Source organism: Pontibacter amylolyticus (assembly GCF_014638845.1).
In the GTDB taxonomy this organism is placed as follows: Bacteria; Bacteroidota; Bacteroidia; order Cytophagales; family Hymenobacteraceae; genus Pontibacter; species Pontibacter amylolyticus.
Window position 1 is genome coordinate 282,326 of sequence record NZ_BMFP01000005.1, and the last position, 57,671, is coordinate 339,996.

Here is a 57,671-nt window from a genome sequence, read left to right on the forward strand (position 1 = left end):
GGCTATGAAACAACAAAGGTTGCTACACCTGGAACAGCCGCCGCTACGCCAGTCACAAACTGGCCGCATGTGAAACTACATTTGCACTGATGCTAAACTTGCGGACACTCCTGATTTATAGGTATAAGGCTTAACTACCTGGAGGAAAAGTCTGCATCCTCTTGCGGTGCAGCAACTCCGCTACTTCCTGCAGCAAGTGCGAGTGCCCCGCTTTTAGCACCACCAACTCTCCTTTGCGCAAGGCTTTAATAAAAACACTCACCCGCTTGGGAGAGATGATCTGGTCGAACTCGCCGAGAAACATCGTGACCGGCACTTGCTTGTGGTTGAGGAGGCGCACGATCTCCCGGATGTCGAAGTTGAGTTCGCGGAAGCCGATCCAGCTGCGGTATACCCTCAGCCGTTTCTCGGTGCTGTCCATTTGAAAACGGGCGAAACGCACGAGGCTTTTGTGAATCATGTTATACCTGTTGAGCACGTTGAGCAGTCTGAAGAAAGGCTCTGGTTTGAGCACCGTGCGTTTGAAGAGTTGTTGCAGCCAGCCCGGGTAAGTGGCGATGTTGTACCAGAAGCTGGTCTTGATGCCGTCCGGCGCGATCAGGAAAAGTTCGTCGATGCGCTCGGGGAAGCGCTCTACCAGCGTGAGGGCAAACTTGCCGCCCATGCTGAAGCCCATCAGCGAGAAATGGTCAATCTTCTCCTTTAACAGAAACAAGCCGATCAGCTCCTGCAGAAAATCTTTGTCGAGTGGCATGTTCTCTTTGTGCAAGGTGCTTTGGGCGTGAAAAAACAGATCGAAGGCATAGATGGTATAGTCGCCGCCCAGCGCGTGGCCCATGGGCTCGTAATAAGCGCTGCTCTGCCCATACCCATGAAAGGCCAGCAAGGGCTGTGTGCCCTGTCCCAGCACCCTGTAGTGCAGCTTCGTACCGTTATGAATAATGTATGGCATCCTGGCGCAACGTATTCTCCTCTCTACTTATTCGGCATGCATACAAATAAGATGCAGGAAAGAGCTTTAAATTTTTGAGATTGTCTAGCTGAAAATGATTCTCCAGAAGGCAACAGGTATAGCTGCGTGGCTTTACAGCTTCGATACACCGCCCGACACAATGAATTTCATCACGTCACTGCTTGGCAGGTCCAGGTATACCACGTTTTGTTTAGGCACCACAAAGAGCTCGCCCGAGAAGTTGTAAGAGTGCGGGAAATACACGGCTACGCGGTCTTCCACGTTCACAGAGCTGAAAGTGTCCTGTGTCACAAAACCGAACTTCAGGTTCTCTGAGTCCTCCGACATCTTCACCATCACCGGCTTGTTAAACTTCTGGTTGTCGCCTACAAAGGCATCGAACAAGTCCTTGATACTGGAGTAGACGATGCCCACCAGCGGCACCTTGTTGAACCAGCGCCCCGTGATCACAATGAAGGGCTTTACGAAGAAGGACGAGCTGATAAAACCGATCAGGGTAAGCAAGATGAACATCAATCCTATACCTAAGCCAGGTATACCCAAGTCAAACAGACTGTTCAGCCAATCGATGATCGCCACCACAATCCACACGGTGATGGTAAAAGGAGCCACAATCAGGAGTCCGTTCAAGAAATAGCGTAAGATGCGTGTCATGCTGGTTGATACATAAAAAAATAGGCCTTGCCAATGCAAAGCCTAAATGTAGCTAAAAAGCCACTATTTTGTAGTATAGTGTTATACCTATACTGTTTCCAGGTCAAATTTTTTGATGCTGTCGGCCACTTGTTGCATCAGCCACATGGGTGTGGAAGTGGCACCGCATATACCTACGCTCCCGGCATTGGCAAACCACTCCTTCTCCAGTTCCTCTTCGTTCTCCACAAAGTAACTGTTCGGGTTGTGCTGTTTGCACACGCTGTAGAGCGCCTTTCCGTTCGAGCTCTTCTTGCCGCTTACAAAAATGATCACATCGTGCTCCGTGGAGAATCTGGTCAGCTGCGGTTCGCGGTTCGACACCTGACGGCAGATGCTGTCATTGGCATTGAAGGCGGTGCTGTCCTGGTTGGCCTGTTGGATGCGCTCTTCGATCAACGACTTGATGTGGTAGAATCCTTTGGTGCTTTTGGTGGTCTGACTGAAAAGGGTCACCGGACGTGAAAAATCGATCTTGTCCAGATCTTCCTCCGTGGTCACGATAATCGCCTCGTCACCTGTCTGGCCTGCCAGTCCGATCACTTCGGCATGGCCTACCTGACCGTAAATCACGATCTGGCCGCCTTTGGTTTTGTCAGCGTCAAAAGCGTGCTTCACGCGGTTCTGGAGCTTAAGCACCACCGGGCAGGAAGCGTCTATCAGTTCGATGTTATTCTCTAAGGCTGTCTTGTAAGTTTCCGGGGGCTCGCCGTGCGCTCTGATCAGCACCTTCGTGTTGCGCAACTCTTTGAGCTGCTCCCGGTCGATGATGCGAAGTCCCTTTTGATACAGGCGCTTCACCTCCATGCTGTTGTGCACGATATCGCCCAGACAATAGAGCTCTTCGCAGTTCTCCATCTCATCTTCCGCCATCTGTATGGCGAATTCGACGCCGAAGCAATAACCGGAATTTTTGTCTATCGTTACGTTCATGTCTACTTTCCTCTATTCCTGTAAGGCATAGTCACCGTTGAAGATACGGGAAGTTACCTTGTTTAGTACAAACTCTACCTGCTCGTCAATGGTCATATGCGAGGTGTCCAGCAGAAAAGCGTCGTCGGCACGGCGCAGCGGACTCTCGGCTCTGGTCGAGTCGATCAGGTCGCGCTTCTGCAGGTTCGCCCTGATCTCGTCAAGGTTGATCAGCTGTTTTTTGGCCAGCAACTCATCCTGGCGTCGGCGGGCGCGGGTGTCCACGTCGGCCGTCATAAAGATCTTCACCTCCGCATCCGGAAAAACAGCGGTTCCGATGTCGCGACCGTCCATCACCACGCCGCGTTTCCGGCCCATCTTCTGCTGCTGGGCCACCATGGCGCGGCGCACTTCCTTTACCACGCTCACCTCGCTCACCTGGTTGGAGATGTACATCTTGCGGATCTCGTCTTCCACGTTCAGCCCATTGAGGAATACTTCGTTTCTTTTGGCCTTTGGGTTATAATGAAACGTGATGTCTATATTATCCAAAGCGTCTTTGACCTCTTTGGGGTTGGTAAGGCTGACGTGATGTTCGAGAAAATAAAGCGTAACCGCCCGGTACATTGCACCGGTATCGATGTAAGCGTAGCCCAGTTCGGCAGCCACCAGTTTGGCCGTTGTACTTTTACCGCACGAGGAGTAGCCATCTATGGCGATTACAATTTTTTTCATGGTAAGCTGTCAGGAGTTAGTTCGAATCGCAAGGGCAGGGCACATTGCCTTTCTTGCTCTTTTTCATGTAGGAGGCCGTCTTTTTCTGTTGCGGTGTTTTGGTTGTGCAGCTCGCCAATGGGCCAGTTGCCAAAATTCCCGCCAGTAGCATGTATGAAATTATCTTTCTCAAAACGACTAAATTTAACGCAAATATAAGGTAATTTACGGGTTCAATCCCCATCAGCGGGCATTTTAAATCAACAAGACAGTCCTATCCATGCATAGCTCCTATACCGTCAGCGGACGCATCATAAACCTGCACCAGCAAGAGATTTTTGAGGGAACGGTCCATGTGTCAAACGGCCGCATTTCTAAAATAGTTCGTGAGGCCACCTCCTCTTCCGGTTATATTTTGCCGGGCTTTGTGGATGCCCACGTGCACGTGGAAAGCTCCATGCTGGTACCCTCCGAATTTGCCCGCCTGGCTGTGCCGCACGGCACGGTGGCCACGGTATCGGACCCGCACGAGATTGGCAATGTGCTGGGTATAAAAGGCGTGGAGTACATGATTGAGAACGGGAAAAAAGTACCCTTTAAGTTCTATTTTGGGGCTCCCTCCTGCGTGCCGGCCACTCCTTTCGAAACAGCCGGTGCTGAGATAACGGCAGCCGACATCGAAACCCTCTTCCAGCGCGATGAGATCAAGTACCTGGCCGAGATGATGAACTGGCCCGGCGTACTGCACCGCGACCCGGAGGTGATGGAGAAAATAGAGCTGGCCAAAAGGTATGGCAAGGCCGTGGATGGGCACGCCCCCGGTTTGCGCGGCGAGCAGGCGGCCCTGTACGCCTCCGCGGGCATCACCACCGACCACGAGTGCTTCACAGCAGAGGAGGCGCTCGACAAGCTGGCCGTGGGCATGAAGATCCTGATCCGGGAAGGCAGCGCCGCCAAGAATTTTGAAGCGCTTATACCTTTGCTCGCAAGTCATCCTAATCACATCATGTTCTGCTCCGACGACAAGCACCCCGACAACCTGGTGGAAGGGCACCTGAATCTGCTCGTGAAGCGGGCGCTCGCCAAGGGCCACGACCTGTTCCATGTATTGCGCGCCGCCTGCCTCAACCCAGTCGAGCATTACAAGCTGGAAGTAGGCCTGCTCCGCGAAGGCGAACCGGCTGACTTTATTGTGGTGAACAACCTGGATGACTTTGCGGTAGAAGCGACTTACATCAATGGCGAGTTGGTAGCCGAAAATGGAAAGTCTAAGATCGCCTTCACGCCAAGCGAGGCCATCAACAACTTCAACACCGAACCGAAAACACCGGCACAGTTCCGCCTGCCAGCCGACAGTGCCAGCAAGATCCGTGTGATCGAGGCATTTGACGGGCAACTGATCACGCACCAGGTATGGGCTGAGCCAAAGATTAAGGAAGGGAATATCGAATCGGATGTGGCGCAGGATGTGCTCAAGATCACTGTCGTGAACAGGTATGCGAATGCCGAGCCGGCTGTGGCCTTCATCAAGAATGTAGGTATACAGCGCGGTGCCATCGCCTCTTCGGTTGGCCACGACTCGCACAACATCATTGCCGTGGGGGTGGACGACGAGAGTATTTCCCGCGCCGTGAACCTGATCATCAGTGCCAAAGGCGGTGTGGCCGCCGTAGACGGCGACCAAGAGCAACTGCTGCCGCTACCGGTAGCGGGCATTATGTCAGCGGCCGATGGGTATGAAGTGGCCCAGGCCTACTCCGCCATCGACCGCATGAGCAAGGAGATGGGCAGCAAACTGGCCTCCCCTTTCATGACGCTCTCATTTATGGCACTGCTCGTTATACCTTCGCTCAAGCTCAGCGACAAAGGATTGTTTAACGGTGATGACTTTAAATTCGTACCTGTAGCTGAATAGTGTACCTTGCACAAAAAAGGTATAACACCACAGCCCCGCGGGGCTTAGCAAATGGAGGAATTTATCATTTTTGTTGTGGGTGCACTCGTGAGCGGGTTTGGCACCATCATCGGTTTCGGGGGAGGCGTGTTCATGGTGCCGATCCTGATCATCTTCTTCGGCTACAACATCGAGATCGCCATCGGTGCGACCATGTCGGCGTTGGTGCCGGCCTCCATTATTGCCTCCGTCTTCAACCTCCGCGACCGCAGCATCGATTACCTGGTGGGCTCGCTTATACAATTTCCGGCGGTGGCTGGCACTGTACTGGGAGCCTTTCTGGTCGCTTTTCTGCCCGTTACGGAGTTGCAGGTGATCTTTGCGCTCTTTGTGCTGACGGTGGGATTCTTTATGGTGAAACCTCAGGAGAAAGAAAAAATCCAGCGGCATTCCGGTATGATGTACCGCATCCGGCGGGTGCCTACTTCGTTTATCCGGAAAAACAGGGCAAAGCACATTGCCTATCGCCTGAACGGGGGCCTGGTGTCAGTTTTTGGTTTTGCTTCAGGCATAATAGCGGGACTGTTCGGCATAGGCGGCGGCTTTCTGCAGACTCCTATGATGATCAAGCTGTTTCGCATACCGCCACAGATCGCCACCTCTACCTCGCTTTTCATATTGGTGATTACCAGCTTTACCGGGTTTATCAGCCACTACCTGCTTGGCAACGTGATCTGGAGCCGTAGCCTTCCGCTCATGGCCGCCTTTGCCATCGGGGCAATCGGTGGTAACATGCTCAAAAAACGGCAGGGCAAAATGCAGGACATCGAAAAGCTGATCGGGATTGGTTTGCTGCTGGCCGGCGCGGGCGTCATCCTCAACCTGCTGATCAAATCCAATTTCGGCTTCTCGTTCTAGGTATAGCGCAAACTAAACATTCAGTAGCCTATACCTGATCCACTTCACGGGCTTCTCAGGTAGCGTAACGACCTCACTGCGGGCAACCCGTATACCTGGCCTTTATCTCGCATAAAATGAAGCGAGCCGATGTGCCGCTCTTATTTGAGTCAGCGCATCGGCTCGTCATTATACTTTCAGTTTTTTAAACCTCCTGACTGGCGGAGCTAAAATGCTTGTTGATCAGGTTCTTTACTTTTTCTGCCGTGAGGGGCTTGGTAAGATACTCGGCCGAATACTTCTGGGCAGCGTCCGTATCCTGTGGATGCGTGGAAGTAGTCAGTACGGCCAGCACTATATTTTTCCGAAACTCGGGGTTTAGCCGCTCGTACAGGTCCAGCATTTCGAATCCATCCATCACCGGCATGCTGATATCCAGGAAAATCAGCTCCGGCTGAAAATAGTTTTCATCCGTCTGTTCGTAGTTGTTGTTACTGACATTGTACAAGTAGTCGAACGCCTGTTTGCCGTTCACAAACGTGCGTATATTGTCTGTCACCTGCATTCGCTCAAGCAAACGCTGGTTCAGGAAATTTGTAGTGTCATCGTCGTCAATAAGAAGAACGCCTGATATTTTTTTCATAGCTAAACCATCCCCGGCCTGTATCTACGCAAGCCGTATATTTCAAGCTAACGTTTTTAAAATTAGTTGTCTTGCCTTAAACCCTAGGTATTTACCGCATCACAAGGTACACAAGTTGGATACTCCAAACAAATTAATAGGCATCCAATTTAATGATCTAAGGCTGTTTAGTCGATGTAGCCCTGCGCGCGCATCCACTCGTCGTTGTAGATCTTGCCCAGGTAACGGGTACCATGGTCTGGCAGCAACACTACCATAACATCCTGCTCCGTCAGGTTGTTTTCGCGGGCGTATTCTAAAGCTCCATATACGGCCGTTCCGCTTGACCAGCCGACAAACAATCCTTCTTCTTTGGCCAGACGGCGCGTCATCACAGCTCCGTCTTTGTCAGTCACTTTCAGGAAGGTGTCAATCACATCGAAATCCACGTTCTTGGGCAGGATGTCCTCGCCTATACCTTCGGTGGCGTAAGAGTAGATCTCATTCTCGTCGAAAATACCGGTTTCCTTGTATTTCTTGAAAACGGAACCGTACGTATCTATACCTACCGTGATCAGCTCCGGTTTACGCTCTTTGAGGTAGCGCGAAATGCCGGTGACCGTGCCGCCAGTGCCCACGCCAGTGACGAAGTGCGTGATCTTGCCCGCGGACTGCTCCCAGATCTCCGGGCCGGTGCTTTCGTAGTGCGCTCTCCAGTTAGATAGGTTGTCATACTGGTTCGGGTAGAAAGAGTTTGGTATCTCTTCGTTCAGGCGCTTAGCCACTGAGTAGTACGAATCCGGATGATCGGGTGCCACGTTGGTCGGGCACACACGCACCTCGGCGCCAACGGCACGCAGGATGTCCATTTTCTCCTTGCTCTGCTTGTCGGCCAGCGTGAAAATGCACTTATAGCCTTTGGCGATGGCAGCCAGGGCCAGTCCCATACCAGTATTGCCGGATGTGCCTTCTATGATCGTGCCGCCCGGCTTCAGGATGCCCGCTTTCTCGGCGTCTTCAATCATTCTGATCGCCATGCGGTCCTTCACGGAGTTGCCCGGGTTCATGTACTCTACCTTGGCCAGTATGGTCGCTTTCACGCCGTCGGTTACGTTGTTGAGCTTTACTAAGGGGGTGTTACCGATTGCCTCGGTTATATGATTCAGGTATGTCATCTGAGTGCTTTTTTGAGATACGGGTGCAAAGGTACGTAATAAAAATTATACTTAACAGGTATAGCGACCTGCCCTCTGTATAACAGCAGGTATACCTGTTCCCGTTCCGCCGGGCTGTTTTAGCGGCTATATTAGCGTTAACTATTTTTTGGAAGCGCCGCAAAAAAGCCTATTTTTGCACTACCTTATTTTAGACCATCATTCATCAACTTAATAAGATACACATGAGTGTTTTAGTAAATAAAAATTCGAAAGTGATCGTACAGGGCTTCACAGGCTCCGAAGGTTCTTTCCACGCCTCTCAGATGATCGAGTACGGCACCAACGTAGTGGGTGGTGTTACGCCAGGCAAAGGTGGCAACAATCACCTGGACCTGCCGGTTTTCAACACAGTGGAAGAAGCTGTGAAGAAGACGGGAGCAGATGTTTCCATCATTTTCGTGCCACCGGCTTTCGCTGCCGACGCGATCATGGAAGCTGCCGACGCGGGCATCAAAGTAATCGTTGCGATCACAGAAGGCATTCCTGTGAAGGACATGGTGATGGCCAAAAACTACCTGAAAGGCAAAGACGTGACCCTGATCGGTCCGAACTGCCCAGGTGTGATCACGCCAGGCGAGGCGAAAGTAGGCATCATGCCAGGCTTCGTGTTCAAGCCAGGCCGTATCGGTATTGTGTCTAAGTCTGGCACGCTGACCTACGAGGCTGCTGACCAGATCGTGAAGGCTGGCCTGGGTATCTCTACGGCTATCGGTATCGGTGGTGACCCGATCATCGGAACGCCTACCAAAGACGCGGTACAGCTGCTGATGGAAGACCCTGAAACAGACGCGATCGTGATGATCGGTGAGATCGGTGGTAACTACGAGGCCATGGCTGCCCAGTACATCAGCGAAACTGGCAACAAGAAGCCGGTAGTTGGTTTCATCGCAGGCCAAACGGCCCCTGCCGGACGCCGCATGGGCCACGCCGGTGCGATCGTGGGTGGTGCTGACGACACGGCTGCTGCTAAAATGAAGATTATGCGCGAGAACGGCATCCACGTAGTAGACTCTCCAGCTGAGATCGGCGCCACCATGCTAGAGGTGCTGCAGAAAGCCGGCATGATCAACGCTTAATTTGATTTCTTATACCTGTTTTTCAGGTATAAACATAAAAAGGGGCTGCTTCTGATGAGGCAGCCTCTTTTGTTTTCTAGATTGCTTGCAGCATGACCTCGCGGTGTCTGCACGACCCGCGAGTGTCTTGGTGGCTTTGCAACAGCAATTACCAGACACTCGCAGGACCTTCGGGTGCTGCGAGGTCGTTTCAAAAACCTACTTCCTCCCCACAATCTGATCCATCACCCAAGAAGTACGCGCAGCTGAAACGCCTGTGCCGGGGCATTTGCTTTTTCCGGTCAGCTCCTCTACAATAGTTTGGATAAAAGGCTGCTGCACATGGGCTGGCGGGGGAAGCAAAAACTCCTCTGTACCTGCTGCGGTTTCTAACACGGTAGGTTTTCTGGCAAAAGTCGGGAAGGTGATGCGGCCAGCGCTGCCCACTATCTCGATACTATCCTCCTGTTGCTGTTCGGCTACGCTGAAGCACCACACGCCGCTGCCCAACACGCCACTCTCAAATCTGAACTGCGCCGTTACCAGATCTTCCACCTCATACAACCCAGCCTGGTTAGTTACTTGTCCGGACGCCGACGCGATTGGCCCAAGTATATAATCAAGTATGTCGAGTTGGTGGGGAGCCAGGTCGTGGAACAGGCCGCCACCAGAAATCTCAGGTTGCACGCGCCAGGGAAGGTTATTTGTATACAGCTGTGGCTGCAGCGGCTGGTATAATTTGATAGTTACAAAGCGTAAATCTCCCAATAGCTTTTGCTCCAGTAGCTCCTTTACCTTATTAAAAGCAGGATGGCTCCTGCGGTAATAAGCTACAAACAACGGCACATTTGCCTGCTCACAGGCGGCAATCATCTCCTGGCACTGCGCATTGTTCAGGGCCATCGGCTTCTCCACATACACGGGCTTGCCGGCAGCAGCTACCTGCAAAGTATAAGCAGCATGCGAGTCCGGGGGTGTAGCGATATACACAGCATCTACTTCGGGGTCGTGGATTAGGGCTTTGGCATTATCATACCACTTGGATACGCCGTGGCGCTCCGCGTAATCCTTTGCCTTGGCTCCATTGCGGCGCATCACGGCCACCAGCTCAGAGTTCTCTATCTTACTGAAGGCCGGACCGCTCTTTACTTCGGTTACGTTTCCGCAACCAATTATTCCCCACCGTACTTTCTGCATAGTTCTATGTTTATATAGGCTCCAGACACTCACAGGAGCTGCACACACTGCGAGGTCTTTTCTACCCTTTTACTTTATTCCCACCACCTGTTCTTTTTTGCGATTTCGAATGGGGGCAGGTACAGCCGCCACAATTTCCTGTTGCAGCGCCTCAATCAGTTTCTTTTTGAGGAAGCTGCGGTGCACTACAAGACTTACCTCCCGCTGCGGTTGCGGTTCTTGAAAGCTATGCACCAGCGCTTTCTTCTCCTTGGGCATATCCAGCACCGATAATTCCGGCAGTAAGGTAAGTCCTCGCTGGGTTTCGACGAGGCGCTTGAGGGTTTCCAGCGATCCGCTCTTGTAGTCGAAGTGTCCGGATGGTGTTGCGCCGGCTCCCCCCCTGTTGCAGATGTTGAGCACCTGGCTCCGGAAACAGTGTCCCTCGTTGAGCACCCACAGCTCGTCCAGGTCGAGCTGCTCCGGGCTGATGGCCTTGCTACTGGCCAGCGGGTGCGCCGGGTTGATATAGGCCACAAAAGCCTCGTAAAAAAGCGGCAGTTCTTTGATAGATTTGTCGTCGAGGGGTGTTACCAGCAAGCCAACATCCAGCAGCTCATAGTTGAGTTTCTGCACGATTTCCTCCGTCAGCAACTCCTGCACCACCAGCCGCACGTCCGGGTACTTCTCCATAAAGTTCGTCACAAACAGCGGAATCAGGTAGGGCGCTAGAGTTGGTATAATGCCCACGCGCAGCTCGCCGCTCAGTTCCTGCTTTTGGTTCTGCACGATCTCTTTGATCTTCTTCGACTCTGCCACTACCAGGCGGGCCTGTGCAATCACTTCCTTTCCAATCTCGGTGGGGCGCACAGGCACTCTGCTTCGGTCGAACAGCTGCACCCCCAGCTCCTCTTCCAGCTTTTGAAGCTGCATGCTCAGGGTGGGCTGCGTCACAAAACAGTGGTCTGCCGCCGTGGCAAAATGACGGTGTGTGTCCACCGCCAATAAATATTCTAATTGTACCAGTGTCATGGCTTTAAACGTATAGAAAGGGGGCACTTTGCACTAACAGATTACTCACTTCATCCGAAAAAGCCTGCTTAGCCTCCACCCTGCTAAGTTATAGACTATTACTATACCTACATCAATTTAATTGATTTGATTGATAACTTAATTAGGGCTATATTTGTATATACAAACAACGAACATAAAACACTGGAAAGACTATGAATAAGCTGACGAACATTGGATTAGAAAAACAAGATTCCGTAGAGATTGCCGACAAGCTGAACGAGCTGCTGGCCAACTATCACATTTATTACCAGAACCTGCGCGGGTTCCACTGGAACATCAAGGGTATACACTTCTTTCAGCTGCATGCCAAGTACGAGGAGCTTTATAACAGCGCCCTTGCCCGCATCGATGCCTTGGCTGAGCGTATCCTGACCATCGGCCAGAAGCCGCTGCATTCCTTCTCAGACTACCTGCGCGTGTCGAGCATACAGGAAGCAACGAGCCTGAGCGGCGACCGCGAGACGGTAGAGGCCACGCACCAGAACCTGTCTGTGATTGTGAGCCTGGAGCGTGATATTCTGGCGCTGGCCGCCGAACGCGAGGACGAGGGAACGGTAGCGCTGGTAAGTGAGGACATCAACGAAAATGAAAAGACGCTTTGGATGCTGAAGGCCTTCCTGAGCTAAGAACAGTGCGAGTGACGATTGGTTTAGTTTAATGCAAAAGCCGCCTGCTACAATTGTAACAGGCGGCTTTTTGTATACTCCAGGTATAGCGGATATACCTTATTTGGCGTAGCTAATGGCGCGCATTTCGCGGATCACCGTGATCTTGATCTGGCCCGGGTACTGCATTTCCTTTTCGATCTTCTGAGAGATGTCGAACGAAAGCTGTGCTGCCTTTTCGTCGCTCACGTTGTCGGCGTCTACCATGATACGGAGCTCACGACCAGCCTGGATGGCGTAGCACTGATTCACGCCGTCAAAAGATACGGCAGCTGCTTCCAGATCCTTCAGACGCTTGATGTACGACTCCATGATCTCGCGGCGGGCACCTGGTCTTGAACCAGAAATGGCGTCGCAAGCCTGAATCAGCGGAGAAATCATCGCCGTCATCTCAATCTCGTCGTGGTGAGCGCCAATGGCGTTGCAGATATCCGGATGCTCCTTGTATTTCTTGGCCAGCTCCATACCGATGATCGCGTGCGGCAATTCCGGCTCGTCCGGCGTTACTTTACCGATGTCGTGCAACAGACCGGCACGTTTGGCGTGTTTCACGTTCAGGCCAAGTTCGGCCGCCATGGTGGCGCACAGGTTGGCTACTTCGCGTGAGTGCTGCAGCAGGTTCTGACCGTAAGACGAACGGAAGCGCATGCGGCCTACCATCTTGATCAGTTCCGGGTGCAGACCGTGTATACCTAAGTCGATGGCGGTACGCTCACCGATTTCCACAATTTCCTCTTCGATGTTTTTGCGGGTTTTGCCAACCACTTCCTCAATGCGGGCTGGGTGAATACGACCGTCGGCCACCAGGCGGTGCAGCGACAGACGGGCAATTTCGCGGCGAACCGGGTCGAAACCAGAGATAATGATCGCCTCCGGGGTATCGTCCACGATGATCTCCACACCTGTAGCAGCTTCGAGGGCGCGGATGTTACGGCCTTCACGACCGATGATCTTGCCTTTGATGTCGTCGCTTTCGATGTTGAAGACAGACACACAGTTTTCGATGGCGTGTTCTGCAGCGGTACGCTGGATGGTCTCCACCACGATCTTCTTGGCTTCCTTGGTAGCGGTCAGCTTGGCTTGCGCCACGATGTCCTTCACGTAAGAAGACGCATGCGACGTGGCTTCGCTCTTCAGGGCTTCCACCATCTGCTCACGCGCCTCGGCGGCAGTCAGGCCGGCAATTTTCTCGAGCTGGGCCACAACTTCGCTGTGCTGCTGCTCTACGTCTTCTTTGCGTTTTTTGAGCACTTCCAGCTGGTGATCGAGGGCTTCCTTCTCCTTGTCGAGTTCAGCTTCGCGGCGCTTGGTTTGCTCCATTTGCTTGGCCACATGCTGCTCACGCTGCTTTACCTTGTTCTCGTTCTGGATGATGATGTTCTTCTTCTTGTTCGACTCTTCTTCGAACTCAGACTTCAGCTTCAGGAATTTCTCCTTGGCCTCCAGCATGCGGTCTTTCTTGATGCTCTCGGCGTTGATCTCAGCTTCGCGGATGATGGATTTCGCCTTTTGGCGGGCGGCTTCTTCCTGCTGCTTGTATACCTTTTGCAGCAGTACGCGCCCAATGTACACGCCGACTCCGAGCGCGACAATGGCGGTGATTAGAATGATTAAAATATCGGACATACTATACGCTTTTATGGTTTATAAAAACAATAGCAGTGCCTGCAGCAGGACAGTGAGGTGGTTAAAGAAACCACACCGTAGTTAAAGAGGCCGCTTGGGAAGCCGCCTCGGAATACTTTACTTATTTGTTGATAAGAGCTCGTCAAGCACGCTTAGTTGCGCGCCCACTTTGTCCAGGTGGTTGTTTTTGTCATCCTCCAGCTTCAGCTTGTCTACCATGGTTTCAAAAGCCACCATAGCCAGCAAGTCCTGCTTGTCCTGTATGCCAAACTGGTCTTTGAAGAAGCGCAAACGCTCGTTCAAAAGTTTACCGACCACCCGAAGCCTTTCTTCTTCCTCTTCCTTCACCCGCATCGGATACTCGCGTTCTGCGATGCGAATCTTAATAGCTAATTCACCCATCCGTTGCGTTTTTATGGTATAGGGCTACTTCGTTTCTTTGCTTCCTGACAATGGCCTGCCGTATGTCCGGCTCCAGCTCACTGCCTCCCGCTAGTCACGCAAGTAGGCGATACACTTATCAATTTCCCTTATATATTCGTTTAACTTCAGCTTTAACTCTGTCGAATTTGCAGTGTTTCCTGCTATCGCATCTACAATCTTAACAATATTCTCTTGATTTTGAAAATTTTTTATTTGCTGTTCCCGCTCTTGCAGCTGCGACTCCAGCATTTTAATTTCCTCCTGAGCGGCGACAAGCTTCTGTTGCGCCTCGGCATGCCGGTTTAGGAGCTGGCGTACCTTGCTCTCAATCGACTGAAGCTGTTGCAGTTGTTTTTCCTTTGGCATAACTATTTGCGGATAATGGCTCCCAGCTGTTTCTCAAATTGCTGCATCAGGCGGTTCATCACGCCGTCGATCACTTTGTCGGTCAAAGTTTGCTGGCGGTCCAGCAACGTAAAGCTCAGGGCATAGGCTTTCTTGCCTGCTTCTATCTTGTCGCCTTCGTACACGTCGAACACGTTCACGCCTTGCAGGAGCTTGCGCTCGGTGCGCAGGGCCACTTGCTTCAGCTGCTCAAAGGTCAGGCTCTTGTCCACCACCAGCGACAGGTCACGGCGTACTTCCGGGAACTTCGGAAGCTCCTCGGCCACCAGTTTGTCTTTATACTTCTTGGTCAGGTAGTCCCAGTTGAGTTCGGCATACCATACCTGCTCTTTCACGTCCATGGCTTTGGTCACGGCCGTGTCCAGCAAACCCACCTGCGCGATGACGGTGCCGTTCTTCACGTAGGCGATGCCCTGGCGCATGTAACGGCTTTGCTCAATGGCCTGCACTTCGTAATCGGCGGCGTTGAGTTTCTGCAGCACGTTCTGCACCACACTGGCCAGATCGTGGAAAGCTGCTTTCTGGGCAGGCTGCTTCCAGCTTTCGGCTGTGGTGTTGCCCACCATGTAAAGGGCCAGTTTGCGGGTTTCCTTGTAGCCGTCCTCCAGTTGCTCGTATACCTTGCCGAGTTCGTATACCTTAAGGTCGCGCTGGCGGCGGTTGATGTTGTAGCGCAGCACTTCCAGACCGGAGAACACCATGCTCTTGCGCAGCACGTCGAGGTCTTCGCTGTTGTAGTTGAGCACCTTCACGAGTCCGGCCATTTCCTCTTCTCCGCCAGCGGCGTAGTAGTTGGAGTTGGTGATGGAGTTGGTGATGATCTCGTGGAAGCCGTTTGCGGAGATATAGTCCAGTATCGTTTTGTTGATATCCTCCGGATAAGGTTTCGGAAAGCTGGCCATGTAAGTAGTCGCCATGTGCTCGCTCACCTCAATGTTGTTGAAACCGTAAATGCGCAGGACCTCCTCCACCAAATCGGCTTCACGGGTTACGTCCACCTTAAACGGCGGTACTGACACGTGTAGCTTCTCTTCTGTTTCACCAGTGATCTCTATTCCTAAGTCTGTCAGGATTTCCTTCATACGCTCGGCGCCAATGTGCTGACCGATTAAGGTATGGGCGCGTTTGATATCCAGTGTGAGTTCCAGGTTTTGAATCGGCTGCGGGTATACGTCCACGATGTCAGAGCTGATCTCGCCGCCGGCCACTTCCTGCACCAGCAATGCGGCACGCTTCAGGGCAGTAATCACCATGTTCGGGTCAGTGCCGCGCTCAAAGCGGAATGATGCGTCAGTTTTGAGGTTGTGTGCCATACCGGTGCGACGCACGTAGTCTGGCGAGAAGTAAGCGCTTTCGATGAAAATGCTCGTTGTCTCCTCGCTCACACCCGACTCTTTGCCACCAAACACCCCGCCAATCGCCATCGGCTCCTCGGCGTTGCAGATCATCAGGTCGTTGGCTTTGAGTTTGCGCTCCACTCCGTCCAGCGTCACAAATGTGCTATCGGCTTCGGCTGTCTTCACGACTATTTTGTTGTCTTTGATTTTATCGGCGTCAAACGCGTGCAGTGGCTGACCCAGCTCGTGCAGCACGTAGTTGGTCACATCCACGATGTTGTTGATCGGGGCCAGGTCGATGGCCCGCAAGCGTTTCTGCAGCCACTCGGGTGAAGGACCCACTTTCACACCGCTCACCGTTACGCCGGCATAGCGTGGACAGGCTTCTGTATTTTCAATCTCCACCTCGATCGGGCAGGAGTTGTTGCTTACTGCGAAACTTTCAACTGAAGGCAAGGTATAGGGCACGCGCAACAACGCTTTCAGGTCACGGGCCACACCGAGGTGCGACGCGGCATCGGCACGGTTTGGCGTCAGGCCGATCTCAAACACCTTGTCGGAGCCCAGACCGAAATATTCGGCGGCTGGCGTACCGTTTGGCAGATCGGTGTCGAGCACCATGATGCCGGCATGCGAGGTGCCCAGGCCAATTTCATCCTCGGCGCAGATCATCCCTTCGGAAGTAGCACCGCGAATCTTCGACTTCTTGATTTTGAACGGCTCTCCGCCTGTTGGGTACAGCGTGCTGTTCACAGTCGCTACCACCACTTTCTGCCCGGCCGCCACGTTTGGTGCGCCGCACACAATGTGGCTTGGCTCGCCCGTACCGATATCGACAGTGGTTACGCTCAGGCGGTCGGCATCCGGATGGCGCTCGCAGGTGAGTACCTCGCCTATCACGATGCCCTCCAGGCCGCCTTTTACCTGGTCGAAGTTGTGGATTGCCTCCACCTCCAGGCCTGCGCCTGTCAGCAAGGCACCTGTTTCTTCAGCGGTATTCTCTATATGAATGAGTTGTTTCAGCCAGTCGAATGAAATCAGCATGGTTTATTTCTGTTGTTCTGTAAGGTATAGCCCCATTTTTAGAAGCTAATTCCCAAAATTAAGGATTATTTTTATCGTATCACGATTTTCGTATCATGTATCACGTAGCATGTAGCACGACTTTTTTTGACAAAGGAGTTTTTGACAAAGGACTAAGGAGTACGTGATACGTGATACGTGCTACCTGATACCTGATACGCTAAAGCCCCTACTCCACCACCGGATGTACTTTGTCGTAGTTTTTCTCGCCGGCCTCCACGGCAACGGTCAGGCGGTTTTCTTTAGGCGGCACAGGGCACACGTAATCGGGGTTGTAGGCGCAGAAGGGACTGTAGGCGCGGTTAAAGTCGAGGGTGGCCGTTTTGGCGCCTTCCTTGAAGGGCACATCAAGGTAGCGGCCGCCGCCATAGGTGTCGAAGCCGTTGGTTTTGTCCGTGAAGGGCACAAACAGCTTTTCCTCTTCCTCCTTCACCTTTTTGTAGAGCGTCAGGCGCTGCGGCTCCCCGTTTAGCTCGAAATTAGCCAAAGAATAGCGCAGGTAGGCCTCCGTGCTGCCGTTGGTCATGGGCATATGCACCGTGTCTTTCGGCTCAATATCCTCCAGTTTTACCTTTACACGATAATTCAGATTAGGCTCGTAATAAACCAGGTTGGTGAACATCCTGCGGTCGGCTTCCTCAAAAGGACTGTTGGTGCGGCTGCGGAACGACAGGTCTTTTTCCTCGCGCTCTTTTTTCAGCGGAATCAGGTAATTGTCGTCGCTTAAAAAAGACTCGCGCACAAAATAGAAGAGCACCAGCGCAATGCCGGCCGTTATGATGAATTTGATGGGTCGTTGCATGAGGTCGGGTAATTTTGCTGCAATTTCGGAAAAATTTCGTCAAAGTGCCCGCAAGGCTGGCTTTTCAGTGGCTTGTGGCAGGTAGTGCCTGGCCAGCATTTCAAAAGCAGCTTCTTGCTCCCGCTGCCATACCTCGTCGCAGTTGAGTTCGCGGGCCAGGACTCCTGCTACCGCAGGCGCCATAGCCAGTGCAGCGCGGGCATCGAGGAACAGCACCCGCAACCGACGGGCCAGCACATCCTCCACCGTCCGGGCCATTTCGTGGCGCACCGCCCATACTACCTGAGCCAGGGTATAGCCAAAGTCAGGGTGCAGCTTTTGGGCCAGCCCCGGTTCAGACTGCAGCAACGCCTGCAAAGCCGCTGCGTCGCTGCCGTAGCGGGCGAGTTCAGTTGGACTGTTAGCCATAGGTATACCTGCCACAGGTATAGCACCATGAATGGGCAGCCTTTCTGTAAGGCAAGGTATAGCAGGCAAGCCCGCCACCCGGATAGCCGCGTTTACGGTGTCCTCAGCCATTTGCCGGTAGGTGGTCCACTTGCCGCCTGTGATGGTGATCAGTCCGGACGGCGCCACCAGCAGTTTGTGACTGCGGGAAATCTCTTTGGTGTTGCCAGTCAGGCTGTCGGGAGCTGCCAGGGGACGCAGGCCTGCAAACACGCTGAGCACATCCTGCCGTGTCGGGGGCTGCTGCAGATAAGCTCCAGCAGTTTGCAGGATAAAGTCAATCTCAGCATCCAGCGCCACGGGCTCCAGACTCAGTTGGTGCAGCGGGGTATCTGTTGTTCCGACCAATACGTGGCCCTGCCAGGGTATCGCAAAGAGCACGCGACCATCCGGTGTTCTCGGAATCATCAGGGCCACATTTCCTGGCAGAAAGGATCTGTCGAGCACCACATGCACGCCCTGGCTTGGCATGACGAGCGGTTTACGTGCAGGCTGGTCAAATTGCAGGATATCGTCCACGTACACGCCCGTGGCGTTCACCACCGCTCTGGCCCGCAAGGAATAGGGTTGTGCGGTTTCGAGGTCCAGCGCCTCCACGCCGTTCACTTTTCCATTGGCGTCCTTTGTCAGGCCAGTCACGCGAACATAATTAAGCACCGTGCCGCCCTGTTCGGCGCAGGTCTGGGCGATGTTCAGAGCCAGGCGGGCGTCGTCGAATTGTCCGTCGTAGTACACGATGCCGCCTTTCAGGTTTTCGGATTTGACATTCGGCATACGCTCCAGCACCGTTTTGCGGCTCCACCAGCCGGTGCGGCCCAGACTATACCTGCCCGCCAGCAGATCGTAGAGCGTGAGGCCGGTGCCATAGAAGAATCGCTGCCACCAGCTGTAGCAAAGGATCACGAAAGGCTGCACCGACACCACATGCGGCGCGTTGCGCAGCAGAATTCCCCGCTCCCGAAGTGCCTCGAACACCAGACGGATGTTGCCCTGTGCCAGGTAGCGTACCCCGCCGTGCACCAGCTTGGTACTACGACTCGAGGTGCCTTTGGCAAAATCGGACTGTTCGAGCAGAAGCGTCTTGTACCCGCGTGAGGCGGCGTCCAGCGCAGTACCCAACCCGGTAGAGCCGCCGCCAATCACGAGCACATCCCACTCAGGCACTTCGGAAAGCTGGCGCAGCATGGTCTGGCGGGTAAACGGAATGACTGCCATAGGCGGTTTCAGGTATAGGTTATGCAGTTTCTGATTGGCTTGGGAACGATAGCTTAAGGTAACGTTTTTTGCTGACAAATTCAGTTGCTTTTTCTTTCAGTGAATGGGAAGGCAGCTAAAAAATGGCTATCATTATAGCGTTTACCAATACGACCATGAAATACCCTTACTCCCTTTTTCGCACAAGTTTTTTCACACTTTTATCCGCTTTTCTTCTCTGCTTTTCGTCCTGTGTGCGGGAAGGCAAAACCGTTGAAACGCAATCACCAGTAGAGGCGGCTATACCTGTTGCTTCCGCAAATACCGACGCCGCTATACCTGCCCCCGACAGCCTGAGTTTGCAGGCCGCTATACCTGCCGGGCCGGTTCAGCCCGCAGCAGTGGTAGCCAATTCCGTAGCCGATGCCGAAACCATCATCGCCCGCAAACAGGTGCCTATTTTGTGCTACCACCAGGTGCGCGACTGGCGGGAAAAAGACTCCAAACAGGCCAAGGATTACATTATACCGGAGGAGCGCTTCAAAGATCACATCAAAATGCTGGCCGACAGTGGTTACCAGACCGTGCTGCCCGACCAGTTGCTGGCCTACCTGACAACCGGTGCTCCGCTTCCCGAAAAACCCGTGATGCTCACGTTCGACGACACCAGCCTGGGGCAGTACACGGTGGCCGCACCTGAACTGGAAAAGTATGGTTTCAAAGGCGTGTTCTTCATCATGACCGTATCGCTGGGCCGGCCCAATTACATGACCAAAGCACAGGTAAAGGAGCTTTCGGATAAGGGGCATGCTATTGGCTCGCACACCTGGGACCACCAGAACGTGAAGAAATACCAGGGGCAGGACTGGGTGACGCAGGTAGAAAAACCCTCACGGCAACTGGCTGAGATTACGGGCAAGCCAACTGAATACTTCGCTTACCCGTTCGGGCTCTGGAACCCCGAGGCTATACCTGAACTGAAACAGCGCGGCATGGTGGCGGCTTTCCAATTGGCTGATAAGCGCGACCCACAGGACCCGCTGCACAGCATTCGCCGTATTATAGCGAGTGGCTACTGGAGCTCCAATTCGTTGCACAGAGCCATGGTGAACAGCTTTTAAATAACTTAGCCCTGTTACTTATACCCTCTAACACCATGCAAACAGACGATAAACACCTTCGCGATATGATTTCGCAGCTGGACGTGCTGCAACACGATGCCCTTGAACTGGAAAAGAAGTTTGCGAGCGCCATCAAAAGCGTGCACCCCTCTTTCCGCACGAGCGCCCGGAACCTGCTGCACTACCTGTCGCTGCGGCAACACGATATACGGCAGCTGCAGGAAGGCCTGGCGCGTTTGGGCCTGTCCTCGCTGGGTCGCTCCGAAGGGCATGTACTGGCTAGTCTGCAGGCCGTGCACCACATGCTCTGCCAATTGCTCGATTGCGCGCCCACCAAAAAACCTATACCTGTTTCGCATGCCGAGAGCGTCGAGCTGCTCGAAAAGCACACGAGCGAACTGTTGGGCGCCCGGCCTTCCAAACGCAGCACCCGCATCATGGTCACTTTCTCCACTGAGCTGGCCCAGGACTACGAACTGGTGAAGCGCATGCTGCTGGCAGGCATGGATTGTGCCCGCATCAACTGCGCCCACGACGACGAGGAGGTATGGGAAACGATGGTGCAATCCATCCGAAAGGCCGAAAAGGAGACGGGCCAGAGCTGTAAGATCCTGATGGACCTGATGGGACCCAAGCTGCGCACAGGCCCGCTCAAACCCGGCCCCGCCCTGCTGCCCATCCGCCCGATTCAGAACGAGCTGGGGCAGCTCGTGTCGCCTGCCAAGGTATGGCTCGCACCTGCCGGTGTGGAGAGCGAGGTGCCCACAGACGCCAGCCTGCCCGTAGACGAGGCCTGGGTAGCCCAGCTGCAACAGGGCGATAAGCTCAGGTTCAAGGACACGCGCGGCCGCAAGCGTTCCTTCACCGTGATGCAGCGCAAGGAAAAAGGCGTCATCGCTCACCTGTTCAAAACCTCTTACATCGGTACGGGCACTGAACTCACCATCAATAAAAAGAGCGCCCTGGAGCGTAGCACCAAGGTGGGAGAATTGCCTGCCAGCGTGGCGCCCATCTACCTGCGCAAAGACGATTTGCTCATACTCACCAAAGACGAAGCACCCGGTGAGCCTGCTCTCTACGATGCCGAGGGGCATATTGTAAAACCTGCGCGTATTGCCTGCACCTTGCCGGAGGTATTCGGCCGGGTGAAGACAGGACAGCCGATCCTGTTTGACGATGGCAAAATAGCGGGCGTGATCCTGAATGTGAGCGAAGATAACCTGCTCGTGAAAATTACCGAAGCCAAAGAGTCAGGAAGCCGCCTGCTGCACGACAAGGGCATCAACCTCCCCGAAAGTGATCTGCAGCTGAACGGGCTCTCGGAGCAGGATAGTCAGCACCTCGCGTTCGTGGTAAAACATGCTGACATTGTAAGTCTTTCGTTCGTGAACCACCCTGAGATGATCGAGGCGCTGCACAAGGAACTGAAGCGCCTGAAAGCGCCGCCCCGCCTGGGCATCATCCTCAAAATTGAGACGAAGGAAGGTTTCCGCCACCTGCCTCACTTGCTCCTGACGGTCATGAAAAACCACCCGGTGGGCGTGATGATCGCCCGTGGCGACCTGGCCGTGGAGTGCGGCTGGCAGCGCCTGGCCGAAGTGCAGGAGGAGATCCTGTGGATAACAGAGGCGGCGCACATCCCGGTGGTGTGGGCCACGCAGGTACTTGAGTCGCTTGCTAAGAAAGGGCGTCCGTCGAGGGCCGAGATCACGGATGCCGCCATGTCGCAGCGGGCCGACTGCGTGATGCTCAACAAGGGGCCGTTTGTGCTGCGGGCCGTGGAGTTGCTCGACGACATTCTGCAGCGCATGCAGGAGCACCAGCACAAGAAAACATCCATGCTCCGCCCACTGCACGTATCGGAACTGGCAATGCCCATCAGCGGCGCCGACATCTAGACCGTGACAGGTATAGCCGGCTCCCGGCTATACCTGCACCTGAATACTTTTGACTATGAAACTGGCCCTGGCGCTTCTTCTTTCTACTTGTCTATACCTTTGCACAGCCTCCTATACCTTGGCGCACACTTACTACATTAGCTCCAAAGGCAATGACGCCAACACGGGCAGTTCGCCTGTTTCCGCCTGGCGCTCCATTGAGCGGGTGAACAGCCACCAGTATAAGGCTGGAGATACCATCCTGTTTGAGGGAGGAAGCGTGTTCAAAGGAGGGCTGTACTTTCATCCGGCCAACACGGCTTCAGCGAAGGCACCGGTGGTCGTCAGCTCCTTTGGTGAAGGCCGCGCCACCATCGATGCCGGCATCAGTTACGGTTTTTATGCGCACAACGTGGCAGGTATAGAAATCCGGGACCTGAACTTCCGGGGCAGTGGCTATACCCGCAATACCAACCACGGCATCCTTTTCTACAACGACCTGCCCGGCGATGTGAAGTTGGCCCACATCGTCATAGACCAGGTAGAAGTGAGCGGCTTCCGGAAATCAGGTATCACGCTGGGCGCCTGGAACGGCAACAGCGGTTTCCGGGATGCCCGCATCACGCAGGCCGTTGTGCACGACATCGACTCGGTCGGCATCAACACCTACGGGGAGTTCGACCATACCAAAACCGGCTACGCGCACCAAAATATCTACATCGGGCACTGCCATGTGTACAAAATCTATGGCCTGATACTCCCTGACAAGCATAGCGGAAGCGGCATCGTGCTGTCGGACGTGGATGGTGGCACCATAGAGCACAGCGTGGTCCATACTTCGGGTATGCAGAACAAGAACTGCGGCGGACCGATCGGCATCTGGGCCTGGGATGCCAACGATATTACCATCCAATACAACGAGGCCTATAACATGAGCGCGGGCAGCGGCTGCGACGGCGGCGGTTTTGATCTGGACGGCGGGGTGACCAACTCCGTGATGCAGTACAACTATTCCCACGACAACGATGGGGCAGGCTTTCTGATCGCGCAGTTTGAGTGGGCCCGACCGATGCGCAACAACATCATCCGGTATAACATCTCGGAAAACGACGGTCGCAAAAACGACTATAAAGGTATTACGCTTTGGGTGGAAAACCACGACAGAGGCGGCAACCTGGACTTGCTCGTGTACAACAACACCATCTTTGCGGACAGCGCTGTAGCCCCTTCCGGCGGAGGCGTGTTCTTCAAGAGCGGCGGTCACCACAACGTCCGGTTTTTCAACAACATCTTCTACAGCCGCAACGGAGCCCCCATGGTAGTGGCTACCGACACGACCATGGACGTCTCCTTTCACAACAACGCCTACTTCAGTGACAACGGCCGCTATACCTTTGTGTGGGGCGATGGCAGCTATACCTCCCTGCCCGATTTTCAGGCAGCAACCGGACAAGAGACGATGAACGGCAGTCCGACAGGTATGGTGGCCGACCCAAAGTTACAGGCACCCGGCACGGCAGGCACCTTAGGCTATCCGCTTGATCTGAAAACCCTGCGCGACAGGTATAGCCCTCAGAAAAAATCACCGCTCATCGACCAAGGTATAGCGGTGCCCCTCCCTCCTTCATTTGCTCCAGCCACAGAAGACATCTTCGGCAATCAAATCGAATCAAACGCTGCACCTGACTTGGGCGCCGTTGCTTATACCCGACCGAAGTTTTTTCAATTGCTGAAGGAACTGTTTTGAGTTGAGGAGTTGAGGAGTTAGAAAGTTAGGATACCCGTGTGGTAGGTAGAAATGCAGAAGTTGGAGAAGAATATATAGAAGATTCTATGTAACTTACCTGGGGCAAGCTGTGCGCTTCGCTTATACCTGGATCTAAACAAAGCATATGAAATCATTCAATCTGGTCGGATTTCTTGCTGTGCTATTAGCTGTAGCAGGGGCTGTCATCAGCATCGGGCATTTCTTCGAGAACAAATACATAGGTTGGGCTTTTATAGGGGCAGGATTGGCTTTGGCGATTTTCAATACATGGTGGAATATCCGGAAGCATGGGCGGTAGGGATCAGGAAGGCACGTATGCTAATACCTGCATAATATTGAAACAACACTTATTTAGTGGCAGACTGGCAATATTTGAAATATGGAAAAATTTATTTTCAAAATAGATAACAAAGAATTTGAGTTTCCAACTGATGGTGCTCCTGAATTTCGTTATGGGGGAAAAGATGTTGTATCAGCACTGGAAACTGATATTACCTTTGGACAGAAATGGTATAAAAGCGGATATTCTATTTTTAATTTTCTGGAGGAAGAAGAATTTCACCATCTAAAAGAAGGCTTAACAAATAGTGTCGAAAAGATAATCCGTGAAGAATTAGGGATAAATACTAATGGTTTTAGGCTTGAATCTTATCATGAGTATGTAACCTCTGATGAAGACCATTATAAAGTGATTTTAAAAACCCGAGATTTGTACCTTCGAGAGTTTAAATTTCTTTTCGAGACTTTGTTTAGAAAGTTTGAGGATCACATAGGATTTGGATTAACAGATATAGATCCTAAGACAAAGGAACCAATCTACATAATCGTAAGAATCAATAGGCCGGGCTCAAATGATTTTAACCCACCTCATAAAGATGTATACCATTTTATGGACGGGCCCGATTCATACATTCCTCAGTTCTTGAATATTTGGATTCCCATTAGTGGTGTTACTCCAAAATCTTCCTTACCATTGGTTGAATCAAGTCATTTGCTGCCTGAGAGTAGCATATTAAGAACTACAGAAGGGGGCGTAATAGGCAAAAATAAATATAATGTAAGGATGGTGAAGGAATGGGCGAAGAGTAATCAACTAAAGAGAACTAAGGTTACTTATGGAGAAGCCTTAATATTTTCCTCTCACCTGGTCCATGGATTAGCAGTTAACGAAGAACAAGACACAACAAGAGTTTCGCTTGAATTCAGGTTATTCAAAAAGTAGGAGTTAATATAAGTCTAAGAAAACTTCCTATGCTCAAATCCACAGCCACTAATTCCATCACGCTGCTTCTCTTGCTCCTCACTTTCACCCAATGCACCACCGGCAGGCAAAAAGTGCTCAAGCAGCAGTTATAAGGAGATTTACATCGAAGAGTTTAAGCTGATCTATTTTCAAAAGTTACTACGGGCAGGTTTCAATAACTCCGAAGAAGTGAACAGTTTAATTCAGGTTGACAAGAGTGGCTTCACGGAACCAGTCCTTACTCCTGAAGATTATAAGCTAATTGAACGTATTGTACAGGCGGACCAGCAGCAAATGCGGGCCGACTCTGTGGCGAGGATAGGCCGTATGGCGGAGGGAGCAGAGGGCAGGCATGTATTTAGCCATATTCTTTCTAAGATAGAGGGCAAATGGCTGGACAGCCTGGCGAAAGAGCGCTACAAGCTTTCTGAATTCCGACATACGCCTTTAGATTGAAGTGACTATCCTTTACAAACTGACGTTATATTTCATAAATATATTACCCATGAAACGACTTATCTTCTCTCTAATACTCGCGGGTTGCGGTCTGCAGGCCTTTGCGCAACAAGAGCTGATTCACCCAAAGGAGCAGCAAAAGCAAGGGATGGTGTCACAACCGCAGCCTTACATCCAGATAAACGGGCAGCAGATTGCGCAGCCGAGCCTGGCGCTGATCAAAGCTGACAACATCGAAAGCGTCAATGTGCTAAAAGACGAAAATGCTACGGGCAAATTTGGCGACAAAGCCAAAGACGGCGCCATTCTTATCAGGGCCAAGTCCACGGCAGCATTTTCCACGATGCAGGATATTTATGCCCAATACCGTATACCTGCGGCTCAGCAAAACCTGAAAGTGGTAATCAACAACCGGCTCGTAAAAGACACCAGCCTGATACTGGCTAACCTGGAGCAGATCGAAAAAGTGGAGGTTGTGAAACAGGACATCGTGGCTCCTGTGCGCTGGAGCCTGAACGACGAAGAGGAGTTCCTGCACATCATTCCCAAACCGCAAACCAAAAATTAAGCACCATGGACGGTACCAAACGCAGTAACATCAAAATAGGCTCGCACGTGAACATCGTGCTCAAAGAAGACCAGCGCACCGGCGACTTAACTGAAGGCTATGTAGAGGCCATCTTAACTAAATCACCTAACCACCCGCACGGCATTAAAGTAAGACTCGAGACAGGAGAAGTTGGGCGTGTGAAGGAAATCCTTTTAAGTTAGAAAGTTCGAAAGTTAAAAAGGTAGAAAGTTAATTGCATTTCTTTTTGATAGCGTTTTTGCGGGCTATAGTAAGTATAGCGGTAAGCTCTGCAGCTTCTTGGTGCAGCTGCACTAAACGGCTGGCTGGAACTATACCTGCCTCCTCCAGCATTTCAAGCCAAAACTGAGTTTCGTCAGCTTCCTCAAGCACAACATTAATTTTTGAGGCAAACTCGGCAGCTGACCTCGCGCGGCAAGCTGCTCTGTAATTAGCAGCGACTGACGTAGCCGACCGTAAGGCTTGCTTCCCTATTACACGGGCTTCCTCTGTTCTCGGTAATGCTTGGAATACTCGAATTACACGCAGTCCAAAATCCTTTGTGCGCTTCTTCATCCTCTCAGCAAACGCATAATTGCTTTCTTTTTCCATGCCCTTTATTTTAACTTTCTACCTTTTCAACTTCCCACCTTTCTAACTTATAAAAGCCCTTCGTCAGCAAAGCTGTAGTAATCGCTATCAGTAAAGATGATGTGATCTAGTATAGGCAGATCCAGAAACTGTCCGGCTTCTTTCATTTTTTTAGTGAGGGCGATGTCGGCGGCGCTGGGCTTCGTGTTGCCGCTGGGGTGGTTGTGTACCAAAATAATAGAGCTTGCCAGCTGCTCAATGGCTTTCTTGAAGATCATTTTCGGATCGGCCACCGTGCCGGCCACTCCTCCGCTGCTGATGCTCTCCTTCTTCATTACCACATTGGCGCGGTTCAGCAAAATTACCCAGAACTCTTCGTGCGGCAGGTCCAGCAGTTGGGGCTTGATGTAGTTGTAAATGTCGGTGGAGCAGGTGATGCGGGTTTTGGCGGCGGCAGCAGTTTCCTTTCGGCGACGGCCCAGTTCCAGCGCACTCACAATCGAGATGGCCTTGGCCTCGCCTATACCTGGATGCTTTGTCAGGTCTTTTACAGACAGCCTCGCCAGCTCATTCAAATCGTTTCCTACGGCAGCTAAAATGATCTTGCCGACATCCACTGCCGTTAGTTTGGTCGTGCCAGAGCCAATCAGGATGGCAATCAGCTCCGCGTCGCTTAGAGCGGACTTGCCTTTGAGCAGGAGCTTTTCGCGCGGACGGTCTTCTTCGGCCCAGGTCTTGATGTTGAGGTTGGCGGTATCGTATGCCAAAAGTGCAGACGTAGCTTCTTGTTTCACTGCGGTACAGATTTTGTTAGGTATAAGATTGTTAAGTGAATCTGTTTAAACTAAAAATAGTTCATGAAACAGGGGCCGTTTGCCTGCATTTTTTATAGTAACATACAATTTTTTAAAACCTGAAGCTGCCATCGGCTGTTCTGATGCAGCACCAACCATATACCATGCAACGATACTTTTCGATCGGAATAGTAATTTTCATCCTGTTCCTGGTGGACCTTTATGTCTTCCAGGCCGTTAAAACCGTCACCCAAAGCCTTTCCGCCAGCACCCAGCGCATTATCTATATGTTGTACTGGGCTGTGTTTGCCATCACAGTTATCACCTTCGCGATCGCCTCGTTCACGCGCGGCACACCGCCGGATACTTACAAAACATACCTGGCCAGCACGCTCTTCATCATTTTCGCCTCCAAACTGGTTGTGGTGCTTTTCCTTTTTGTGGATGACACCCTGCGACTGGGCAAAATGGTGTTCAACAATGTGAATAGTGGCGAGATGACTTTCGACCCATCGCGTAACAAGTTCCTCAGCCAAATGGGACTGATGGTGGCGGCAGTGCCTTTTTCAGCGTTCATTTACGGCATGGTGAAAGGCGCCTACGACTACCGCGTAAAACGCGTTACACTGCGCTTTCCGAACCTGCCAGCAGCTTTCGAGGGCTTTAAGATGCTGCAGATCTCTGACCTGCACACGGGTAGCTTTACTTCCACAGAGCCTTTGAAAGAGGCTGTCAACCTTATCAACAAACAGGAAGCCGACCTCGTGTTCTTCACCGGCGATCTTGTCAACAACGTGGCCAAAGAACTGATGCCACATGTGGATACGCTGAAGGAAATCCGGGCAAAGCAGGGCGTGTTTTCAGTGCTAGGCAATCACGACTACGGCGACTACGCAAACTGGGATAGCCGCGAGGCAAAGACACGGAACCTGCAGACCTTAATAGACACGCAGCGCAGCATGGGCTGGGACGTGTTGCTGAACGAGAACCGCCGCATCGAAAAAGACGGTGAGCACATCGCTGTGCTGGGCGTGGAGAACTGGGGCAACCGGGCGGGTTTCCCGAAGTACGGCGACCTGAACAAGGCCTATACCGGAGCAGAAGACAGCCCGTTTAAGGTGCTGCTGTCGCACGACCCTTCGCACTGGGACGGCGAGATCAACCAGAAGTTTAACGACATCGACCTCACGCTGTCGGGCCATACCCACGGCATGCAGTTCGGGGTGAACATACCTGGGCTGAAGTGGAGCCCGGTGCAGTATGTGTACGAGCAGTGGGCTGGCCTTTACAAACGTGGCAGGCAGCACCTGTACGTCAACACTGGCCTGGGCTTTATCGGCTACCCGGGTCGCGTGGGCTTCCTTCCCGAAATCACCGTGTTCGAGTTGAGAAAAGCTTAAGCGTATACCTTGGTTCATTATAAGCAGAGCGCCGGCCAAATGGCCGGCGCTCTGCTTTCGGGGCTATACCTTCCTATATATTTTGTCATATTCAACCCTTTCATCACCTGATAAATCTTGCGTGTATTATTTAAATTTTTAAAATCGCCCGACAACGCAATTTAGCCTATAAGAGCTCATGAATAGCATTATTAACGCTCCTACGGCACATATAACAGTACCTGCTACATGAACTTATCATTGCTTTCATCGTAAAAACATTAGCACAGACTATATTTGTTTTATACTATTTTCAGCAAACAGACTGTGATTTGAATTTTTAACTTAGAGTATTTAAAAGATGAAAAAGGTATTTTATTCCATAGCTATAGTGAGTGCCATGATGTTTGCTTCCTGTTCCGAGGACAGGGGCAAAACGTATGAAACGGCGGATGCCAATAATGACGAAAACGTAAACCAAAGCCATATCCGAGGCAGTGAGACGGCCATGGGCAACACATCGGACATGTCGAACTCCGGTGACATGGCAGCAAATTCGGATGTCGCCTGGCGCAGTAATGCAACGCGTATTGCCGGCCAGATGGCGACAGACATGCGCCTGGACACCGCTACCCAAAACCGCGTGGAACAGGTGCTGTATGAACGGGAGCGTCGCCTGAGTGAGCTCCAGTTCAACTACAACGAAACCAACCGCATGGGTGGACAGGTAGCCGAAGACGTGGACAATATGGCTACTACCGAGAAAAAACGCTACGACAAGGATGGTGGCACGATGACCGACACACGCGGCAACATGAACACAAACACACAAAACAACACGACGACCGCATCAAATCTGGATACACAGCGTGAACAGATCATGGAGGAAACCGATCGTGAGCTGCAGTCGATCTTGAGCAAAGAGCAGTACCGTCAGTACCAGGAAAAGCGTGCCAACTACTGGGGCATGAGTAACGACGGCACTAACCAGCTCGATAACTCGGGAACGAACCAGAACCAGATGAATAATAACAGCCAGATGAACAACTCCGGGACGAATCAAAACCAGCCCGGCACCACTACTGGCTCCGGGAACAACATGAACAGAAACCAATAGATTTTATTAACGTATAACCAGTTTGAAAGCCCGTAGCGCCCGTAGCTATGGGCTTTCGCTATTTAAGCCTGTTTTCTGCTAAATTTTTGTAATTTAGCATCATGCCGCGCTGCCGTTATTTATTTTGGCACAGGTATACTTTTAAGCCTTTTCCGGCGTATTGACATTAACCCTTTGCCACTGCCGAGGTGGCCTCTGCTGTAACATGCCCCTACACCCGCTGCGACTTCTTCTTCTTTCTGCCCTGTTACTGGTGATCACGCTGCCGGCCCTGGCACAGCGCAATATCCGCGTGAGCGGGACTATCTTCGAGTCCGACAAAACGACCCCTATACCTGGCGCGGGCGTCATCCGTTTTGGCACCACCCAGGGCGTCATCTCCGACGAAGAGGGCAAGTTCCTGATCGATATCGACCAGAGCGACACGCTGCTGATCCGGGCTGTTGGTTTCAAGCCCATGCTATACCTGCCCCGCAACCTGCCTGTCTCTGAAATTCGCGTCAACATTGTGCTGCAGCCGGATAACGTCCTGCTGGGCGAGGTCGAAATCACCAGCCGACCCTCTGAGGAAATGATACAGCGCGCGCTGCGCAACATGAAAAAAGAAGAGCCGGAGTATGTGAAGCGCAAAGGCTACCGGCCTGAACTGGAGCCCGGTCCTCCGCCACCTCCTGCCGCCCCCACCCCGCTTAACCCTATTTCGCTGCTCTACGACATGTTTTCCAAAGAAGGGAAGCAGAACCAGAAACTGCAGCAACTCCTCCTGATCCAGGAACTCAAGCGCCGCATAGAAGAGAAAGAGAAGTATAACAGCCTCTTTAAGGACAATACCGGCTATGAAATAGAGCGCTAACATGTGCTTTTCTGAAATCTGATTTTCGCCAAAACAATCTGCCCATGCGTAGGTTAGGGTATAGCTATACCTTTATACCTTATGAAGATCGGATATCCCTGCATCAACCAGACACTGGACTGTTCCTCCTCCCGCACTTTTAGACTAGCCTCCTACTCAGAGGAACGCCTGATACAAACGGTAGAGCAGAACCTGAGCTGCTTGCGCCGCATCCTGGAGTTCAACGTGGAAAATGGACTGCATTTCTTCCGGCTCACGTCCGATCTGGTGCCTTTCGCATCGCACCCTGTCAACACCTACAACTGGCAAGAGCATTTTAAACTGACCCTGCGTCGGCTCGGTGATTACATCAGGCGCCACAACCTGCGCATTTCCATGCACCCCGATCAGTTCGTGGTGCTCAATTCCCCCAACCCCCAAACGGTGCAGAACAGCATCGCCGAGCTCGTCTACCAGGGCAGTATCCTCGACCTGATGGGCCTTGACACCACAGCCAAGCTGCAGATACACGGTGGCGGCGCCTATGGTGATAAGGAGTCTGCTCTCCACCGCTTTGCAGAGGTATACCATACTATGTTGCCTGAGGAGGTAAAAGTCCGCCTCTGCGTTGAGAACGACGACCGCACCTACAGCCTCACCGACTGCCTGGTGCTGCACGAGCTCACGGGCATGCCAATCATTTTCGACAACCTGCACCACGAGTGTGTGAACAACGGAGAACCCATGCGCGAGGCGGTGCTATTGGCAGCCCAGACCTGGCAACCTGAGCGCGATGGCATCCTGATGGTGGACTACAGCGCCCAATCGCCCGGCGAGCGCAAGGGCAAGCACGTGCAAAGTATCGGTGAACAAGCTTTTCACGATTTCCTGGTAGAGACTGAGGGCATCGACATGGATATTATGCTGGAGATAAAAGACAAGGAAGCTAGTGCCCATAAGGCAGTGGCGGTGGCGAAGGAACTTGGCAGAATATAGGCCGTTCTAGAACCAGCCCTGCACCAGTTGATAGGCAAGGGCCAGCAACTCCCACAGAGCCCATAGCAGCAGAATGCCTATGACGATGATGCCGATGATAACGCCAATGATGATTTTTTTGCCGCTACCCTGATACTTGCCTTCTTCGTAGTGCGCCCTGAGCATGCGGACATTGCGCTCGTTCGCTTTAAAGGCAAAGTCAAAGATATTGCCGAGGATGGGGATGCTGCCGAACAGAGTGTCCAGTGCTATGTTGAGCAGCATCAGCGTCACCATCTTGCCGCTCGCTCCGTGGCGGGCCATGGTCAGGATCAGCATGGCCGACACACCAAACGAGGCCAGGTCACCCACCACCGGAAAAAGGCCAAGAATAGGGTCCATCCCGAAGCGCCAGTTGGTGCCCGGCAAGCGGAACTGGTTATCCATTAAATGGGTAACGCGGTCAACCCATTTCAGGCTTTCAGTGCGGGGGGTGCGGGTATAGTGTGTGTTTGCCGTTTCCATAGCTGCCTATACGCAACATGCAAACAAAAGTAGTAAACCCATCAGCGAGGACATCGAACTACCAGTCAGCAGTTCTGCGCTTGGCCACCCTGTTGTTTCTGGGGGTGTAGGATGATTTTGACTTCCACTTTTTGTGCACTCTGTCCGGCTTTCCTTTCACATAGCGCATGCTGCTGTAATCGTCCACAACAATGGCATGGCTGCTGCGGCTGAAAGAAGAGCACGAGGAAAGGGTTGCCAGGGTGCTTACCAGCACGATGAGTAGGGTAAATCTCAAAAGGACCATAAGATTCTGAGTATTTGGTTAATATCGAGTATTAAATATAAGATATATACCTATATACTGCAAAAATTGTTCAGTTTATACATCGATTTATACCAAAAAAAAGCGAGACTACCATTCGCAGAGCAGGTCTCCGAATAATGGTCTCGCTTTTTACTTAGAGCGAGCCAGTGAGCTGGCTTCAGATTTAGCACTGCCTTGACGCAGTAGGTCGTCTTCAGGTACCTTTTAATTGTTTGGTGGCGGTCAGCCTAAGGTACAGAGCAATTTTTTTAGGCAAGTTCTCAATTAAGAGCTTCCGAATATAAAGTTTGTAGTTCATCGCCTGGAAACGGCACAAGCAGCCATACCTTACACAGCGCTGTATTGGATATGGCATAAAAATAGCCTTTTACATTTCATAACACAGGATATTTATACCTGGAAAGGTTTTCTATATACAAAACAGGCTATTATCACGACCAAGCTTCAATGGCAAGCGTGCGCCGCCTGCCACAAAAAAAGGCGGGTCCTTTTAAGAACCCGCCTATACCTGGTGTTGCACTAAGCCAAAGGAACGAACTATCTATTTCTTGCCGCCCTTTCCGTTGCCGTGCTTTCCATTATTGCCTTTGCCCTGGTTGCCTTTTCCTTTGCCCCCATTGTGGTGATTGCCATGCCCCGGTTTGCCCTTGGGTGCAGCCTGTTTCACAGTCGTGTTGTTATTATTCACAATGATAACGGTGTTGCCGCCTTTTCCCTGCTTGTGCTTGGTATGGCCTGGGTTGGTGGTGCGTGGGTGGTGGGGGTTGTTCGTATTCTTGGTCCAGCCTTTTTTGTAGCCCTTGTGGTGCCCGGCTTTGCTGTCTTTGATGATTACTACCTGGCCGGTATTGCTGTTTTTCTTGCGGGAAGTGGTGCATGAAGCCATTGTGGCGACAGATAGTACAACCAGGAGTAGGAGTCTAAGGCGTTGCATAGAATGTTCGTTTTATGATTGTGAGAGATAGAGCCTGTTTGGCAGGCACAAATGTATGTAATCACTGGCATACCCTGATATGCTCGCGACCGTATTTAGTGCAATTATTTGAAAAACTTAAAAACCATGGCATCTGTCCTATAAAAAATTATTTTACTGCTTTGGAAGCCGGGCCTCAACTAAGCCGATCGTGCCTGCGTAATAACCCATGTGCCAACTTCCTGGCACAATAAACTTGAGAAGCTATGCTGAACAGACTATACGGGGTGCTGCTGCTGACCCTGCTCATTCTCGCCTTAGTTTCATCCTGCGAAAACAACAAGGCGCAAGCTGTAGACACACCGGAAGCCACTACAACCGTGGCTGTAGAAACAACAACCTTGCCAAATACTATATAGTAAAGGGCTATACCTGCCCTTTATTTGTGTGCCCGCCTCCTTCCTGGCTGGAGCTTACATCAGCATGCCTATACCCTCTAAAACAGCGACAGGAGCCCACATAAAAGGCTCCTGTCGCTGTTTTAATATAGTGCAGAATTCTATTTTGTTCTGATCTTATGACCTGCCGTCGCATAGTACAGAATGAACAGGTAGCAAGGCACCATGATCCAGTAAGCCTGCTGCGGGTTGATCGAGTCGGCAAGGGCGCCATAGATAAGCGGCAGGATGGCGCCACCGGCTATACCCATGATAATGAGCGAAGAACCGATCTTGGTGAAACGACCCAGATCTGCAATAGCAAGCGGGAAAATAGCTGGCCACATCAGGGCATTGGCAAGACCCAGCAACGCAATAAACAGCACTGACACGAAGCCGCTCGTCATGATGGCAGCAACAGTAAAGAGAATGCCCAGTACGGCGGATATTTGCAGGGCTTTGTCCTGACGGATGTATTTTGGAATGGTGGCCACACCCACAAAGTAGGCAACCACCATCGCTCCCAGCGTGAACGAGGTAAAGAACTTAGCCGTTGTGAAAGGTATACCCTGGGAGGCACCATAACTCACGATCGTATCACCGGCCATTACTTCCACCCCCACATACACAAACATGGTGAAAGCGCCCAGCAACAGGTGCGGAAACTGCAGAATGCTTGTCTTGTTTACGTTGGCCGCAGCCACGGTTTCACTTTCCTGGTCTGTGTCCACTTCCGGCAGCGAAGAAAAGTAAATGACAATGGCCAGCGCGATCAGCACACCCATAATAATCAGGTATGGCATGATCACCTTGGAGGCCATAGTGTCCAGCTCAACGGCTTTCTCAGCCATGCTCATCAACTCCAGTTTGGCCACTACCTCATCCGCGTTCGAAAGCACGATGGCACCCAGAATGATAGAGCCCAGCACACCGCCGATCTTATTGCTCACGCCCATGATGCTGATGCGCTTGGCGGCACTCTCCAGAGGGCCCAGAATCGTGATATAGGGGTTAGAGGCCGTCTGTAGCACAGCCAGACCCGTGCCCTGTACAAAAAGGCCGATCAGGAACAGCTCGAGTGTGCGGGTGAGTGCGGCAGGCACAAACAACAGCGCGCCAGCTGCCATCACCAGCAGCCCCACCGACATACCTTTTTTAAAGCCGGTCGCTTTGAGCACCCAGGCCGAGGGTATCGCCATCACGAAATAGGAGATGTAAAAGGCAAATGCCACCAGGTACGACTGGAAGTTGTTAAGCTCCAGGGCGATTTTGAAATACGGGATCAGGATGGCGTTGAGCCAGGTAACGAAGCCGAAGATGAAGAACAGGGCACCGATGATGACGATCGGACGCATGTACCCACCAGAAGCATTCTCCTGCCCGGTTTCGCTGTTTGTGGAAGGGGCTACTTTAGTCATGTTAAGTTTTAGGTATAGATTAGGTGCAAAACTGCTTCCGGTGATTAAGCCCGGCATTAAGGGTACAATATAAAATTTATCTCGCGGATATCAGGTGTTATAACCTTAAAATTTGACTGATCACTTACTCCACCACGATCTCATCCAGCATCAGCCAGGTTTTCTGTCCGGCCGAAGGGTATTTATCCGGGCTCACACCCACGCTGCGAACCTTCACTTTCACGAAGCGGGCACGGGTGAGCGGGATGGTGGCGGCAACTTCGTGGGTCGTGATGCCCTCTGCACCCAGCGGGTTCGGATCCTCAATCGTGTCCACGGTCACATACCGGATGCCATCCACCGACAGCGCATACTCTACCTGAACCGGCAGGAAAATGCGGTAACCGATGTGCTGCATAAAGTTGGTGCTCAGCCGCTTGATCGGCTGCTCTTTCCCCAGATCGATGATCGCCTCCACGTCGGTTCCCAAAAACCCGGTCCAGTGGCCATCGTACTGATCCGTCGAGCCTTTCAGGCCGTCTACCAGTTTGGATTTATTGGCAAAGCTCTGGTTAGCCGGGGTAGAGAGCGTAATGCTCTTGTTGAAGCCTTTGTGCGCCTCAAACGTACGGGTGCTTACCTTTCCAACCAACTTGCCGTTTACAAAAGAGCCGGCCTTGATCGTAGCGGTTTTGTTGAGCGTGAAAGGCCCTTTGTATACCTGTGACTTCGTGTTTGGGTCCGATCCGTCCAGGGTATAGTGGATGGCTACATTCGCCGCATCGGTCTCAAAAGTCACAGTGGCCCGGTTGCTGACCGTGTCTATTTGCAGCTGCTGGTTCACGTTGAAAGCGCTGCGGGCGTAGTTCACGCCCAACGCGTCGTAGCGCTTGTACTGCTCCGTCATGCGGTTCTGGAAGCTTTTCCAGTCTTTCAGCTTGGCAGGTGTCCACAGTACTTCGCTCAGAGCGGCTAAGCGCGGGAATACCATATACTCTATGTGCTCTTCAGTGGAGACGTATTCGGTCCACATGTTGGCTTGCGCACCCAGTATGTACTTTTTCTCTTCGGCTGACAGCTCGCTTGGTGTTGGGTCGTAGGCGTATACCTTTGAGAGCGGGTTATACCCGTGTATGGTGGTCGGTTCGAGGTCGCGCTCGCCCTGGTAGTAGTCAAAGTACAGGGGCGTGCCCGGCGACATCACCACGTAGTGCTTTTCTTTAGCGGCGGCTATACCTCCCTTGGTACCGCGCCACGACATCACATAGGCATTCGGTGCCAGGCCGCCTTCCAGGATCTCGTCCCAGCCGATGATGATGCGGCCGTTCTTGTTGGCGAATTTCTCCATGCGCTGCACAAAATAACTCTGTAGCTCATGCTCGTCTTTCAGGCCTTCGTCTTTAATGCGCTTCTGGCATTTCGGGCATACCTTCCAGCGGGTCTTTGGCGCCTCGTCGCCGCCCACGTGAATCACTTTGCTCGGAAAAAGCTCCATCACCTCGGTGAGCACATCTTCCAGAAAGGCAAACGTCTGCTCGTTGCCGGCGCAGAAAATATCAGGGAAAATACCCCACTTCGACTCTACTTTATGCGGACCTCCGGTACACGAAAGCTCCGGATAGGCTGTCAGGGCCGCCAGTGCGTGACCCGGCATTTCAATCTCAGGCACCACGTTGATGAAGCGGTCCTGCGCATACTTCACCACTTCTTTGATCTGCTCCTGGGTATAGTAACCGCCGTGACGGCGCTTGCGGTAAGTCTGCGGAAGGTCCCAGTAGTGGCCGATCAGAGTGCTGTCGCGCCAGGCGCCTATTTCGGTCAGCTTCGGGTGCTTTTTGATCTCGATGCGCCAGCCCTGGTCATCGGTCAGGTGCCAGTGGAAGCTGTTGAGCTTGTGCATGGCCAGGTAGTCGATGTACTGCTTCACGAACTCCACCGGGAAGAAATGGCGGGTGACGTCCAGGTGCATGCCGCGCCAGGTATAGCGGGGCTTGTCCACGATCTCGAGTGCAGGTATAAGCGCCGAGCCCGTCGTTTTTTGAGAAGGCAACAGTTGGCGTATGGTCTGTATACCTAGGAAAGTGCCGTGTGCTTCTTTGGCAGCCAGTGTTATGCGCCCCTGTGTTACGCCCAAGGTATAGCCCTCTGCGCCCAGGGTATCGTTCTTCGTCTTCAGCGTCAGGTAAATCAGGTTGGTCTCTTTCTTCTTCGGCTTCTTCTGGATCACCTCCGGTTTGTGGCCGATGGCTCCTTCTATATGCTGCGCCAGAAACTCGCCTACGCGCAGCAGATCGGCGTTTTTAGGGTCTACGTATACCTTTGTGGAGGGCTGCACCAGGAAACCTCCCTTCTGGGTGGTCAGCTTTACGGGCTGCGGTATCAGCGACAGCGACTCCGGCTTCACCTGCGCCTGTGAAAGCGTAGCTATACCTGCCGTGCAGAGAATCGAAAGCAAAAGAGTAAGAAGATTTTTTCTGAAAGTCATGTCAGAAATGCGTGTTTTTTAGGGTGTTGGTAATGCTTGAGAGCGAAAAGGGCTTTTAACTAAGAAGTTCAGCCTATGCAGCTTTTTAACAAGATCCCCCGAAACCAGTTCGGGATTTTTCAACTTACAGGATGACAAAACAAATTGTAACAGGTCCTGCCTTAGGTTAAATCAGGGTCAATTTTAAAAACCCAGACAAATAAAAAAGCAGCTAAAACAAAGCTAAGCAATTTGCTCCGTTTTAGCTGCTTTTTGTCTAGGCTAGAATTTCCACCTCACGAAAGCCTCCATGGCCTCGTAGTTGGCAAGGCCCAGGTCATCGTAGCTCTTGGCGGTCTCGCGGTTGCGCTCTTCGGCACGTACCCAGAACTCGCGTGCATCGTCGCCCGGGAACACCGGATAGTCTTTCTGCGACTGGTGCTTGAAGATGGCGTTGCGCTTGCGCTGCACTTCCTGCGGCGACAGCGGCACGGCCATTTCGATTTCGTGAGTGGCAAACTCGTGCCAGGCGCCGCGGTACATCCACAGCCAGCAGTCCTGTGCCCACTCTTCGGTTTCACGCAGACGGTTGAGGGCAGCCAGCACGATGTTGAAGCAAACGATGTGTGTGCCGTGCGGATCGGCAAAGTCGCCGGCGGCAAACACTTGGTGCGGCTTCACTTTCTGCAGCAACTCTATGGTCAGCTCCACGTCGATGTCGGTCACCGGTTTTTTCACGGTTTTGCCCGTTTCGTAGAATGGCAATGCCATGAAGTGGATGTGGTCATCGTCCAGACCAGCGTAACGGGCACCGGCAATGGCCTCGCTCTTGCGGATAAAGCCTTTCACATCGCGTATTTCCTGGGTGTCGAGCTGGTTGGGCTGCTTGTTCTCTAGGAAGCTGCGCATGTTGTCGTAGATGCCCTCCAGATGATCGCTCTCCTGCCCGATGCTCCGGTTAAAGTCGATGGCAAACTCCATGTAGCGCAGCACGTCATCGTCCCACACGGCCGTGTTGCCGGAGGTCTGGTAGGCCACGTGCACGTCGTGCCCTTGATCTACCAGGCGGATGAACGTACCACCCATCGAGATCACATCGTCATCCGGGTGCGGCGAGAAAATCACCACGCGCTTGCGGGCAGGCTCGGCACGCTCCGGACGACGTCTGTCGTCGGCGTTCGGCTTGCCACCCGGCCAGCCGGTGATGGTGCTCTGCAGTTTGTTGAAGATATCGATATTGATTTCGTAAGCCGTGCCTTTCTCTGTGATCAGCTGGGCCATGCCGTGGTTGTTGTAGTCCTCCTCGGTCAGCTTCAGGATCGGCTTCTTCACCGTCTGCGACAGCCATATCACCGCCTTCTTGATCTGGGAATCATCCCAAACGCAGTCTTTCACCAACCATGGCGTGTCGAAGCGTGTTAGCTCTGACGCCGCATCCTGGTCCAGTACAAACTCCACGTTGTCAGACAGCTGCAGGTAAGTGGCCGGCACGTCGCCAGATATTTCGCCTTCCACCGCTTTCTTGATGATGGATGCTTTCTTGCCGCTCCAGGCCATCAGGATGATCTCGCGGGCTTTGAAAATGGTGCCGATGCCCATGGTGATGGCTTTGCGCGGCACGTTCTCCTTGCCACCGAAGTCGCGGGAAGCGTCGCGGCGGGTCAGGTCGTCGAGCGTTACCAGGCGCGTTCCGGAGTTGGGCGCAGAGCCCGGCTCGTTGAAACCGATGTGGCCCGTACGACCGATGCCCAGCAGCTGCAGGTCTAGGCCGCCCACCGACTCAATTTTGCGCTCGTAGTCCAGGCAGTAATCGTGTATTTTCTCCAGCGGCAGGGTGCCATCCGGTATGTGGATATTGTTTCGGTTGATGTCAATGTGGTCGAAGAGATTCTCGTTCATGAACGTCACGTAGCTCTGCACGGCCGTCGGCTGCATCGGGTAGTACTCGTCCAGGTTAAAGGTGATCACATTGCGGAAGCTCAGGCCTTCCTCGCGGTGCAGGCGCACCAGCTCGGAGTATACCTTCACGGGTGTGGCACCAGTGGCCAGACCGAGCACAGCCTTTTCATTGCGACCCTGTTTGTATCGGATTAACTCCGCGATACGCTGCGCCACCTTTACGGAAGCGATATATTCATCGGAGTAAACGGTTACCGGAAGCTTTTCAAAACGGGTTTCTTCCAGAAGATTTAATCGTGCCATTTTCTTTGTGCTATAAAGTGATGTTGTGTTTCGTTGTTCTGTTATTTCGTTGATTCCATGCGGTGTTCGAAAATGCGCTCCATCACCGTGGCCACCGGCCCCAGTATACCTGCCTGCGCCCCCAGCTTCGACAGCGCTATTTCAGTGCGCTCGCGCAGCTGCGTCATGCAGTAGGTGTTGATGGATTGCTGGATCGGGGTGGTGAGGTACTGCCGGGCTTCGGCCATTTTACCCCCGATAATGATCAGCTCCGGGTTGAACAGCTGAATCAGCATGGCAATGCCTTTGCCCAGGTTGCGGCCTGTTTCGGCGAGTATGTTGATCGCGTACTGATCCCCTTCGTGAGCAGCCTGAATGATGGCCTGTGGTTCGATTTTCTCCGATTCCTGCCCCGAAAGCGCTTTCAGCAAGGTGTCCTGCCCGGCCTGTAGTCCTTCGCGGGCCATGCGTGCCAGCGCACTTCCGGATGCTACTGTCTCCAGACAGCCGCGCTTGCCGCAGTGGCACAGCACGCCATTTTCTATAAACGGAATGTGACCAAATTCGCCCGCAAACCCCGAGGCGCCCAGCCGCAGCTTCCCGTCCAGGATGATGCCCAGGCCGATTCCCCAATCCAGTGTGAGGACCAGCACATCGCGCTTGCCCTGCGCCGCCCCAAAGCGGTACTCGGCCAGGGTGATGCTTTTGACGTCGTTCTGGATGTATACCGGCTTGTCGAACTTGAGCGCCAGCAGATCCTGCAGGGGCGTTTTGTCCTGACCGGTGAGCAGATAGGTATAGCTGTCTCCTTCTCTGGATGACACCAGACCCGGCATACTCAACCCGATGCCCATCAGTTTATCCGCGTCTATACCTGCCGAAAGCACCAGGCTGTTGGCATACTGGTAGAGCTCTTCGACAGCACCAAGGTCTTTTGAGAGATTCACTGGAAAGGTATGGGTGCCGGTGATGTTGTTGTTCGTGCCGTCGAAAATGGCCATGCGGGTACTGAACTTCTCCATTTCGATGCTCAGCACGAAAAGCGAATTGTTCCGCAGTCCGTACAGCTCCGGCTTGCGCCCTCCCACCGATTCGCCTCTGCCCTGTTTCTCCACCAATCCCTCGGCCATCAGTTCGTTGAGCAAAGCCATAGAGGTTGGCGAACTGATACTGAAGCGGTTGCAAATGTCGGCATTGGAGCGGGCGCCCTTTACATACAGGTGCCGCACAATCTTGATTTTCTGAAGATGCTTTTTCCGCTCGACGTGGTTCAGTTTCTCCAGATACCCTTCTTCCATCGCCAGAAATGCGCCCATGCTATCAGTTTTGGTGTGATAATATAAAGTACGAGGATTAACTGTATAAAAGCAAGTTACTTTAACTAATTTTTTATGAAAGTTGTTTTAGATAACACAAATTTTGATTGAATAATTAGTTTTTGATAAAATTTTTAGTGAAACATAGTGTTCTATTGAGGTGATTCTGCGCTATACCTGTAGCAGCACAGTTAACAGCGCCTGGAGTCAACCTGAAAACTTCAGCTCATAGGACACGAGCGAGGGCGAAAATAATCTGACATAACACGTCATCCACACAGACCCCAGCTTTCTCCCGCTGGTCGAAATGACAATAAAAAAGGCAGTAGCTTGCGCCACTGCCTTTTCATTTATAAATGCTATACCTTATTCATATAGCGGCTTTTCGCGTAAATCCACCAGCGTAGCTTCCGGCGATACCCGCTTGGCGCGCAGGAAGCGGGCAAGTTCGGAAGCATCGTGGTTTTCGGCGGATGGGTTCATGCTGTTGATGCGCACACGACCGGCAGAGTGGATGAACTCCTGGTTTCCGCCGATCCACATACCTACGTGCACCACACGCTCAGGCTTACCGCCTTTGGCAGGCACACCAAAAAACAACAGGTCGCCAGGACGCATTTCATCCCAGCCCTTATCCGTGTTAACCAACTCGCCAATATGCACCTGCTGCGAAGCATCACGCGGCAAAACAAGTCCGTTCATAAAGAAGATCGTTTTGGTAAAACCGCTGCAGTCCATCCCCTTCACGGAAGTGCCGCCCCACAGGTAGGGCATGCCGAGCATCTCCTTGCTGGAGGCCACCAGGTTTTCTTCGGTCGGTTTGCGGGTAGCTACCCATTCTTTGAAATCCATGGCTTCGGCTGTAGACACAAAACCAGTGCGGCCGTCCGGGAAGCTAACTTCGTAGTAGTCTTTTGTCTTGTTCTTCAGCACCATCACGTCGCCGTACACCATGTCGGACACGGTAGTGGTAGCTTTATCGGCTTTGGCATAGGCAAAGCCATAGGTTTTGGTGTAGATCAGCTTCTTGCCCTGCTGCCACTTGTTGAAGGTAGTCTGGTCCATCAAAGCGATGCCGCCATAATCCACCCAGGACAGGTACTGGTCCGGGGTCTGCACTAGGTACCAGCCGTCTTTCTTCTTCCATACCTTCAGCGGAGTGCCCATGGTCGCCTGCGTGGCCAGTTCGGCGGAGTGAGTCGGCTTGGAGCGAATGTTGGCTACTGAAATCGTGACTACAGCATAATGCTTGCCATCCAAAGCTGCTTCCGGCAACACCTGTATACTGTCTACGAACGGCACATTGGCTGCCTGCAGACGCTTCACCAATTCCGCTTTCGCTTCTGGCATATTGGTCTCGCCCAGCAGCATATTACCCTTGGGCTCTACATCGAACAGCGCCACCCGCTTGTCGGGCGCGAACTGTTGCCGCACGGCATCGATGTGTGTTTTGGCCGGGGAAACAGCTGCTTCGGCCTTAGCCGCTGTGGCGGTTTCAGAGGGAGTGCTTTGTGTGCCTGCACAGGAAGCGAGCACCAGCAAAAACAAAAGCACGAAAGGATTCTTCTTGATCATGGTATCGGTTTTTAAGCGACCGTCAGCACCGGGTCTGAAGGCAGCATTATTCACTAAACATTTATCGCTCTATAATAATTCGCTACTGTGGCGCCACCAGTTGCATGAGTATACCTGAAATGTAAGCCCCATAGGTGCCCACGGCATAACCCAGTATCGCGAGCAACACACCCACCGGCGCCAGTGCCGGATGGAAGGCGGCCGCCACAATCGGAGCCGAAGCCGCCCCGCCCACATTGGCCTGACTGCCCACCGCCAGGAAAAAGAACGGCGCTTTAACCAGTTTACCCACAATAAAGAGCAACAGCATGTGCATAGAGATCCAGATGATGCCCACCAGGAACAGCCCCGGCTGACTCACGATAGCGGTCACGTCCATCTGCATACCAATGGTAGCCACCAGGATGTAAAGGAAGATACTGGCTATACGCGAAGCACCCGCTCCCTCCAGGTTGCGGGCCTTTGTGGTGGACAGCAGCATACCAAAAGTGGTGGCCAGCACTACCAGCCAGAAGAAGCCGGAGGTAAGGCTAAAGCGGGCTAAGCCCGGGGCATTGGCCTCAATCCAGGGCGCGATGATATCGGCAAAGAAGTGCGCCAGGCCAGTCAGGCCAAATCCTATACCGCCTATCAGCATCAGATCGGGCATGGTTGGCACGCGCATGATGCTGTTGCGGTAGCGCTCGATTTTGTTCTTCAGCTCATTCACAGCCGAGCTGTCTGCTTTGAAGAAAGCGTCTATCTTCTCTGACCTGCCCGCTCCGTACAGCAGCACCGCCATCCAGATGTTGGCCACGATCACGTCCACGGCGATCACGGCGGAGAACAGGTTCGGGCTGGGCTGAAAAACTTCGTACATCGCCAACTGGTTGGCACCCCCGCCAATCCAGCTGCCCGCGATGGTGGTCAGTCCGCGCCAAACAGCGTCAGGTCCCGCTCCCCCTACAATATCAGGCGCAAACGTGGAAACAATGAGGATCGCAAGCGGGCCACCGATAATAATGCCGACGGTGCCCGTTATGAACATAAGTCCCGCTTTGTGGCGCAGCTTCCAGATCTCTTTCAGATCGAGGCTGATGGTGAACAGCACCAAGCTCGCCGGCAGCAGGTAGCGTGAGGCCATGCCGTACAAAGCTGACGTTTCGCCGGAGATGATGTTGAGGGAGTTTAGTAAGCTTGGAATAAGGTAACATAGCAAAAGCGAGGGCACCACCGAGTAGAATTTCTTGAAGACGGTGCGCTCGCTTGATGATGTTTTGAAAATAATAGCCAGTATAACGACAAGTATGCCCAGCACGACGGCGTCGTTGGTGATGAGGGGTGCTGTAGCGGTAGTGGTTTCTTCCATGAAGTGGTGTAGTGGTCTTAAATAAATTTCTTTTTGTTAAAAGAGCTTTTCGCGCCGGCTCTAGCTCATCCTGTGGCCTTGCATACCTTCACGGCTGTCTTAGCTATACCTTAACCTGAGGCCTCTGGCCCCACCATAGCAGCCACGAGCGTGGATGTTCGCGCATAGCAAATGACCCTGCTGGCCAGGTAAAACCTATACCTGAGCAAACTGATTGATCAATCTCGTTAATCGTTGAATATCCTGCTCCGTGTGCGCACTGCTCAGAATAACCCGTGTTATTGGATCATCGGCAGGTGTCGGGTAGCGGAAGCTGGAGATGATCACGCCTTGTTCCTGCAGGTACGCCGCCAACTGGTGTTCGCGCACGCCAAAAACCGGATACCTTTCAAAGTAACTGAATTGCCCGGGTCGCTCCAAATGCTCCAGGAAATAACTGATGTTCGCAAGCAGCTTCTGCCGGGCTTCACTGAACACAGGTTCGCATTTCAAGAAGGCGTACAGGTAGGCTGGTATAGCCGGGGATGCACCCCCGAAATAGTGGCTGTGCCGCAGCCTGTCAACCAGGTCTTTATCCCCTAAAACCACACCGGCAGGTATACCCAGGGCCTTGCCCATGGAGCTGGCCACGACCAATCGCACGTTTGATTGTAGACGTGCTTTTAGCTGCGCGAACACACCTGCTCCGTCCTCACCCGTCACCCCGAAGCCATGCGAATCATCCACGATCAGTGTGATCTGCTTATCAGTAGGTAAAGCACTCAGCCAGCTGAACCCGTGGTTGCGGGCTTTGAGTGGATCGAGGGAGTTGCAGACCAGGATGATGTGATTTTCCTCCGCTTTATTAACTTGTTGCAGCATCGGCCCAACCCAGGCGTCGTAGTCACCGGTGACTTCGTCGGCAGTGCTGCGCCAGAGGGCCGGGTGTGTGTTGGGGGCGTAGATAAAATGACCGCTTCCCTGCAGGGTCTGCACCAGCGCCTGTCCGGCCAGGTAACCCGACGACATGGTAAAGGCCGCCTCGGCACCTGTATACCTGGCCAGATACTCCTCCACCTCCTCGAACACACGCAATTGCAGGTTGGAGTTGCGGGAACTGGAATAGTTGGTGCCATAGCGGGCCATGCCTTCCAGCACGCACTGCCTGAATGCCTCGTTCACAGGTATACCCAGGTAGGAGGTCCCGCTGAAAAACAGGAACTCCTCCCCGTCCACTACCAGGGTGCGGCCCGGCAACTGATCCGTGTATACTTTGTTGGCCATTAGGCGATCAGGGTCACGCCTGTGCCGTTTACGCTTTCGTTGTAGCTCACCTTGCCGTAGTCGATGGTGACGCCTTTAGCGATGTCTTTGCTCAGCAGCAGGGCCCCGTCCATGTCCACATAGTCAAGCATCGGCAGCAGTTGCGCGATGGCCGATATACCTACGCTGGACTCGGTCATGCAGCCTACCATCACTTTCATGCCCAGGCTCTTGGCTTCGGCGATCATGCGACGGGCAGGTGTCAGGCCACCGCATTTGGTGAGTTTGATGTTCACGCCATGGAACAGGCCGTGGCACTTGGCTACGTCACTTTCGGTGATGCAACTCTCGTCAGCGATCAAAGGCAGTTCGGAGCGCTTGTATACCTCCTTCATGCCTTCCAGGTCGTCGGCCTTCATCGGCTGCTCAATGAACTGCACGCCCAGCTCCTTCAGTTGCTTTGAGTTTTCGATCGTCTCTTCCACACCCCAGGCGCAGTTGGCGTCCACGCGGAAAATAGCATCCGTGTGCTTGCGCAGCTCTTTGATGATGGCCACGTCTTCTTTCGTACCCAACTTGATTTTGTACAGCGGCCACGGCATTTCCTGCAGCTTTTTCACCATGTTTTCGATGGAGGCGATGCCGATGGTATAGTTGGTAAGCGGCATGTTCTTCGCTTCCAGCCCCCAGATTTTGTAGAGCGGCTGGCCTTTCATCTTGCCGAACAGGTCGTTGGCAGCCAGGTCCAGTGCGCAGAGGGCAAAGGGATGGTTCGTCAGATGCGGCTGCATCTGCGCCCAGAATTCCTCCGGCGAGGTCAGCTCGGTCGACTCGATTTTCTCGCGGATGCTTTCGAGCGCAGCGGTCATGCTCTCGATGGTGAAGCCGTAGTAGGGATTGCTGGTCGCCTCACCGTAGCCCTTGTGCTCGCCGTGCTGCAGCTCCACGATCATGGTTGGCTGCACATCGCGTGAGTCGTAGGAAATAGTGAAGGTATGCCGCAGCGGCAGGTCAAAGGAGCGTATCGTTAGTTTCATGGTTGATTGTTTATTGCTGATTGTTGGTTGTTGTTTTTAAACTATTTAACTGCCCTCGCTCGTGTCCCGTGAGTGTGGGTTACTTAGCAGCGTCCCGCCACGTGTGTTTAAAGGCATATCGCTTTTCCGGATTTATCAATCCGGAAGTTAGCTGCTGGGAATTTCCTATTCCCAGCATTCCCACAAACGCGGATTACAAATCCGCAACAGTTAGATTTCGGATTGATAAATCCGAAATAGCCTCCGTATAAAGGTTCTTAATACTTCTCATGCACCTCCGTCATGATACGCTCCATAGCGCTTCTTATCTCAGCGGACGACGTTTTAAAGTTATTATTCATAAAGCTGTACATCAAGAGCTTACCACTTTTGGTGATAATATAGCCACTTTGGTTGTGTACGTGCGCTAGCGTGCCAGATTTGCCAAAAACGAAAGGTATCTCCGCCTTGTAGATAGTCCGGAAAGTACCGGGTCTGCCGCCTACGGCCAGCATAGGCAGCAACTTCTCTTTCGGCCGCTCGGCATGCATTTTCTGCAGAAGCGCGATGATGCTGCGTGGCGTGAACATGTTCATGGAAGAAAGGCCCGAACCGTCGATCCAAACTGGCGCGTCTGGCAGGTCAGATAAGTAATTTTGCACGGCGTACTTGATGGCCCGCTCAACCGAAAGTGTATCAGAAAAAGTGCCGGAGCTTAGCATCATCAATTGCTCAGCCATCAGATTGTCGCTCACCTGCAGCATGCGCTTGAACACAGAATCAGCCGGCAGTCCGTAAAGCACCTGGCCACCGGCAGGTATAGGGCGCTTCACCAGTTTAACCGGGCGTTTCAGCGTGTCGGCCAATAGCTGCACCGTCAGCTCGGGCGAAGTGATAAAAGGCACTTCCTGCGAGAAGGAGATCGAAGCACGTTTCGGGTTGTAAGCAATGTCGTTCGCACGCCACGCCCTGCGGAAGGTATCGCGGTGCGCGCTCTTGGTGGTATCCGGTTTCACGTGCTTTTTGAAAAAGACAGGCGTAGTGGAATAGGCCGTGGTGCTGTCTTTCTTGAATTTCACGATGTTGCCGTGGATTGGGAAAGGGCTGCGCTCCGGTTGGTAGTAGTAGTTGTAGTCGTCCCAGCCCCAGTTGGTGGCGAAGGGCGTGCTGGTCATGGGTGCCTCGATGTAGTAGAGTTTCTCCTTGCGGTTCTTCAGGAAATCGTAGGCGATGTTGTTCTGCAGGTCCATGTGCGTGAAGGTCGGATCGCCGGTGCCCCAGAAGATCAGCGAGTCGCCTTTGGCTACGTACTTGAGCGCAGGGATGGAGTCGCCCAGCATCTTGGAAGCCGCATAAAAGGTAAAGAGCTTGGTATTGGAAGCCGGCACAAAGTATTTATCGGCATTGTGCTCCACCACCGCCTTGCCCAGTTCCGGGTCATACAACACAAAGCCCACAAAGCTTTTCTGCAAAGCCGCCACCTCCATCACCTGCCGCTGGATCTCCGCCGGTCCATAAGGCGCAGGCGCTTCCGCCACAGGTTTGGCAGCGCTACAGCCAAGCAGGAAGAGCAGACTGAGGCAGGGTATAAGTTTTAAGGTATAGCGGGTGAGAAAGGGTTTGGTCATAGTCAAGGATCGTCAGTTTAGTATACCAATTTACAAATACTTCTGATACAGGTTATAAAGTATCAGCTTCTCGTCCTCCGTCAGCGGGCTGTTTACATCATTCTGGATGAAGTGAATCTTGAAAGCACGCACGGCAGCCTCCGGATTGCGCACATCATAGCCAATAATGCGCAGCGCGTCGAGCGGGTTGAAGTGCTCGGGCAGCGTATACTTTGGCACTGTCTCCATCACCAGCAAAGGCGAAGCGTCTTTCTCACCGCCTACAGGAACTTCGCGTAGCACTAGTTCTTTTTCCAGCACATCCTCATCGAACCACAAACCAAATCCATTGTCAGCCAGCGTCTTCCAGGGGAACAGCGGGCTTGGGTCTACTTTGCGCACCGGGGCAATGTCGGCGTGGCCGATGAAATTTTCGGCGGGTATACCGTGCTCTTTTTTGAGCTTGCCCAACACCGCGATCAGGCTGGTGATCATCTCCTCCGGGAAGGGCTCGGAGCCGTTGTTGTCGAGCTCTATACCTATGGAAGAAGAGTTGAGGTCGGTGTTGCTGCCCCACCTGCTGTTGCCGCCGTGCCAGGCGCGCATGTGGTCATGCAGCATCTGGTAAACTTTGCCGTCGCGCCCGATCACGTAATGCGAACTCACACTGGTTTTAGGCATGGTGAAGGTTTTCAGGGTATGCTCGGTAGAGTTCTGCGCTGTGTGGTGAATGATCACGAAGTTGGGCTTGCGCAGGTTGAAGTTGGTGGTACCCACCCAATAATCGCCTTGCGGGTAGGTATGCTCGCCGGTTGGGGCCGCAGGTATAGCCCGCAGCGATTTGGCGTAGGCTTTAGCCTGTTTTTTATACGATTTGTTAGTAGCGGCGTAGGGGTTTGTGGCACAGCTCGCCAGCAGACCGCAGCCTAGTAATAGCGTAAGTGCTTGAGTAAAAATTCGTTTCATGCCTTGTTTACTTATTCAGTAAATATATAAAATCAATTTGGCTATACCTGTTGGTTTATGATGTCGCTAGCTCAGCGTCAGCGTAAATGTGATTGCCTAAGTGGCCAGTTTGTAACTGGCGTAGCGGCAGTTTATCTATAGCTAACCTTATTTGTTTCATTGCTTCGCCTGTGCGGCGGGCATCCCGAAAGCTTTCGGGACAAAAAAATCAAGACGTTTTTAAACTCGCTGACCGCTCTTTGTCGAGGGCCCCTTCCCCCAACACAAAATCGTCGTTTATGCACTTGGCTGATGCTGTTTGTTTCATTGCCAGCGTGCAAGTTACTCTTGCTATACCTGCCAACGGTGCGTGAGAGTATTTGCAAAAGCAACAGCGCTTATACCTGGCACTAGCAGAAACAGACTCCCCTCCTTAGATAAGGAGCGGCAGGGGTGGTTGGACCCGGCATCTGTGAAAATCCTGTAAATCCCTTAATTCTGAAAATCCTGATTCAGACAAAAAGGAATATACCCGATCCGAGATATACCGACTCTAACCAAGTACAGGCAGGCATAAACCACATCCTCACACCCTGATCGAACACGCTATAGGTATACCCGCCATAACATCGTATATTTGGTACTGATTACTTACTTACTCCACGCCCCTAATATTGCTTTTATTTGCAGGAATTTAAAAAATTACCGCAAATAAAAATACTTATACCTGAAAACTATTAAATTGCAGTGTATCTGATAGTAAATAAACCTATATCACCTTGAAACCATCCTATTATCTCTCGATGGCCCTTGTTTTGCTGCTGATTTTCGGCACAAACAACCTGCAAGGCCAGTCCAACAAAGCAAAAACAGGAAAGGCCACTGCCAAAAAAGCGACAGCCCCTAGCTATACGCCGGGCCGCGACGCCGACTTCCTGCAGTACACCAACAGCCGCTGGGTCGACTCTGTCATGAAGACCCTGACGCCTGAAGAACGGATCGCCCAGTTGATCTCGATCCCGGTGTACTCCAACAAAAACCAGGCGCACATCGACTCGATCAGCAACATCGTGAAGACCTATAAAGTGGGTGGGATGATTTTCTTCCAAGGTGGTCCGGTGCGTCAGGCTAAGATGACCAACCGCTACCAGCAGGAAAGCAAAGTGCCGCTGATGATCTCCATCGACGGGGAGTGGGGTCTGGCCATGCGCCTCGACAGCACCATCCGTTTTCCTTACCAGATGGCTTTGGGCGGTATCGACAATGAGCGCCTGATCTACGAGATGGGTGCCGAGATCGCCCGCCAATGCCAGAGATTGGGGGTGCACGTGAACTTTGCTCCTACCGTGGACATCAACAACAACGCCAACAACCCGGTGATCGGCTTCCGATCTTTCGGCGAAGACAAGTATAACGTGGCCAGCAAGTCACTGGCGTACATGAAGGGCATGCAGGACAACCGCGTGCTTGCCAGCGCCAAGCACTTCCCGGGCCACGGCGACACCAACGTGGACTCGCACTACGGGCTACCGCTGATCAACTTCTCCCGCATCCGCCTCGACTCTACCGAGCTGCACCCTTTCCGCGCGCTTATGGACAAAGGTCTGGGCAGCGTGATGGTGGCGCACATGAACATCCCGGTGCTCGACAACACGCCAAACCTGGCCTCTACCCTGTCGAAGCCGATCGTAACGGACCTGCTCAAGAACGAGCTCAACTACAAAGGACTCGTGTTTACCGACGCCCTCAACATGCAGGGTGTGGCCAAGTTCTACCCTCCGGGCGTTGTGGACGTGAAGGCCCTAGTAGCTGGTAACGACGTGATGCTGAATACGATGGATGTAAAAACCACCATCCAGGAAGTAAAGAAAGCCATCGCCAACAAAGAGATCACACAGGCTGAGATCGACGCACGTGTGCGCAAAGTATTGGCCGCCAAGCAATGGGTGGGCCTCGACAAATGGGAACCGATCGAAACGAAAAACCTGATCGCCGACCTCAACAACCCGCACGCACAGTACCTGAACCGCCAGCTGACCGAGGCTTCGCTTACCCTGCTGCGCAACAAAAACCACATCCTGCCGATCCAGACCCTCGATACCTTAAAGGTAGCCGCACTGGCAATTGGCACTACGAAAGAGACCTCTTTCCAGCGTGACCTGGCCCGTTATACCCAGGTAGACACTTTCTTCCTGAAGCCAACCAACTCTATTGAAGAGCTACAGGCCATGAAGGAGAAGCTGAAGGACTACAACCTGATCATTGCGGGTGTGCATGCGCTGCAACTGAAGGCAGGTAGCAGCAATTTCGGCATCACCGCCGAGATGAACCTGTTCCTCAAGGAGTTGATCCGTAATAAGAAAACCATCGTGAGCGTGTTTGGCAACGTGTATAGCCTCGCCGAGATGGAGAGCCTCAACAAAGCAGACGCTGTGATTGCCGCTTACCAGGAAAATGCCGTTACGCAGGACCTTGTTTCGCAGATGATCTTCGGAGGTATAGGAGCCACCGGCAAGTTACCGGTAACCGTGAGCAATTCTTTCAAGATCGGTGACGGCCTGCTGACCCATGGTGGTGTTCGCCTGGCCTACTCCATGCCGGAGGCGGTAGGTATAAAGTCACAGGATCTGGCAGGTATAGACTCGCTCGTGCACCAGGCGATTCGCGAAGAAGCTGCTCCGGGTGCACAGGTACTCGTGGCAAAAGACGGCAAGGTGATCTACCACAGAGCCTTCGGTTTCCATACCTACGACAAAGAGCAGCCGGTGCGTGTAGATGACCTGTACGACCTGGCTTCGGTGACGAAGATCAGCACTTCCATGGCGGCGCTGATGCGCCTGAAAGGAGAAGGCCGCTTTGATGAGAACCAAACGCTCGGCACTTACTTGCCAATGGCTGCCGGCACCAACAAAGCCGACCTCAACTACCGCGACATCCTCACGCACCAGGCCCGCCTCAAGTCCTGGATTCCGTTCTGGAAAGAGACCGTGAAGAAAAACGGAAACTTCAAGTGGCGCACCTTCAAGGCCGATTCTTCGGCCCGCTTCCCGATCAAAGTGGCGGATAACCTATACATCCACCGCAAGTATGCGGACAAGATCTACAAGGAGATCCTAGAGTCGCCGCTGAACGAGAAGCCGGGATACGTATACAGCGACCTGTCGTTCATTCTGGCACCGAAAGTAGTGGAGAACATCACAGGCGTAGGTTTCGAGACCTACCTGCAAAACTCCATCTACAAGCCACTGGGCGCTACTACCTTGACGTTTAACCCTTACAAAGACTACCCATTGTCGCGCATTGTGCCGACTGAGTTTGAGCCGCACTTCCGCAAGCAACTCCTGCACGGCACGGTGCACGACGAAGGCGCTGCCATGCTGGGCGGTTTGAGCGGCCACGCGGGTCTGTTCGGCAACTCCAACGATGTAGCCAAACTGATGCAGCTATACCTGAACGACGGCCAGTATGCCAATAAGCGCTACATCGCCGAGAACGTGGTGAAGGACTACAGCAAATGCCAGTTCTGTGAGCAGGGCAACTACCGCGCCCTCGGCTTTGACCGTCCGGCCAAACCAGGCGCGCCAAACAGCAATGCCGCGCCAAGTGCTCCGGTAGAGAGCTTCGGTCACTCCGGTTTCACGGGCACCTATACCTGGGTTGACCCGGTGAATAACCTGGTGTACGTGTTCCTGAGCAACCGCGTGAACCCGACCCGCGAGAACAACAAGCTGAGCAAACTCAATACCCGCACCGGTGTGCTGCAAGTGGTGTACGACGCCATGGGCAAGAGCAAGGAGAAACAGCCGGCAAAGGCATCTGTGAATTAATCATATAAGGTATAGCCGTCCCGAGCCAAATGGGGCGGCTCCCTTTTTGTACATTGTAGCATCATCGCTATACCTTAATCATCGCTATACCTTAAATGCACTCCGATGACTAAACTATCTACAGCACCTTCTTTGACCGACGACGGCTTGCTGCGTCCGAAAACCTACGAGCGCTACCTTTCCCTGGATGTGCTCCGCGGCCTCACCATCGCGCTGATGATCGTGGTGAACAACCCCGGCAGCTGGGGCAGCATTTATGCGCCTTTCAAGCACGCTGCCTGGCACGGCTTCACCGTGACTGACCTGGTGTTCCCGTCCTTCCTGTTTGTGGTGGGCAACGCCATGAGCTTTAGCATGCGCAAGTTCGAAAGGCAACCCGACAGCGTGTTCCTGCGCAAAGTGTTCAAGCGCACGGTCCTTATTTTCCTGATCGGCCTGTTCCTCAATCTCTTTCCGTTTATCACACGGACAGAAGGGGTTATCGTCATGAAAGATTTCACAGCGGTTCGTATCATGGGCGTGCTGCAGCGTATAGCTCTGTGCTATTTCATCGCTTCGCTGGCCGTGCATTACCTCAAATTCAAGGGGGCCGCTATTTTCAGTGTGGTCGTGCTGTTTGGTTACTGGGCTGTAATGTACTTCTTCGGCGACTCCGCTGATCCGTATAGCCTTGCCGGCAATGCCGCCCGCAAGTTCGACGATCTGATCATACCTGAAACCAACCTCTACAAAGGCTTTGGCATACCGTTCGATCCGGAAGGATTGCTGAGCACGCTTCCCGCCACCGTGAACGTGATAGCCGGTTACTTTGCCGGTCTATTCATCCAGAAAAGCGGCAACAGCCTAAACACTGTCTTCAAGCTGATGCTGGCAGGCGCCGCACTGGTGGCCATGGCATTGGTTTGGGATATCTATTTCCCGATCAACAAGCCAATCTGGACAAGTTCTTATGTGCTGCACTCCGTTGGTCTGAGCGTGATGCTGATCGCCGGCCTGATGCTGGTGATTGAAGTGCTGGGCTTTGCGAAGTGGTCTTACTTCTTCGAGGCATTCGGCAAGAACCCGTTGTTCATCTTCGCCTTTGCGACGCTGGTGATCAAGCTCCTCAACTTTATCCGCATCGGTGATATGAGCCTCCAGAAGTGGCTCTATACAAAACTTTTCCTGAGCTGGACAGAGGGAGAAACCGCTTCCCTCCTCTTCGCCCTGGCCTATATGCTGGTGATGTGGGTGATCGGATTCTGGATGGATAAGAAAAAGATCTATGTGAAGGTTTAGGTATACCTTATACCTGAGTCAAAAAGCCTGTTCCTTAACCGGGGCAGGCTTTTTTTGTTAACCCTGGCCTGGCTACTTTATTTCGAGGGTCCCATCCCCAAGAGGAAGAAAGGTACGCACAGAGTAGTCATCCCCCTGCCCCTTTCAAAGGGGGACTCTTTTGTTATTACCGATCAGCAGGTATAAGCTTTGTCGATTCGTTAACAACTTCTTTCCTCTAAATTACACCTGAAGGAGAGTATTACAACTGCGAAAGTCCCCCTTGGGTATAGGGGCCCTCGACGAAGAAGGGGCAGGGGGATGGCAAGCGTTCCCAAAACGCCATCGCCTATTTTTTAGAACCGGAGTTTAGTAAAACTGTAAACTCTCCTACAAAATTCAGTGCCTACATCATCCTACATATTTCAGAAAAAAATCTATATTTGGTTTTCGAAGATTAAACACGACCAGAATGCTTAAGGAGGAACGGCAGGCTTTTATCATCAAGCAGATCAATCTGCACAACAAGGTGCTTTCATCGGATTTGAGTTTGAAGCTCAACGTGTCGGAAGATACCGTTAGAAGAGACCTGAACGAGCTGGCTGAAAGCGGTCAGATTCTGAAGGTACACGGTGGCGCCTTGTCAAAGTCTTTCCATTACCCGTTCAGCCAGTCGGAGGTATATGCCAAGGAGTCGAAAAAAGAGATCGCCCGCAAGGTGATTGACCTTTTGAAAGATGGCATGAGTGTGCTGGTAGGCGGCGGCACTACCATGATTGAAGTGGCCCGCATGATACCCGACACCCTGCGTTGCACCTTCTTTACGGTTAGTCCGCTGGTTGCGCTGGAACTGGCCGAGCGTCCTAACATCAACGTGATTTTGCTGGGCGGCCAGCTCTCCAAGAACTCCCACATCATGATCGGCGCGCAGGTGGTTAACCAGCTCTCCGAGATCAAAGTGGATCTCTGCATCCTCGGCACCAACTCCCTCTCCGTAGAAGACGGCCTTACCGACTCCGACTGGGAAGTAGTGCAGGTAAAGAAAGCCATGATCCGCTCCGCCAAGAAAACTGCCATCATGAGCATCGCCGAAAAACTCGGGTCCGATCAAAACATGAAAATATGCGACCTTAACTCGATCCACTACCTGGTGACGGATCTGAGACCTTCTGATACGTGCTTAAAAGAGTATGCAGCGGTGGTTGAGGCGGTTTAAGTGTTTTCCTGAACAATAACCTTAATCTTAAAATCATGAAGACTATCCGATTGGCCATCTTAATGAGTAGCGTTCTTTTCTTCAACTCATGTAAGGATAACTCTATAAGCCCGGTTGATTTGACCGGTGACTGGCAGTCGAAGAGTATTTATGTGAAAGGAAAGTTACAGGAAGACATTAGCACCTCGACTTGGCTGCTTCTGAAAAAGGATAATGTTTTCCAAAGGAATTATGTTACAGGAAAATGGTCTTTGAATGAGCATAACCTCGAGCTTGCTCCAATTGCAGACATATCAATTCATCCAATGAACTACAAAGTTGTAGATTATTCAGGTGATTCAATGACCTTGCAGATTACCTTAACAGAAAAAGAGTACGGTTGGGATTTTGAAGACGTAGAGCCCGATGAATTGATTACTGTCACAGAAATGTATAGCAAGAAATAATAGCCACTAACAAGATACTTAAGCGGCTACTACTTACAGCTACAAAAGAGAAATGAAAACACCAGCGCCCGCTCCTAACTGAAGCGGGCGCTGGTGTTTTCTGGACTTGCTTCTTAACTATAAACACTCATCCAACAGATAAACAATCGACTCGTAGTTGCGGCCAACCGCTTCCGTCATCGCCATTTCGCAGGTCTTGCCGGAAGAGTAATACCCGTCGTACTCGCGTTGTTTCACCTCGGCAGCCTCCGGTGCTGTGGCAGAGGCGGTGAGTTCTGGCACTAAGAAGCCACGGTCGCCGGCCATGCCGCAGCAACCCGCGTGCATAGGCACGGTTACTTCCTCGGCCAACTGTCTGGCTATACTTACAAAACGCCCTTCCAGCCCCATCTTCTGCAAAGAGCAAACCGGGTGCAGCACCACATTGGCTTTCTTGCGCTGCACGTTGGCTTTCGGCAGGATGAAGTCGGCGATGTAGTCGATGCTGTCTATGATCTTGATATTATCGAACTTTTGCTTGTTCCCAGCAGTGAGCACCGGGCGGCAGCTCTGCAAGGTCTGAGTACAGGAAGTAATGTCGAGCACCAGCGGCAGGCGACCTTTGTCGGTCCACTGCCATACCTTCTCTATTGTTTCGTTGGCGGTATAGGCATAGGCCTGGCTATACCCTTTCGAAGAAAAAATCTGTCCGCAGCAGGCACCTGTTACATTCTCCGGAATCATAAACTTCAGCCCTACCTTGTCCGAAACGCTTTTGAAGGTGTCGATAATGTTTTTCTTGCCCGACTCGGCAGCGCCCATGGTGCGGGAAATGCAGGTCGGGAAGTAGACCACGGTTGCCTCTGCCACAGGCGCCGTCGCGTTGGCCATCGACTTGGCTATACCTGGTGCCGGTGCCAGCTGCTTGGTCCAGAGCGGGAAAGAGGGGATCATGTCCTTCACCTCTTCCGTCAGTCTGGAGAGCGTATTGGCGCCTAAAAGTTTGTTGACACCCGCCCCTGCCTGCAGACCAAACTTCACGGTGGCAGCAACAGGTTTGAAATTCTTCGCCACCATCAGCGCCACCTGGTTAGCCATCTGGCTGTGGTTCTCGCGCCGCAGGCGCTTCACCAGGTCGCCGGTGTTGATGTCTACCGGACAGGCGGTGGCACACATGCCGTCTACCGCGCAGGTATCCAGGCCATCGTACTGATATTGGCTGAGCAGCTCTTTGTGCTCTTTTCTCTTTCCTTTGCGTTGCAGATTAAGGAGTTCCCGCCGCACCACAATGCGTTGGCGTGGCGTGAGTGTAAGGTTTCGGCTCGGGCATTTGTGTTCGCAGAAGCCACACTCCATGCAGCGATCCACTTCCTCTTCCACCTTCGGCAGTTCCTTCAGGTTTTGGATGTGGGCGTTTTGGTCGTGGTTGATGATCACACCGGGGTTGAGCAGGTTCTCCGGATCAACGACCTGCTTGAGGGTCTTCATGATGCGGTATACCTCCGGCCCCCACTCCGTCTCCACAAATGGCGCCATGTTACGGCCCGTACCATGCTCAGCCTTCAGGGCGCCTTCGTATTTTTTCACCACCAGCTTCACCACTTCTTTCAGGAATCGGTCGTAGCGGGCGACTTCGGCCGGTGTATCAAAGGCCTGTGTCACTACAAAGTGAATGTTGCCGTCCTTGGCGTGGCCGAAGATAATGGCGTTGTGGTAGGCATGTTTGCGGAAGAGCTCCTGCAG

General features: G+C 52.6%; 50 protein-coding genes and 1 pseudogene (1 of these 51 cut by a window edge). 21 read left to right on the top strand and 30 right to left on the bottom strand.

From position 1 onward, the window contains the following. Positions 1-130: 130 nt before the first annotated feature. From IEV97_RS14150 to cmk, 4 genes are all read right to left on the bottom strand, one after another. Positions 131-952, bottom strand: coding sequence for an alpha/beta fold hydrolase (locus IEV97_RS14150; RefSeq protein ID WP_188502133.1), 822 nt, complete (start codon positions 950-952; stop codon positions 131-133). Between the two features lie 132 nt (positions 953-1,084). Next, entirely contained in the window at positions 1,085-1,627 is a 543-nt protein-coding gene (locus IEV97_RS14155) for a DUF502 domain-containing protein (RefSeq protein WP_188502134.1), read from the bottom strand. A gap of 87 nt (positions 1,628-1,714) precedes the next feature. Further along, the gene (locus IEV97_RS14160; RefSeq protein ID WP_188502135.1) at positions 1,715-2,599 is read right to left on the bottom strand and encodes a 4-hydroxy-3-methylbut-2-enyl diphosphate reductase; all 885 of its coding nucleotides are present in this window, start codon (positions 2,597-2,599) and stop codon (positions 1,715-1,717) included. Positions 2,600-2,611: 12 nt separating this feature from the next. Beyond that, positions 2,612-3,313: a (d)CMP kinase gene (gene cmk / locus IEV97_RS14165; protein ID WP_188502136.1), complete on the bottom strand. Its 702-nt coding sequence runs from the start codon at positions 3,311-3,313 to the stop codon at positions 2,612-2,614. 259 nt (positions 3,314-3,572) lie between these two features. On the opposite strand from cmk, the gene ade reads away from it, so the two are divergent. Both ade and IEV97_RS14175 read left to right on the top strand, forming a co-directional pair. Further along, positions 3,573-5,207 carry an adenine deaminase gene (gene ade, locus IEV97_RS14170; RefSeq protein WP_188502137.1) on the top strand — a complete coding sequence of 545 codons (1,635 nt, stop codon included), beginning with the start codon at positions 3,573-3,575 and terminating at the stop codon, positions 5,205-5,207. Positions 5,208-5,258: 51 nt separating this feature from the next. Beyond that, on the top strand, positions 5,259-6,104 hold the full coding sequence (locus tag IEV97_RS14175; RefSeq protein WP_188502138.1) for a sulfite exporter TauE/SafE family protein: 846 nt from the start codon (positions 5,259-5,261) through the stop codon (positions 6,102-6,104). Between the two features lie 184 nt (positions 6,105-6,288). Here the strand turns inward: IEV97_RS14175 and IEV97_RS14180 are convergent, their stop codons facing one another. After that, positions 6,289-6,726 (bottom strand): response regulator, encoded by a 438-nt coding sequence (locus tag IEV97_RS14180; RefSeq protein WP_188502139.1) that lies wholly within the window; start codon positions 6,724-6,726, stop codon positions 6,289-6,291. 170 nt (positions 6,727-6,896) lie between these two features. Continuing rightward, positions 6,897-7,880, bottom strand: a pseudogene (locus tag IEV97_RS14185) (PLP-dependent cysteine synthase family protein); the annotation flags it as partial. 224 nt (positions 7,881-8,104) lie between these two features. On the opposite strand from IEV97_RS14185, the gene sucD reads away from it, so the two are divergent. Beyond that, on the top strand, positions 8,105-8,998 hold the full coding sequence (sucD, locus tag IEV97_RS14190) for a succinate--CoA ligase subunit alpha (RefSeq protein WP_188502141.1): 894 nt from the start codon (positions 8,105-8,107) through the stop codon (positions 8,996-8,998). 198 nt (positions 8,999-9,196) lie between these two features. Here sucD and IEV97_RS14195 read toward each other — a convergent pair whose 3' ends face one another. Together IEV97_RS14195 and IEV97_RS14200 are read right to left on the bottom strand one after the other, a co-directional pair. Next, positions 9,197-10,174 (bottom strand): Gfo/Idh/MocA family protein, encoded by a 978-nt coding sequence (locus IEV97_RS14195; RefSeq protein WP_188502142.1) that lies wholly within the window; start codon positions 10,172-10,174, stop codon positions 9,197-9,199. 69 nt (positions 10,175-10,243) lie between these two features. After that, positions 10,244-11,185, bottom strand: coding sequence for a hydrogen peroxide-inducible genes activator (locus IEV97_RS14200; protein WP_188502143.1), 942 nt, complete (start codon positions 11,183-11,185; stop codon positions 10,244-10,246). Positions 11,186-11,379: 194 nt separating this feature from the next. Between IEV97_RS14200 and IEV97_RS14205 the strand changes: the two genes are divergently transcribed. After that, a complete protein-coding gene (locus tag IEV97_RS14205; protein WP_188502144.1) occupies positions 11,380-11,853 on the top strand; it encodes a Dps family protein in 474 nt (157 codons plus the stop codon). 99 nt (positions 11,854-11,952) lie between these two features. Here the strand turns inward: IEV97_RS14205 and rny are convergent, their stop codons facing one another. The 6 genes from rny to IEV97_RS14235 all read right to left on the bottom strand — a co-directional run bounded on the left by rny (position 11,953) and on the right by IEV97_RS14235 (position 19,230). Further along, positions 11,953-13,518 carry a ribonuclease Y gene (gene rny, locus IEV97_RS14210; RefSeq protein ID WP_188502145.1) on the bottom strand — a complete coding sequence of 522 codons (1,566 nt, stop codon included), beginning with the start codon at positions 13,516-13,518 and terminating at the stop codon, positions 11,953-11,955. A gap of 117 nt (positions 13,519-13,635) precedes the next feature. Then, positions 13,636-13,920, bottom strand: a complete 285-nt coding sequence (locus tag IEV97_RS14215) for a cell division protein ZapA (protein WP_076671813.1) — start codon at positions 13,918-13,920, stop codon at positions 13,636-13,638. A 90-nt stretch (positions 13,921-14,010) separates the two neighbouring features. Beyond that, positions 14,011-14,307, bottom strand: coding sequence for a hypothetical protein (locus IEV97_RS14220; RefSeq protein ID WP_188502146.1), 297 nt, complete (start codon positions 14,305-14,307; stop codon positions 14,011-14,013). Between the two features lie 2 nt (positions 14,308-14,309). Further along, entirely contained in the window at positions 14,310-16,727 is a 2,418-nt protein-coding gene (gene pheT / locus IEV97_RS14225; RefSeq protein ID WP_188502147.1) for a phenylalanine--tRNA ligase subunit beta, read from the bottom strand. Between the two features lie 208 nt (positions 16,728-16,935). Further along, a complete protein-coding gene (locus IEV97_RS14230) occupies positions 16,936-17,568 on the bottom strand; it encodes a DUF1684 domain-containing protein (RefSeq protein WP_188502148.1) in 633 nt (210 codons plus the stop codon). Between the two features lie 39 nt (positions 17,569-17,607). Next, positions 17,608-19,230, bottom strand: coding sequence for a glycerol-3-phosphate dehydrogenase/oxidase (locus IEV97_RS14235; RefSeq protein WP_229733952.1), 1,623 nt, complete (start codon positions 19,228-19,230; stop codon positions 17,608-17,610). A gap of 155 nt (positions 19,231-19,385) precedes the next feature. On the opposite strand from IEV97_RS14235, the gene IEV97_RS14240 reads away from it, so the two are divergent. The 8 genes from IEV97_RS14240 (at position 19,386) to IEV97_RS14275 (ending at position 26,445) form a co-directional block, all read left to right on the top strand. Continuing rightward, on the top strand, positions 19,386-20,330 hold the full coding sequence (locus IEV97_RS14240; protein WP_188502330.1) for a polysaccharide deacetylase family protein: 945 nt from the start codon (positions 19,386-19,388) through the stop codon (positions 20,328-20,330). Positions 20,331-20,365: 35 nt separating this feature from the next. Further along, complete coding sequence (locus tag IEV97_RS14245; RefSeq protein ID WP_188502149.1) at positions 20,366-22,228, top strand: pyruvate kinase; 1,863 nt, start codon at positions 20,366-20,368, stop codon at positions 22,226-22,228. Positions 22,229-22,283: 55 nt separating this feature from the next. After that, on the top strand, positions 22,284-23,954 hold the full coding sequence (locus IEV97_RS14250) for a right-handed parallel beta-helix repeat-containing protein (protein WP_188502150.1): 1,671 nt from the start codon (positions 22,284-22,286) through the stop codon (positions 23,952-23,954). A gap of 145 nt (positions 23,955-24,099) precedes the next feature. Continuing rightward, positions 24,100-24,273 carry a hypothetical protein gene (locus IEV97_RS14255; protein WP_188502151.1) on the top strand — a complete coding sequence of 58 codons (174 nt, stop codon included), beginning with the start codon at positions 24,100-24,102 and terminating at the stop codon, positions 24,271-24,273. An 81-nt stretch (positions 24,274-24,354) separates the two neighbouring features. Further along, positions 24,355-25,197 carry a hypothetical protein gene (locus IEV97_RS14260; protein WP_188502152.1) on the top strand — a complete coding sequence of 281 codons (843 nt, stop codon included), beginning with the start codon at positions 24,355-24,357 and terminating at the stop codon, positions 25,195-25,197. A 210-nt stretch (positions 25,198-25,407) separates the two neighbouring features. Continuing rightward, positions 25,408-25,674, top strand: coding sequence for a hypothetical protein (locus tag IEV97_RS14265; RefSeq protein WP_188502153.1), 267 nt, complete (start codon positions 25,408-25,410; stop codon positions 25,672-25,674). 49 nt (positions 25,675-25,723) lie between these two features. Beyond that, positions 25,724-26,242, top strand: a complete 519-nt coding sequence (locus IEV97_RS14270; protein ID WP_188502154.1) for a hypothetical protein — start codon at positions 25,724-25,726, stop codon at positions 26,240-26,242. Positions 26,243-26,247: 5 nt separating this feature from the next. After that, entirely contained in the window at positions 26,248-26,445 is a 198-nt protein-coding gene (locus IEV97_RS14275; protein WP_188502155.1) for a YwbE family protein, read from the top strand. Between the two features lie 28 nt (positions 26,446-26,473). Here IEV97_RS14275 and IEV97_RS14280 read toward each other — a convergent pair whose 3' ends face one another. Together IEV97_RS14280 and radC are read right to left on the bottom strand one after the other, a co-directional pair. Next, a complete protein-coding gene (locus IEV97_RS14280) occupies positions 26,474-26,854 on the bottom strand; it encodes a four helix bundle protein (protein ID WP_229733954.1) in 381 nt (126 codons plus the stop codon). Between the two features lie 47 nt (positions 26,855-26,901). After that, on the bottom strand, positions 26,902-27,600 hold the full coding sequence (gene radC, locus IEV97_RS14285; protein ID WP_188502156.1) for a RadC family protein: 699 nt from the start codon (positions 27,598-27,600) through the stop codon (positions 26,902-26,904). 191 nt (positions 27,601-27,791) lie between these two features. On the opposite strand from radC, the gene IEV97_RS14290 reads away from it, so the two are divergent. The 4 genes from IEV97_RS14290 (at position 27,792) to uvsE (ending at position 31,951) form a co-directional block, all read left to right on the top strand. After that, the gene (locus IEV97_RS14290) at positions 27,792-29,027 is read left to right on the top strand and encodes a metallophosphoesterase (RefSeq protein WP_188502157.1); all 1,236 of its coding nucleotides are present in this window, start codon (positions 27,792-27,794) and stop codon (positions 29,025-29,027) included. Between the two features lie 340 nt (positions 29,028-29,367). Next, positions 29,368-30,123 (top strand): hypothetical protein, encoded by a 756-nt coding sequence (locus IEV97_RS14295; protein WP_188502158.1) that lies wholly within the window; start codon positions 29,368-29,370, stop codon positions 30,121-30,123. A gap of 205 nt (positions 30,124-30,328) precedes the next feature. Next, the gene (locus tag IEV97_RS14300; RefSeq protein WP_188502159.1) at positions 30,329-30,976 is read left to right on the top strand and encodes a carboxypeptidase-like regulatory domain-containing protein; all 648 of its coding nucleotides are present in this window, start codon (positions 30,329-30,331) and stop codon (positions 30,974-30,976) included. Positions 30,977-31,057: 81 nt separating this feature from the next. Then, the gene (uvsE, locus tag IEV97_RS14305; protein ID WP_188502160.1) at positions 31,058-31,951 is read left to right on the top strand and encodes a UV DNA damage repair endonuclease UvsE; all 894 of its coding nucleotides are present in this window, start codon (positions 31,058-31,060) and stop codon (positions 31,949-31,951) included. Positions 31,952-31,957: 6 nt separating this feature from the next. On the opposite strand, the gene IEV97_RS14310 is transcribed toward uvsE, so the two are convergent. From IEV97_RS14310 to IEV97_RS14320, 3 genes are all read right to left on the bottom strand, one after another. Continuing rightward, a complete protein-coding gene (locus IEV97_RS14310; RefSeq protein WP_188502161.1) occupies positions 31,958-32,455 on the bottom strand; it encodes a DUF4112 domain-containing protein in 498 nt (165 codons plus the stop codon). Between the two features lie 58 nt (positions 32,456-32,513). Further along, entirely contained in the window at positions 32,514-32,741 is a 228-nt protein-coding gene (locus IEV97_RS14315; RefSeq protein ID WP_188502162.1) for a hypothetical protein, read from the bottom strand. Between the two features lie 562 nt (positions 32,742-33,303). Next, complete coding sequence (locus tag IEV97_RS14320) at positions 33,304-33,696, bottom strand: hypothetical protein (protein ID WP_188502163.1); 393 nt, start codon at positions 33,694-33,696, stop codon at positions 33,304-33,306. Positions 33,697-33,941: 245 nt separating this feature from the next. On the opposite strand from IEV97_RS14320, the gene IEV97_RS14325 reads away from it, so the two are divergent. Continuing rightward, positions 33,942-34,094, top strand: a complete 153-nt coding sequence (locus tag IEV97_RS14325; RefSeq protein WP_188502164.1) for a hypothetical protein — start codon at positions 33,942-33,944, stop codon at positions 34,092-34,094. Between the two features lie 140 nt (positions 34,095-34,234). Here the strand turns inward: IEV97_RS14325 and IEV97_RS14330 are convergent, their stop codons facing one another. The 10 genes from IEV97_RS14330 to IEV97_RS14375 form a co-directional block, all read right to left on the bottom strand. After that, positions 34,235-35,530 (bottom strand): sugar MFS transporter, encoded by a 1,296-nt coding sequence (locus tag IEV97_RS14330; RefSeq protein ID WP_188502165.1) that lies wholly within the window; start codon positions 35,528-35,530, stop codon positions 34,235-34,237. A 124-nt stretch (positions 35,531-35,654) separates the two neighbouring features. Beyond that, entirely contained in the window at positions 35,655-37,994 is a 2,340-nt protein-coding gene (locus tag IEV97_RS14335) for a glycoside hydrolase family 20 protein (protein ID WP_188502166.1), read from the bottom strand. Between the two features lie 261 nt (positions 37,995-38,255). Then, positions 38,256-40,220, bottom strand: coding sequence for a glucosamine-6-phosphate deaminase (nagB, locus tag IEV97_RS14340; RefSeq protein WP_262890301.1), 1,965 nt, complete (start codon positions 40,218-40,220; stop codon positions 38,256-38,258). After that, positions 40,217-41,470 carry an ROK family transcriptional regulator gene (locus IEV97_RS14345; protein ID WP_188502167.1) on the bottom strand — a complete coding sequence of 418 codons (1,254 nt, stop codon included), beginning with the start codon at positions 41,468-41,470 and terminating at the stop codon, positions 40,217-40,219. Before IEV97_RS14345 ends, nagB begins: the two co-directional genes overlap by 4 nt. 366 nt (positions 41,471-41,836) lie before the next feature. After that, positions 41,837-43,045, bottom strand: coding sequence for a C40 family peptidase (locus tag IEV97_RS14350; protein WP_188502168.1), 1,209 nt, complete (start codon positions 43,043-43,045; stop codon positions 41,837-41,839). Between the two features lie 82 nt (positions 43,046-43,127). Continuing rightward, positions 43,128-44,393: a DUF819 family protein gene (locus IEV97_RS14355; RefSeq protein WP_188502169.1), complete on the bottom strand. Its 1,266-nt coding sequence runs from the start codon at positions 44,391-44,393 to the stop codon at positions 43,128-43,130. A 195-nt stretch (positions 44,394-44,588) separates the two neighbouring features. Further along, positions 44,589-45,656 (bottom strand): aminotransferase class I/II-fold pyridoxal phosphate-dependent enzyme, encoded by a 1,068-nt coding sequence (locus IEV97_RS14360; RefSeq protein ID WP_188502170.1) that lies wholly within the window; start codon positions 45,654-45,656, stop codon positions 44,589-44,591. Beyond that, positions 45,656-46,672, bottom strand: coding sequence for a dipeptide epimerase (locus tag IEV97_RS14365; protein ID WP_188502171.1), 1,017 nt, complete (start codon positions 46,670-46,672; stop codon positions 45,656-45,658). Before IEV97_RS14365 ends, IEV97_RS14360 begins: the two co-directional genes overlap by 1 nt. 257 nt (positions 46,673-46,929) lie before the next feature. Beyond that, positions 46,930-48,279, bottom strand: a complete 1,350-nt coding sequence (locus tag IEV97_RS14370; protein ID WP_188502172.1) for a D-alanyl-D-alanine carboxypeptidase/D-alanyl-D-alanine-endopeptidase — start codon at positions 48,277-48,279, stop codon at positions 46,930-46,932. 30 nt (positions 48,280-48,309) lie between these two features. Continuing rightward, on the bottom strand, positions 48,310-49,224 hold the full coding sequence (locus IEV97_RS14375) for an N-acetylmuramoyl-L-alanine amidase (RefSeq protein WP_188502173.1): 915 nt from the start codon (positions 49,222-49,224) through the stop codon (positions 48,310-48,312). Positions 49,225-49,982: 758 nt separating this feature from the next. Between IEV97_RS14375 and IEV97_RS14380 the strand changes: the two genes are divergently transcribed. From IEV97_RS14380 to IEV97_RS14395, 4 genes are all read left to right on the top strand, one after another. Next, positions 49,983-53,030, top strand: a complete 3,048-nt coding sequence (locus tag IEV97_RS14380; RefSeq protein ID WP_188502174.1) for a serine hydrolase domain-containing protein — start codon at positions 49,983-49,985, stop codon at positions 53,028-53,030. A 105-nt stretch (positions 53,031-53,135) separates the two neighbouring features. Next, positions 53,136-54,308 carry an acyltransferase family protein gene (locus IEV97_RS14385; protein WP_188502175.1) on the top strand — a complete coding sequence of 391 codons (1,173 nt, stop codon included), beginning with the start codon at positions 53,136-53,138 and terminating at the stop codon, positions 54,306-54,308. A 451-nt stretch (positions 54,309-54,759) separates the two neighbouring features. After that, positions 54,760-55,503 (top strand): DeoR/GlpR family DNA-binding transcription regulator, encoded by a 744-nt coding sequence (locus tag IEV97_RS14390; RefSeq protein WP_188502176.1) that lies wholly within the window; start codon positions 54,760-54,762, stop codon positions 55,501-55,503. Between the two features lie 35 nt (positions 55,504-55,538). Continuing rightward, positions 55,539-55,949, top strand: coding sequence for an SPRY domain-containing protein (locus tag IEV97_RS14395; protein ID WP_188502177.1), 411 nt, complete (start codon positions 55,539-55,541; stop codon positions 55,947-55,949). 117 nt (positions 55,950-56,066) lie between these two features. On the opposite strand, the gene IEV97_RS14400 is transcribed toward IEV97_RS14395, so the two are convergent. Beyond that, positions 56,067-57,671, bottom strand: partial view of an FAD-binding and (Fe-S)-binding domain-containing protein gene (locus IEV97_RS14400; RefSeq protein WP_188502178.1) — the 3' portion only. Its footprint extends 1,221 nt past the window's final position; only the last 1,605 of its 2,826 coding nucleotides appear in the window; the start codon falls outside the window, past its right edge — the gene reads right to left on this strand; it ends in the stop codon at positions 56,067-56,069.

Excerpts from the sequence above, each read along its gene's own strand:
- sucD (WP_188502141.1), top strand. The coding sequence starts at position 8,105 with ATGAGTGTTTTAGTAAATAAAAATTCGAAAGTGATCGTACAGGGCTTC.
- IEV97_RS14310 (WP_188502161.1), bottom strand. The coding sequence starts at position 32,455 with ATGGAAACGGCAAACACACACTATACCCGCACCCCCCGCACTGAAAGC.
- IEV97_RS14270 (WP_188502154.1), top strand. The coding sequence starts at position 25,724 with ATGAAACGACTTATCTTCTCTCTAATACTCGCGGGTTGCGGTCTGCAG.
- IEV97_RS14395 (WP_188502177.1), top strand. The coding sequence starts at position 55,539 with ATGAAGACTATCCGATTGGCCATCTTAATGAGTAGCGTTCTTTTCTTC.
- IEV97_RS14390 (WP_188502176.1), top strand. The coding sequence starts at position 54,760 with ATGCTTAAGGAGGAACGGCAGGCTTTTATCATCAAGCAGATCAATCTG.
- IEV97_RS14220 (WP_188502146.1), bottom strand. The coding sequence starts at position 14,307 with ATGCCAAAGGAAAAACAACTGCAACAGCTTCAGTCGATTGAGAGCAAG.
- IEV97_RS14365 (WP_188502171.1), bottom strand. The coding sequence starts at position 46,672 with ATGAAACTAACGATACGCTCCTTTGACCTGCCGCTGCGGCATACCTTC.
- IEV97_RS14160 (WP_188502135.1), bottom strand. The coding sequence starts at position 2,599 with ATGAACGTAACGATAGACAAAAATTCCGGTTATTGCTTCGGCGTCGAA.
- IEV97_RS14255 (WP_188502151.1), top strand. The coding sequence starts at position 24,100 with ATGAAATCATTCAATCTGGTCGGATTTCTTGCTGTGCTATTAGCTGTA.
- IEV97_RS14155 (WP_188502134.1), bottom strand. The coding sequence starts at position 1,627 with ATGACACGCATCTTACGCTATTTCTTGAACGGACTCCTGATTGTGGCT.
- cmk (WP_188502136.1), bottom strand. The coding sequence starts at position 3,313 with ATGAAAAAAATTGTAATCGCCATAGATGGCTACTCCTCGTGCGGTAAA.
- pheT (WP_188502147.1), bottom strand. The coding sequence starts at position 16,727 with ATGCTGATTTCATTCGACTGGCTGAAACAACTCATTCATATAGAGAAT.
- IEV97_RS14355 (WP_188502169.1), bottom strand. The coding sequence starts at position 44,393 with ATGGAAGAAACCACTACCGCTACAGCACCCCTCATCACCAACGACGCC.
- IEV97_RS14345 (WP_188502167.1), bottom strand. The coding sequence starts at position 41,470 with ATGGGCGCATTTCTGGCGATGGAAGAAGGGTATCTGGAGAAACTGAAC.
- IEV97_RS14150 (WP_188502133.1), bottom strand. The coding sequence starts at position 952 with ATGCCATACATTATTCATAACGGTACGAAGCTGCACTACAGGGTGCTG.
- rny (WP_188502145.1), bottom strand. The coding sequence starts at position 13,518 with ATGTCCGATATTTTAATCATTCTAATCACCGCCATTGTCGCGCTCGGA.
- ade (WP_188502137.1), top strand. The coding sequence starts at position 3,573 with ATGCATAGCTCCTATACCGTCAGCGGACGCATCATAAACCTGCACCAG.
- IEV97_RS14195 (WP_188502142.1), bottom strand. The coding sequence starts at position 10,174 with ATGCAGAAAGTACGGTGGGGAATAATTGGTTGCGGAAACGTAACCGAA.
- IEV97_RS14335 (WP_188502166.1), bottom strand. The coding sequence starts at position 37,994 with ATGACTTTCAGAAAAAATCTTCTTACTCTTTTGCTTTCGATTCTCTGC.
- IEV97_RS14240 (WP_188502330.1), top strand. The coding sequence starts at position 19,386 with ATGAAATACCCTTACTCCCTTTTTCGCACAAGTTTTTTCACACTTTTA.
- IEV97_RS14175 (WP_188502138.1), top strand. The coding sequence starts at position 5,259 with ATGGAGGAATTTATCATTTTTGTTGTGGGTGCACTCGTGAGCGGGTTT.
- IEV97_RS14320 (WP_188502163.1), bottom strand. The coding sequence starts at position 33,696 with ATGCAACGCCTTAGACTCCTACTCCTGGTTGTACTATCTGTCGCCACA.
- IEV97_RS14260 (WP_188502152.1), top strand. The coding sequence starts at position 24,355 with ATGGAAAAATTTATTTTCAAAATAGATAACAAAGAATTTGAGTTTCCA.
- IEV97_RS14350 (WP_188502168.1), bottom strand. The coding sequence starts at position 43,045 with ATGATCAAGAAGAATCCTTTCGTGCTTTTGTTTTTGCTGGTGCTCGCT.
- IEV97_RS14385 (WP_188502175.1), top strand. The coding sequence starts at position 53,136 with ATGACTAAACTATCTACAGCACCTTCTTTGACCGACGACGGCTTGCTG.
- IEV97_RS14360 (WP_188502170.1), bottom strand. The coding sequence starts at position 45,656 with ATGGCCAACAAAGTATACACGGATCAGTTGCCGGGCCGCACCCTGGTA.
- IEV97_RS14375 (WP_188502173.1), bottom strand. The coding sequence starts at position 49,224 with ATGAAACGAATTTTTACTCAAGCACTTACGCTATTACTAGGCTGCGGT.
- IEV97_RS14325 (WP_188502164.1), top strand. The coding sequence starts at position 33,942 with ATGCTGAACAGACTATACGGGGTGCTGCTGCTGACCCTGCTCATTCTC.
- IEV97_RS14250 (WP_188502150.1), top strand. The coding sequence starts at position 22,284 with ATGAAACTGGCCCTGGCGCTTCTTCTTTCTACTTGTCTATACCTTTGC.
- IEV97_RS14370 (WP_188502172.1), bottom strand. The coding sequence starts at position 48,279 with ATGACCAAACCCTTTCTCACCCGCTATACCTTAAAACTTATACCCTGC.
- IEV97_RS14290 (WP_188502157.1), top strand. The coding sequence starts at position 27,792 with ATGCAACGATACTTTTCGATCGGAATAGTAATTTTCATCCTGTTCCTG.
- IEV97_RS14275 (WP_188502155.1), top strand. The coding sequence starts at position 26,248 with ATGGACGGTACCAAACGCAGTAACATCAAAATAGGCTCGCACGTGAAC.
- IEV97_RS14280 (WP_229733954.1), bottom strand. The coding sequence starts at position 26,854 with ATGGAAAAAGAAAGCAATTATGCGTTTGCTGAGAGGATGAAGAAGCGC.
- IEV97_RS14295 (WP_188502158.1), top strand. The coding sequence starts at position 29,368 with ATGAAAAAGGTATTTTATTCCATAGCTATAGTGAGTGCCATGATGTTT.
- IEV97_RS14315 (WP_188502162.1), bottom strand. The coding sequence starts at position 32,741 with ATGGTCCTTTTGAGATTTACCCTACTCATCGTGCTGGTAAGCACCCTG.
- IEV97_RS14245 (WP_188502149.1), top strand. The coding sequence starts at position 20,366 with ATGCAAACAGACGATAAACACCTTCGCGATATGATTTCGCAGCTGGAC.
- IEV97_RS14200 (WP_188502143.1), bottom strand. The coding sequence starts at position 11,185 with ATGACACTGGTACAATTAGAATATTTATTGGCGGTGGACACACACCGT.
- IEV97_RS14235 (WP_229733952.1), bottom strand. The coding sequence starts at position 19,230 with ATGGCAGTCATTCCGTTTACCCGCCAGACCATGCTGCGCCAGCTTTCC.
- uvsE (WP_188502160.1), top strand. The coding sequence starts at position 31,058 with ATGAAGATCGGATATCCCTGCATCAACCAGACACTGGACTGTTCCTCC.
- IEV97_RS14300 (WP_188502159.1), top strand. The coding sequence starts at position 30,329 with ATGCCCCTACACCCGCTGCGACTTCTTCTTCTTTCTGCCCTGTTACTG.
- IEV97_RS14330 (WP_188502165.1), bottom strand. The coding sequence starts at position 35,530 with ATGACTAAAGTAGCCCCTTCCACAAACAGCGAAACCGGGCAGGAGAAT.
- IEV97_RS14205 (WP_188502144.1), top strand. The coding sequence starts at position 11,380 with ATGAATAAGCTGACGAACATTGGATTAGAAAAACAAGATTCCGTAGAG.
- IEV97_RS14215 (WP_076671813.1), bottom strand. The coding sequence starts at position 13,920 with ATGGGTGAATTAGCTATTAAGATTCGCATCGCAGAACGCGAGTATCCG.
- IEV97_RS14230 (WP_188502148.1), bottom strand. The coding sequence starts at position 17,568 with ATGCAACGACCCATCAAATTCATCATAACGGCCGGCATTGCGCTGGTG.
- IEV97_RS14180 (WP_188502139.1), bottom strand. The coding sequence starts at position 6,726 with ATGAAAAAAATATCAGGCGTTCTTCTTATTGACGACGATGACACTACA.